Genomic DNA, 57218 nt, shown 5'->3' with positions numbered 1-57218 from the left:
AGCTGTGCACGCCGCCGGCTTTTATGTCCCCGGCAAAGGCATCGTCATGGCGCGCGAGGATGTCGGCCGCCACAATGCTCTGGACAAGCTGGCCGGCGCGCTGGCGAAAGCCGGCATCGACGGTGCGTCAGGCGCCGTCGTCGTGACGTCGCGTGTTTCGGTCGAGATGGTGCAGAAGACGGCGGCAATCGGCGCCGCCATCATCATCGCCGTTTCGGCGCCGACAGCACTTGCCATCCGTACCGCGGAAGACGCGGGCATGACGCTCGTCGCGTTGGTTCGCGGCGACGATTTCGATGTTTTCACCCACCCGGACCGGGTGGCTTCCGGAGTTGCCAAGCATGTCGCATGACGAAGAACACATCATGAGCACCAAGGAAAAGCTGGTGCGGATGGCCAACCAGATCGCCGATTTCTTCCATTCCAAGCCGCGCGAGGAAGGCATTGCCGGCGTTGCCGAGCACATCAACAAGTTCTGGGAACCGCGGATGCGGCGACAGCTGTTCGAGATGCTGGACGGCGGCACCGAGAACTTCAACGAGCTGGTGGTGGCCGCTTCCGCCAAGATCAAGCGGCCCAAGGCGCCAGAACAGGCCGACATGACCATTGGTTACACCGGGCCTGCCCAGGCCGAGAACACGGCGCGTTGAAATAGCCTGACAACAGCGGGCCGGTCGCCAAAGGTCCTATATTTCAACCCTCTAAAGTTTGGCTGCCGCAAGCGGCATGGCTCTGCTATGGTTGACGACAAGAAGTCGTCTGGCCGGGCGGGGTATTTGCGTGAGGCCGATCGAAACACGATACGCGCGTAGCCGCGAGGTGCGGATCGCCTATCAGGTGGTCGGCCAGGGATCGTTCGATCTCGTGTTCGTACCGGGCTTCATCTCCAATCTCGACCTGCATTGGGAAGACGAAGGCTACAGCCGGCTTTTGAAGCGGCTTTCGGCCTTCTCGCGGCTGATCCTGTTCGACAAGCGCGGCACCGGTCTTTCCGACCGGGTCGACGCGAACCATCTGCCCAGTCTCGAAGCCCGCATGGACGATGTGCGTGCGGTGATGGACGCCGCCGGCAGCGGCCGCGCCGCCCTGCTCGTGCCTCGGAAGGCGCACCGATGGCGATGCTGTTTGCCGCCAGCTATCCGGAGCGGACGCGGGCGCTGGCGCTCTATGGCGGCTATGCGAATTTCCACAGATGGGTGATGCCGCCGGAACGCCTCGAAGCCTTTATCGAGACGGCGGAAACAGCATGGGGCACCGGCGCCACCTTGCCCAACTTCGCGCCGGGCCGGGTCGATGACGCGCATTTTACCCAGTGGTGGGCGCGCTTTGAGCGGCTGTCGGCGAGCCCGACGGCGGCGGCAGCACTTGCCCGGATGAATGCCGGGATCGACGTGCGCGCCATCCTCCCAGCGACATCGTCGAGTAGTCGCCGAAGGCGACGGATGAGGGGTGTTCCAGGGAACACCAACGCCTCATTCCGTCCCATACCCATCAACGGTCCCGGCGCCGCGCGCCGATACCCTTCTCCCCTGCGGGAGAAGGAAAGGGTACGCTTGAATCACCCCTTCGCCGCTTCTTCGATCTTGGCGATGTCGATCTTGCTCATCTGCATCATCGCTGACATCACCCGGCCGGCCTTGGCCCGGTCCGGATCCAGAAGCAGGCGCGGCAGTTGCTCCGGCACGACTTGCCATGAGATGCCGAACCTGTCCTTCAGCCAGCTGCATTGCGACGGTTCGCCGCCGCCTTCGATGAGCCTGTCCCAGAAATAGTCGACCTCTTCCTGCGTCTTGCAGTCGATCAACTGCGACATGGCCTCGTTGAACTTGAATTGCGGTCCGCCATTGAGCGCCTGGAACTGCACGCCGTCGAGCTCGAACGAGGTCACCAGCACCTTGCCTTCATCTGCATGACCCTTTGGCCAGCGCATCACGCTCAACACCTTCGAGTTCTTGAAGATGGAGACGTAGAAATTCATCGCCTCTTCGGCCTGGCCGTCGAACCACAGGCAGGTGGTGATCTTTTGCATGTCGTGCTCCTCGGGTTGCTTCGTTTGCTATTGCGGTAAACGGCTGACTTTGAGAATGGTGCCATTCCTGCCGTCTGCCCAAGGACGGCCGTGCCGAACGCGATCCGACAAGTGGCGTGAAATTTTTTTGGAAAATCTGTTTTTTCGGGAAGATCTGGCGCCGTGCAAAATTGTGGCCAGACCAAACTATGGCGTCTATAACGCCTGCGGTCCGAATTCAGCGCCGCCACGCTCCGCATAGAGCGCAGCCAGCCAGCTAAGGAATACTCATGCCTGCCTATCGTTCCCGAACCACCACCCATGGCCGCAACATGGCCGGCGCCCGCGGCTTGTGGCGCGCCACCGGCATGAAGGACTCGGACTTTGGCAAGCCGATCATCGCCGTGGTCAATTCCTTCACCCAGTTCGTGCCGGGCCATGTCCATCTCAAGGACCTCGGCCAGCTGGTCGCGCGCGAGATCGAGAAGGCCGGCGGCGTCGCCAAGGAATTCAACACCATCGCCGTCGACGACGGCATCGCCATGGGCCATGACGGCATGCTCTATTCGCTGCCATCGCGCGAGCTGATCGCCGACTCGGTCGAATACATGGTCAACGCGCACTGCGCCGACGCCATGGTCTGCATCTCCAATTGCGACAAGATCACGCCCGGCATGCTTATGGCCAGCTTACGCCTCAACATCCCGACCGTGTTCGTTTCCGGCGGCCCGATGGAGGCCGGCAAGGTGGTACTTGCCGGCAAGACGCAGGCGCTCGACCTGGTCGACGCCATGGTCGCGGCCGCCGACGACAAGATCTCGGACGAGGACGTCAAGATCATCGAGCGCTCGGCCTGCCCGACCTGCGGTTCGTGCTCCGGTATGTTCACCGCCAATTCGATGAACTGCCTGACCGAAGCGCTCGGCCTCTCGCTGCCGGGCAACGGCTCGACGCTGGCCACCCATGCCGATCGCAAGCGCCTGTTCGTCGAAGCCGGCCATCTCGTCGTCGACCTGGCACAGCGCTATTACGAGCAGGACGACGAAACGGCGCTGCCGCGCAGCATCGCCTCAAAGGGCGCCTTCGAGAACGCCATGACGCTCGACATCGCCATGGGCGGTTCGACCAACACCGTGCTGCACATCCTCGCCGCCGCGCATGAGGGCGAAGTCGACTTCACCATGGAGGACATCGATCGGCTGTCGCGGCGGGTACCTGTGCTGTGCAAGGTGGCGCCGGCAAAATCCGACGTCCACATGGAAGACGTCCATCGCGCCGGCGGCATCATGGCCATCCTCGGCCAGCTCGACCAGGCCGGGCTGATCAACCGCGACCTGCCGACGGTGCACACGGCGAGCCTCGGCGAGGCGCTCGACCATTGGGACATTTCCCGCACGACCAGCCAGAACGTCCGAGATTTCTTCCTGGCCGCACCCGGCGGCGTGCCGACGCAGGTCGCCTTCAGCCAGGACCGCCGCTGGGACGAGCTCGATCTCGACCGCGAGAAAGGCGTCATTCGCTCGGCGGACACGCCCTTTTCGAAGGACGGCGGCCTTGCCGTGCTGAAGGGCAATCTGGCGCTTGACGGCTGCATCGTGAAGACCGCCGGCGTCGATGAGTCGATCCTGAAATTCACCGGCCCGGCCCGCGTGTTCGAAAGCCAGGACGCTTCGGTCAAGGCGATCCTATCCAACGAGATCAAGGCCGGCGATGTCGTCGTCATCCGCTATGAGGGACCGCGCGGCGGCCCCGGCATGCAGGAAATGCTCTACCCGACCAGCTATCTGAAGTCGAAGGGCCTCGGCAAAGCCTGCGCGCTGATCACCGACGGCCGCTTCTCCGGCGGCACGTCGGGCCTGTCGATCGGCCACGTCTCACCGGAAGCGGCGGAAGGCGGGCTAATCGGCCTAGTCCGGGAGGGTGACACGATCGAGATCGACATCCCCAACCGCACTATCCGCCTGGCCGTCAGCGAGGCCGAACTCGACACTCGCCGTGCGGCTATGGAGGCGAAGGGCGCGACGGCCTGGAAGCCTGAGGAAAAGCGCAAGCGCAAGGTCACGACCGCTCTGCGCGCGTATGCCTCGATGGCAACCAGCGCGGCCAAGGGCGCGGTGCGGTTCGTGCCGGAATAAGGTTCGCTTTCCCTTCTACCCATGTGGGAGAAGGTGGCCGAGCGAAGCTCGGTTGGATGAGGGGTGTTCCAGCTTGGCACGACGGCACTCCATCCAGCACCCCTCAACCATCTCGGCGCTGCGCGCCGATCCACCTTCTCCCACAGGGGGAGAAGGAAGAGCCGCGCCACCGCCTCATGGCATCAGCTGATATTCATAAAGCTTCTGGTAGAGCCCGCCCTGCTTGAGCAAAATCTTGTGCGGGCCGCTTTCCACGACCTTGCCTTTCTCCAGCACCACGATCGTATCGGCCTGGTGCACGGTCGACAGGCGGTGGGCGATGACGATGGTCGTGCGCCCGACCGTCAACTGCTGCAGCGCGTCGCGGAACAGGGCCTCGGATTCGGCGTCGAGCGCGCTGGTTGCTTCGTCGAGCAGCAGGATTTCGGCATTGCGCAGCATGGCGCGGGCGATCGAGATGCGCTGGCGCTGGCCGCCTGAAAGTAGGGCGCCGTTTTCGCCCACATCCGTCTCGTAGCCTTTCGGCATGGTGCTGATGAATTCATGCGCGTTGCCCGCCTTGGCGGCGGCGACCACCTCCTCGTCGGTCGCGTCCTGACGCCCAAGCCGGATGTTGTGCATGACGGTGCCGGCAAACAGGAACGTATCCTGGCTGACATAGGCGATCTTTTCCCTGACCGAAGCCAGCGTTGCGTAGGAGATGTCCTGGCCGTCGAACAGCACCTTGCCGCTTTGCGGGTCGTACATGCGCATGATCAGGTTCAGTATGGTCGACTTGCCGCTGCCCGAAGGCCCGACCAGCGCCGTCATCTTGCCGGGCGCCAAGGTGAGGTCGAATCCTTCGAATACCGGCGGGCTTTCCGGATAGGCGAAGGACACACCATCGAAGCGGATTTCGCCCGGCCCCGGCTGCAGTGGCTTGGCGTCCGGCTTTTCGGCCAAGGTCAGCGGCCGGTCGGCCAGCTGGAACATCATGCGCACGCCGACGATGCCGGTCTCCAGCGATATGCGCACGCGTGCCAGCCGTTTGGCCGGTTCATAGGCAAGCAGCAGCGCCCCGATAAAGGCCATGATGTTGCCCGGCATCTGACCACCCTGCAGGACCAGGAAGCCGCTGACAAAGACGGCGCCGGATATCGCCAGCCCGGCAAGCGTTTCCATCACCGGGCTGGTGGCAGCCTCCAGCGTTGCGATGTTGTTGGCGCGGTTCTCGACGTCCGATACCGCCTTGTACATGCGCTTGCGCATCGCGCCTTCGAGATTGAAGGATTTGACGACACGCACACCAATTGCCGTTTCCTGCATCACATGCACGATCTGGCCGAGCGAGCGGAACTCCATCGCGGCAATCTTGCGGACGCGCTTCAGGATGCGGTTGACGCCGAATATGGCGACCGGCCCGATGACGAAGCAGATCAGGGACAGTGCCGGCTGCTGCCAAACCATCACTGCCACCAGCGCGATCAGCGTCACCAGATCCCGCACATAGGACGTGACAACGAGGTCAAGAACGCTGCGTGCGGCCTGTGCATTGTTGGTCATGCGGGTGATCAGGTCGGACGACGAGGTCGAATGGTAGAATTCGATGCCTTGCGCGAGGATCCGGTCATAGATCTTGCGCTGCCGGTCGGCGATGATGGCGTTTCCGACGCGGCTCATGAAATAGGCCTGGACGAAATTGGCGACGCCCTTGAAGATGAAGATTGCGGCGACCGCGGCTGCAATCAGGTTGACGCGGTCCAGTCGCTTGTAGATGACGAATTCGTTCGTGATCTCACGCAGGATCCAGGCGCTGGCGCCTGTCATGGCAGCCACCACCAGCATCGACAGTATGGCGGCGCCATATCCAAACTTGTGCTCTCGGAAGGATTCCTGGACCAGCCTCACGATGAGGCGCTGGTTCTCCGTCGAGCGGAAGAAGCGAAACAAACGGCTGATCCCATGCCTGGTTGACGCGAATTCGGATTCGCCACGGGGGCGAGAGGCGGCTTATAGAGCGAGTTGCCGCCGGATGGAACCTTTCGCCACTGCGAAAGGAAATGGCTGCGGCAGGGTGGCTTTTGCGCCACGATGGGATGCTGGTTCTTCAAGGGGATGACGACGGATGGATTTCGACCTCATCGTGCGCGGCGGCACACTACCCGACGGCAGGATTGCCGACATCGGCATCACCGGTGAGACGATCGCAGCGATCGAGCCCGAACTGACCGCCGCCGCGGGCACGGTGATCGATGCGTATAGCAACCTGGTCGCGCCGCCTTTCGTCGATCCGCATTTCCACATGGACGCCACGCTCTCCTACGGCATCCCGCGCATCAATGCGTCGGGCACGCTGCTGGAAGGCATATCGCTATGGGGCGAATTGAAGCCGCTTTTAACGCACGAGGCGGTGCGCGAGCGCGCGCTCGCCTATTGCGACTGGGCCGTGTCGATGGGCCTGCTTGCCATCCGCACCCATGTCGATGTCTGCGACGACCGGCTGCTCGCGGTCGAAGCCCTGCTCGACGTCAGGAAGGCTGTGGCGCCCTATATCGACCTGCAGCTGGTCGCCTTCCCGCAGGACGGGCTCTATCGTTCGCCGACGGCGCTTGAGAACACAATCCGCGCGCTCGACATGGGCGTCGATATCGTCGGCGGCATCCCGCATTTCGAACGCACCATGGCCGACGGCACGCGTTCGGTGACGGAGCTCTGCGAAATCGCCGCCAGGCGCGGGCTGATGGTCGACCTGCATTGCGACGAGACCGACGATCCGCTGTCGCGCCATATCGAGCAGCTTGCCTATGAGACGCAGCGACTCGGCCTGCAAGGCAGGGTGGCCGGTTCGCACCTCACCTCCATGCACTCGATGGACAACTACTACGTCTCGAAGCTGTTGCCGCTGATCGCAGAGGCCGGCGTGTCGGCCATCCCCAATCCGCTGATCAACATCATGCTGCAGGGCCGCCACGACAATTTTCCCAAGCGCCGCGGCCTGACGCGCGTCAAGGAAATGCTCGCCATGGGCATCCGCGTCGGCTGGGGCCAGGATTGCGTGCTCGATCCGTGGTATTCGCTGGGCACTGCCGACATGCTCGACGTCGCCTTCATGGGGCTGCACGTCGCCCAGATGTCGAGCCCCGCCGACATGGCGCGATGCTTCGACATGGTCACCAACGTCAACGCCGCCATCATGGGCCTCAATCATCTCGGCCTTGCCGTCGGCAAGCGCGCCAGTCTCGTCGTGCTAGACGCCGGCAATCCGGTCGAGGCTATTCGCTTGCGCCCTGAACGTCTCTGCGTCATCGCCAAGGGCAAGGTGGTGGCCGAGCGGACGAAGCAGGAGACACGGCTGTCGATCGCCGGCCGGCCGGCACAGGTGAACCGTCGGCACAACACGGCCGGCTCCCTGTCATAGGCGAGCCGAGCCTTTCAGGCCCAACAGGCCAGCCTCTCTGCATCAAGCCTCTTCGCTTCGCCTGGCCATAATTAAGTCTACAATAAGCCTCCACTTTGGTTCGAGGAGGATCACGATGTGGCAAGTGACTGTTATGGCGGTTGCGCTGGCGGCCCTCTGCGCGGGCTGCATGTCGGCGGAGGACCGCCGCGCCGCCGACGAGGCGAAATGCCGGTCCTACGGCTTCACCAAGAAGAACGATGCCTTCGCCGAATGCCTGCAGCGCATCGACCTTGATCGGCGCGCGGAACTCAGAAGCGCTTCGGCTTTCGATCCCTGGGACAGGGCGATCCTCTATCGCCCGATCATCATTCGGCCGCAGCCTAAATAGCGGACCGTGCCGACGCGGCCTGCCGAAAGCGCGCGGAAGGCATAGAACCAGCCGATTTCCGTCGCTGGTCTTATCGACTCCCTCGAATTCCGCTCGTCAAATCGGCTGCTGGCGTCTACGGAGCCGGCATGGCTCCCTCCCTTGCCCGCAATTTTACGATCAGGAACGTGCTTTTGGCCGGCATCTTGCTGATGCTGGCCGGCGATTTCCTGTTTGCGCTGAACGACGCAATGGGCAAGTGGCTGGTCGCCAGCTTCTCCGTCGGCCAGGTCGTCCTGATCCGTTCGGTCGGTGCCTTTTTTGTGCTCGGCCCGATGATCGCCAACCAGGGTGCCGGCAAGCTGTTCCGCATGGAGCGGCTGGAACTACAGATCCTGCGCGTGGTGATGACGACGCTCGACACCGCACTGTTCTACGCCGCCGTCGTCTATCTGCCGCTCGCCGACGTGATGAGCTTCTACATGGCGGGGCCGATCTATGTCGCGGCGCTGTCGCACTTTCTGCTCGGCGAAAAGGTCGGCTGGCGCCGGTGGGCGGCGATCCTGGTCGGCTTCTGCGGCGTGCTGATCATGCTGAAGCCGTCTTCGGCGGCATTCTCGCTGTCCTCCATATTCGCGCTCGTCGGCAGCATCTCCTTCGCCTTCGCCATCATCCTCAACCGGCGCCTGCGCGGCACTAGCGACACCACTTTGGTCACCTGGCAGACCATCGGCACGCTGGTTGTCGGCGGCGTGCTGACAATCGGCGCGTGGCAGACGCCGTCGGTGCTCGATTTCGGCGCCATGCTGCTGCTCGGCATCGTCTCCTGCGGCGCCCATCTGATGATCACCAGGGCGTTGAAGCTGGCGCCGGCCTCGACGCTGGCACCGCTGCACTACACGCTGCTCCTGTGGGCGGTTGTCTTCGGCCTGGTCTTCTTCGGCGACGTGCCCGGTCCGCGCATCCTGATCGGCTCGGCCATAGTCGTGTTCGCCGGCCTGTTCATCTTCCACCGCCAGAAAGTGGTCGACACCGTGGTGCCGCCCGAGAACGTGCCAAAGGGCGTCAACTAAGTTCGGATTCCTGGCACTTAACCTTGCCGCACAGCCGCCAGGTGCCTTGAAAACTCCGCCGTCTCCATCAGCGCCTTGCAGCGGGCGAAGCGGCCGTCGGCATAGGCGCGGAAATCGTCGACCGGATTGTTGTTGGCAAGCTGGAGCAGTCCCCACAGCGTCCACAACAGATCGCACATCGCCTTGTAGATGACGACGCGGCCGCGCTCGACTGGTTTCGGCTCGCCGCCGAAATAGGCGCGCATCAGTTCTTCATCCTGCGCCGTATCGAACTTGCCTTCGACCGAGAGGTCGCCAAGGTCCCAGAGCGGGTCGTTCATGCCCGAATATTCCCAGTCGACGATCCACATCCGCTCGCCGGTGTCGAGAAAGTTCTCGCACAAAGGATCGCAGTGGCAGGCGGCAAGCGGCAGCGGATGGGCGGCAAGTGCTGTACGTACGGTTTCGGCCTCGCGCACGACATCGTGGTAGCCAGGCGGCAAGACCACGTCCTTGGTCGACAGCACCTTCAGATAATCGTCGATCATCGCAAACAGCTCGAAGCGGAAGGGAAACATTGCACCGGAATTGTGCAGCTTGCGGAAGACTTCGCCCGCGCGCGCCGGACTGCCCGGGCGCAGTTTGAACTTTTCCGGCGACATCGTCTCGGCGTCGGCGACGAACCGGCTCACCATCATGCCCGTGCCGGCGTCGACATGCAGCACCTCGGGGCTGACGCCGGCTTTCGCCGCCTCGCGCGCCGCCACGGCTTCATTGGCGCGGTTAATATACTCCTCGGTGCCTTTGCCGGGGATGCGCAGGCAGAAATCACCGGCCCTGTAGACGAGATTGGTGAGGCCACCGAGCCTTTCCAGCGGTCCGTCATAGCCGGCCAGTACTGGAATGGTGGTCAGTGCCGCGCGCGCTATCTCATCCGCCATTGCCTCGATCCCCCTTCACGCCTTTATTATCGCGGCGACGGTTCCACAGTTTTCGCCATTTGGCTATCATCCCCGTGACAGGCAAAGAGTCGGGCGAGCGGCAATGGCACACAGCAAGCAGAACACTGCGCTCGGCGCGGCCTATGCGGCGAAGCGACCCGAGGAGGTGGCGGCGCTCTACGACAGCTGGTCCGACACCTACGATGCCGACATGTCGACCGCCGGCTACCGCCATCCGACGATCTGCCTCGCCTTGCTCGCCCGCCATCTGCCGCGCGGTGCCTTTCCGCTTCTCGATGCCGGCGCCGGCACCGGGCTCAGCGGCGAATGGCTTGCCATCACCGGCTACCCGCAAGTCGAGGCGCTCGACATTTCCGAGGGCATGCTGGCCAAGGCGGCCGCCAAGGGTATCTATTCTACGCTTCACTGCCTGGCACTCGGCGGGCCGCTGCCTTTCGCAGACAATGCCTATGCCGGGATCGTTTCGGCCGGCGTCTTCACCTCGGGTCATGTCGGTGCCGAAGGACTGGACGAGCTGATCCGCATCTGCCGGCCGGGCGGCGTCATCGTGCTGACGGTCAAGAACACGCTGTGGGAGGGTGGTTTCTCCGACCGCATCGCCGAATTGGAGGCGCAAGGCGTCGTCACGCGCGACGAGGAGACGGCGCCCTATGTCTCGATGCCGGGCGAGGCCGACACCGTGCCCAGCCGCGGCCTCGTGCTGCGCGTCACCTGATCGAGGCTGGCGAAGGCCTAAGCCCTGATCTTTTCCCCCGCCGGATCGTACAGCGGCTCGAGATGGATTTTTGCCGGCGTGCGCTCCATCGCCACCACCAGCTCGTAGTCGCCCGAGGCGAGGAAGTCGTCGCTTATGCCGTCGGCGTTGCGCACATAGCCGAAGCCGACATTCTTGCCGACCGTATAGCCATAGCCGCCGCTGGTCAGATAGCCGACAGGCGCGCCGTTGCGCAGGATCGTCTCGCGGCCGACCAGCACGATCTCCGGATCGTCGACCGTGAAGCCGGCAAAGCGTTTCTTCGGCGCGTCGCCATTGACCTTCTCAAGTGCCCGCCGGCCGACGAAATCGGTGTTTTTCCTCAGCTTCACCGCCCAGCCAAGGCCGGCCTCCTGCGGCATGTCGTTGGGCGTGATGTCTGAGCCCCAGGCGCGATAACCCTTCTCCAGCCTGAGCGATTCAAGTGCGCGGTAGCCGACCGGGCGAATGTCGTGTGTCTTGCCCGCCGCCATCAGCGCATCGAAGATCTCGCCGGTTGCCGCGATCGGCACATGCAATTCCCAGCCGAGTTCGCCGACATAGGTGACGCGCAGCGCCCGAATTGCATGGCCGGCAATGGCGAACTCGCGCACATGGCCGAACGGGAAGGCGCTGTTCGAAACATCCGCGTCGGTCACCGCGGAGAGCACGGCGCGGGCGCGCGGCCCCATCAGCGACAACGTGCCGAACTCCTCGGTGACGTCGCTGAAGGTGACGTCGAGATCCTTGCCGACATGGTCGCCGATCCACGCGAAATCATGCGTGCGGAAACCGGTGCCGGTGACGATGTAGAATTTTTCTTCGCCGAGCCTGGCGACGGTCAAATCGGCCTCGATGCCGCCGCGTGTGTTGAGAAGCTGCGTGTAGGTCAGCCGGCCGACCGGCTTGGCAACGTCGTTGGCGCAGATCCAGTCGAGCGCCTTCTGCGCATCCGCGCCGGTCATCTCGTATTTGGCGAAGGACGACTGGTCGAAGATGCCGACCTTTTCGCGTACATGCTTGTGCTCGTCGCCAACCGCCGAAAACCAGTTCTGCCGGCCCATCGAATAGATGTCTTCGGGCGCGGTGCCCTCGGGCGCGAACCAGTTCGGCCGTTCCCAGCCGAGTTTCGAGCCGAACACCGCGCGATACGTCTTCAGCCGCTCATAGAGCGGCGAAACGATGCGCGGTCGTCCCGAGAGGTATTCCTCATACGGGAAGCCGATCGTGTAGTGCTTGCCATAGGCTTCCAGCGTGCGGTCGCAGACCCATTGCCGGTCACGGTGCAGGCCGGAAAACCGCCTGATGTCGACCACCCAAAGATCTAGCGGCGCTTCGCCATCGACCACCCATTGCGCCAGCACCCAGCCGGCGCCGCCGCCGGAGGCGATGCCGAACGCGTTGAAGCCGGCGCCGACGAACATGTTGGCGCATTCAGGCGCTGTGCCGAGGATGAAATTGCCGTCCGGGGTAAAGCTTTCCGGACCGTTGATCATCTGCTTGACGCCGACGGTCTCCAGTGCCGGAACCCGTGCGATCGCCTGGCTCATATGCTGTTCGAAATGGTCGTAGTCGTCGTCGAACAGGCGGAATTCCCAGTCGTTCGGAACGTCGCCCCCGGGGAGATCAGTCGTCCAGGCCTGCGGGTTCGGCTCATAGCCGCCCATCACCAGCCCGCCGACCTCTTCCTTGAAATAGGTGCGGCGATCGGGATCGCGGATGGTCGGCGCGTCGGTCGCCAGGCCCGCGATCTTCTCGGTGATTATGTACTGGTGCTTGACCGGCTGCAGCGGCACGTTGATGCCGGCCATGGCGCCTACCTGCCTTGCCCATTGCCCGGCGCAGTTCACCACCTTGTCGCAGGCGATGTCGCCCTTGCTGGTTTTCACCGCGATGATGCGGCCGTCCTTCATCTCGAAGCCGGTGACGCGGACATCCTCGAACAGTTTCGCGCCATGCATGCGAGCGCCCTTGGCCAGCGACTGCGTGATGTCGGACGGGCTTGCCTGGCCGTCGGTCGGCAGCCAGGAGGCGCCGACGAGATCGCCGGTATCAAGCAGCGGCCACATTGCCTTGACCTCGGTCGGCGTCAGCAACTGCATGTCCATGCCGAAGCTTTTGGCCGTCGTCGCCAGCCGCTTGTATTCGGTCCAGCGGTCGGCATTGGTGGCCAGCCTGAGGCATCCGGTCATCTTCCAGCCGGTGGCAAGCCCCGTCTCGGCTTCCAGCCCCTTGTAGAGCTCGACCGAATATTTGAGCACGCGCGTGATCGAAGCCGACGAGCGCAGCTGCCCGACCAGACCGGCAGCGTGCCATGTCGAGCCCGAGGTTAGCTTGCCCTGTTCCAGCAGCACGACATCGGCCTTGTGGTCGCGCGCCAGATGATAGGCCGTCGAACAGCCGATGATGCCGCCGCCGATGACGACGATCCCGGCATGGCTGGGCAAGGTCATGTCAGTATCCCGTATTTTGTCCGGTAGTTTTCCAGCGCCGCTTCCAGCCGCGTCAGGTTTTCCTCGGTATAGGCGACGTAGTCGATGCCCGGCGCGTCGAGGTAGAGTTCGGAGACCATGCTCCACATCGCCTCACGCAGCAGCGAGGCGCACTGCATGGCCGCATGCGAGCGGCGGATCGCCTCGTCCGGCTCCTTCATGAAATAGGCGGTGAGCAGAGCGAAGGATTCTTCGTCGCTCAAGCCGGCATTCGAGGCAGCACCGGCAAGGTCGAACATCGCCGTGTTGAAGCCGGCATATTCGAAGTCGATCAGCCACAGCCTGTTGCCGTCGTCTAAAATATTGGCCGGCAAAAGATCGTTGTGGCCGAAGACGATCGGCAGCAGCTTCTGCGCCCGCTCGAGCTCGTCCGCCAGCGTCAGGAGATAGGGCAGGTCGCCGCGCTTGCGGCTGCCGCCTTCCTCCAGCGTGCGTGCATAGTCGCGGATGACATGGAACACCCAGAACATGAAACCGGCCCCGGAGATGTGGTTGGGCATCTCCCGATGAAAGCCCCGCATCAGGGCGGCGACGCGGCCGATGTTGGCGCGCACGTCCTCGGCCGTATAGGTCCTGGCGCCGAGATATTCCGTCACCATGATGCCCGGCTCGGCATAGCGGACCGCCGGCGCGAAGCCGGCCGCATGGGCCGCCCGCGATGTCATCACTTCGCGCTCGCGAAAGACGTGGTGGAAAGGATAGTCCTGGCCGAGGCGCACCACATGCCGCCCGGCCGCGTCCTTGACCACATAGTTGGCGTTGCTGAGGCCGCCCGGCAGCGGCGCAATTTCGATACTGCCGGTCCAGCAAGGCAGGGCTCGGATGCGGTCTTCGGCAATCACGGGATCATCCCTGGTTCGGCTGAACTTCGACAAAGCGCCGCGCATAGCGCAACGCTGGCGGGGAGAAACGCAAAAACCTCGTCGGTGCGGGACGCCGGATCATTATCCCGCACCGCACCGACGAGCCCCTTTGGCCAGGTATTTGAACCCCCGGCATCCGCCCCCGCGGATCTGAAAATTCCTTGCACCAACCACGTTCCAGACGCTCTGGCCGGTGCGTTTGCGCGCGGCTCTGCCCTCAACCTCCAGTGGCAGTTCCGAGCCTGTCACGTCTTGATCTCACGCCAGTGCTAACCGGCTGTCAACAAAAAGCTGTGACTTTTTTTGGGTGTTTTGCCCGAAAAGATAAGCAATTCCTTTAAAAACGTTTGAATTGCCTTAGAATCGGTCAATCGCGCAAGGCCCAGGAAAATCACATGGTCCACTCGAAACGGCATGGCGAGATCCTGCGCCTCCTGCAGGAGGAAGGCACCGTCACCATCGCCAGCCTGGCCGATCGGTTGGGGGTTTCTCTGGAAACCGTGCGCCGCGACGTCAAGCCGCTCACCGGCGACGGTTCGGTCCTCAAGATGCATGGCGCCATCGGCCTGCCGTCACTGGTCGGCGAGGCGCCATTCGAGCGGCGCATGCGCGACAACGCCGACGCCAAGCGCCTCATCGCCCGCATGGTCGCCGCCACCATCCGCGACGGCGAATCGATCATGCTCGACACCGGCACGACGACGTCGTTCCTCGCCCGCGAGTTGCTCGGTCACCGGCGGCTGACGGTCGTCACCAATTCGTCCGACATCGCCCGCACTTTGGCCACCGTCAATGGCAACAAGGTCTACATGGCCGGCGGCGAACTGCGCAGCGATTCCGGTGCGGCCTTCGGCGCTTCAGCCATCGAATTCGTCAGCCGCTTTTCCGTCAGCCACGCGGTGATCTCTATCGGCGCGGTCGATGCTGTCGCGGGTATCATGGACTATGACCTGGATGAAGCCGAGTTCGCCCGCATGGTGTTGTCGCGCGGTCAGCGTTCCCTCGTCATCACCGACCACTCGAAGTTCGGCCGCCAGGGGCTGGTCCAGGTCTGCGGCTTCGACGGCTTTTCCGAACTCGCCACCGACCACCCGCCGCCGCGCGACATCGCCGCCGCCCTTGCCGAGTCCGGCGCGCGGCTGAGCATCGCTGGTGGCGAAGCCGGGTTCTGATCCCACCCCAGGATAAGCGACCTGGCTTAGCCACTTCCCAGCGCGGCCTTCGCCGTGTTTAGTCCGGCCATGGCCTTCACGATCAGACAATTGCAGTTCTTCGTCGCCGTCGCCGAGCAAGGTACCGTGTCGGGTGCTGCCCAGAACCTGTCGATCTCGCAATCCTCGGTTACCGAGGCGGTCAAGGAGCTTGAGCGCGATCTCGGCGTCGAGCTGTTCGAGCGCCATCCGCGCGGCCTCAACATCACCCACAAGGGCCACCAGTTCCTGCGCCACGCGACCAAGATCCTGGCCGATGTGTCTGATGCCCGCCGAGCTTTCTTCGGCGACCAAATGGTTGCCGGTGGCCGGCTGCAGCTCGGCGTCACCTCGCTGGTCGCCGGCTATGTGCTCTCCGACCTGCTCGCCCGCTACCGTCGCGCCTATCCGGGCGTCGAAGTGTCGGCCATCGAGGACAATGGCGACTATCTCGAGCACCTCCTGATTGGCGGTAAGCTCGACATCGCCGTGATGGTCACCTCGAACCTGCGCGACCGCACCGCCTTGCAGTCGGAAATCCTCGAGGTCTCGGCCTACAGGCTATGGGTGCCGCTCAGCCACAAGCTGGCCAGCGCCGACATCATCGGCATCAGCGACATCGCCGGCGAACCGCTGATCATGCTGACCGTCGACGAGATCGAGGAAAACACCGGCAAGCTTTTGGCGGCGATCGGCGCCAAGCCGCATGTCGCCTTCCGCACCCGCTCGGTCGAAGCGGTGCGCAGCCTGGTCGCCACAGGTGCCGGCGTGGCGCTGCTGCCCGACCTCGTCTACCGGCCATGGTCGCTGGAAGGCGACCGCATCGAATCGCGCGATATTTCTGGCACTCTGCCGGTGGTCCAGGTCGGCATGGTCTGGCGCCGCGGCTCCAGCCTGCCGCAGGCGGCGCGCGACTTTATCGGCCTTGCCCAGTCGCAGCGCACGGTCCGCCAGCGGCCGTGACAGGGCCAGTCCTCTATCTATCGGTAAAACCGATATCGCCTTTCTGATAAATGAATTTGCGAAACCGGAAATTTCGCAGCACCTTTCATTTCAGGGACCAAAGCCGCCGCGGGAGTGCGGCCCCTAAAATGGGAGATCGATGATGAATTCATTCCTGAAGTCATGCACTGCTTTGACGGTCGCGCTGACCTTCTCCGGCCAGGCCATCGCCCAGGTCAAGGAGCTCGGCAAGGGCGAGGGCGAGGTCAATATCGTCGCTTGGCCCGGCTACATCGAGCGTGGCGAAACCGACAAGGGCTATGACTGGGTGACGTCCTTCGAGAAGGACACTGGCTGCAAGGTCAACGTCAAGACCGCCAACACGTCGGACGAAATGGTCTCGCTGATGAACGAGGGCGGCTTCGATCTCGTCACCGCCTCGGGCGATGCCTCGCTGCGGCTCGTCGCCGGCAAGCGCGTGCAGCCGATCAACACCGATCTCGTCCCGAGCTGGAAGACGGTCGACGACCGCCTGAAGGACGCGCCCTGGTTTACGGTCGACAAGGTGCATTACGGCGTTCCCTACCAGTGGGGTCCGAATGTGCTGATGTACAACACCGAAGTGTTCAAGGAAGCGCCCAAGAGCTGGAAAATCGTCTTCGAGGCGATGGACCTGCCCGACGGCAAGCCGAACAAGGGCCGCGTCCAGGCCTATGATGGTCCTATCCACATCGCCGACGCCGCCAATTACCTAATGTTCCACAAGCCGGAACTCGGCATCAAGGATCCTTACGAGCTGACCGAGGACCAGTACAAGGCAGCGCTCGACCTGCTGCGCGTCCAGCGCACGCTGGTTGGCCGCTACTGGCATGACGCCGCCATCCAGGTCGACGATTTCCAGAACGAGGGCGTTGTCGCCTCGGGCTCGTGGCCCTACCAGGTCAACACGCTGGTCGCTGCCAAGAAGCCGGTCGCTTCGACCATTCCCGAGGAAGGCGTCACCGGCTGGGCCGACACCACCATGATGGAGGCCGACGCCGCCCATCCGAACTGCGCCTATATGTGGCTCGAGCATTCCCTGTCGCCGAAAGTGCAGGGCGATGTCTCGGCCTGGTTCGGTTCGCTGCCCGTGGTGCCTGCCGCCTGCAAGGGCAATGAACTGCTTGGCGAAGAGGGCTGCAAGACCAACGGCTACGACAATTTCGACAAGATCAAGTTCTGGAAGACGCCGGTGTCGAAATGCGCCAGCGAAAACAACCAGTGCGTGCCTTATTACCGCTGGGTGTCGGACTATATCGGCGTCATCGGCGGCCGGTGATTTCGCCCATTGCCCTCCCCCTGGTGGGGAGGGTCAACGCGTAACGTTGGGGTGGGGTCCGCGAGGTGGGGGGATTCTCGGCAGGTCTTGCCGGATCACCCCCACCCGGGACTTCGCGCGACCTCCCTGGCTCCGCCCGCAATGCGATATCGACAAATCAACCGGCAACAGACTGACAGCCCATGACCTCCGCCGTCTCCTTCCAAAAGGTCTCCCGCCATTTCGGCAGTGTGCGCGCCGTCGACGCGGTCGATCTCGACATTGTGCCGGGCGAATTCTTCGCCATGCTCGGTCCATCGGGGTCCGGCAAGACCACCTGCCTGCGTCTGATCGCCGGTTTCGAGCAGCCGACCGCTGGCTCGATCTCGATCTTCGGCGAGCGCGCCGAGGGCGTTCCGCCCTATCGCCGCAACGTCAACACCGTCTTCCAGGACTATGCGCTGTTCCCGCATTTGAACGTGCTCGACAACGTCGCCTATGGGCTGATGGTCAAGGGCGTCGGCAAGCCGGAGCGGCAGAAGGCGGCCGAAGAGGCGCTGTCGCTGGTGCGGCTGCCGGGCTATGGCGCCCGCCGCCCCGGTCAGCTTTCCGGCGGCCAGCGCCAGCGTGTCGCGCTGGCGCGAGCCCTGGTCAACCAGCCCAAGGTGCTGCTACTCGACGAGCCGCTCGGCGCGCTCGATCTCAAGCTGCGCGAGAACATGCAGGAAGAGCTGAAGTCGCTGCAGAAGGCGCTCGGCATCACCTTCGTCTTCGTCACCCACGACCAGGGCGAGGCGCTGTCGATGGCCGATCGCGTCGCCGTCTTCAACGACGGCAGGATCATGCAAATCGGCACGCCCGAGGATATCTACCAGCGGCCGAAGACGCGTTTCGTCGCCGATTTCGTAGGCTCCTCCAACGTGCTGCCGCCGGATTTCGTCCAACGCTATTCCGGTCAGCAGCGCTGGGGCAGCCTGCGTCCCGAATCCATCCGTGTCGGCCGCGGGGCCAAGGGCGACGGCGTCGCCGCCCGTCTCGTCTCGACCAACTATCTCGGCGCCACGACAAGGCTGGCGCTCGATGCCGATGGGCTGAGGCTGCATGCCATCGTGCCGGCAGGCACAGCCGTGCCGGAGGAAGGTGAAGCGGTCGTGCTCACCTTCAACCGCGAGCACCTGCATCTGATGGACGAGCCGGCATGAGCCTCGACGCTGCCATGCCGCGCGCCACCGCCCCCGCCATCCTGCCGGGAAGCGGCGGCTTGCGCGGCGCGCTCTCCGACCTGTTCTGGCGACGGCCGCAACTTCTGCTGCTGCTCATGCTGCTGCCGCCGGTTCTGTGGCTGGGCATCGTCTATATCGGCTCGCTGTTTGCTCTGCTCCTGCAAAGCTTCTTCTCGATCGACGAGTTCTCCGGCCTGATCAACCGCGAGTTCACGCTGAAGACCTATGGCGACCTATTCCAGGCCGCCAATCTCGACATCATCCTGCGCACGGTGACGATGGCGGCCCTCGTCACGCTTGCCTCGGCGATCATCGCCTTCCCCATCGCCTATTACGCGGCGCGCTATGCACGCGGACGCTGGAAGGCTCTGTTCTATCTCGGCGTCATGCTGCCGCTGTGGTCGAGCTATCTGGTCAAGATCTATGCCTGGAAGCTGATCCTCGCCAAGGAAGGCATCCTCACCTGGCTGCTCGCAAAGCTGCACCTTTTGTGGCTGCTCGATGGCTGGCTGTCGCTACCAGTCGTCGGCGGCAATTCGCTGTCGGTCTCCTTCACCGGCACCTTCATCGTCTTCGTCTATGTCTGGTTGCCGTTCATGATCCTCCCCGTTCAGGCCGCACTCGAGCGCGTGCCCGGCAATCTGGTCGAGGCCTCGTCCGATCTCGGCGCTTCACCCGGCCAGACGTTCCGCAACGTGCTGTTCCCGCTGGCGCTGCCCGGCATCGTCGCCGGTTCGATCTTCACCTTCTCGCTGACATTAGGCGACTACATCATCCCGCAGATCATCGGCACGTCGCGCCTGTTCATCGGCCAGGCCGTCTATTCGCAGCAGGGCACCGCCGGCAACATCCCGCTCGCCGCCGCCTTCACCGTGGTGCCTATCGTCATCATGGGCTTCTACCTCTGGGGCGCCAAGCGCATGGGGGCTTTCGATGCGCTCTGACCGCGGCCAGTCGGCCCCTCTCGGACTGAAGATCGCCGCCGCCTGCGGCCTGCTCTTCCTGCATCTGCCGATCCTGCTGATCTTCGTCTATGCGTTCACCACCGAAGAGAAAAGCTTCGTCTGGCCGCCGCCGGGGCTGACCGCGCAATGGTTCGCCGTCACCTGGAACCGTCCGGATGTCTGGGAAGCGCTGTCGCTGTCGGTCCGCGTCGCGGCCATCTCGACGGCCATCGCGCTGGTGCTGGGCACGCTATGCGCCGCCGCTGTCTCGCAGACGCGCTTCTTCGGCCGCGAAACCATCTCGCTGCTGGTCATCCTGCCGATCGCCCTGCCCGGCATCATCACCGGCATTGCGCTGCGCTCCGCCTTTGCGCTCGCAGACATCCCGTTCTCGTTCTGGACGATCGTGCTCGGCCACGCCACCTTCTGCGTGGTCGTCGTCTACAACAATGCGGTCGCCCGCTTCCGCCGCACTTCCGCTTCGATGATCGAGGCCTCGATGGACCTCGGCGCCGATGGCTTCCAGACCTTCAGGCATGTCGTGCTGCCCAACATCGCCACGGCGCTGCTTGCCGGCGGCATGCTGGCCTTCGCGCTGTCGTTCGATGAGGTCATCGTCACCACCTTCACCGCCGGCCAGCAGCAGACCGTGCCGATCTGGATGCTGGAGGAACTGATCCGTCCGCGCCAGCGCCCGGTCACCAATGTCGTGGCCATGGTCGTGGTGCTGGTGACGCTGCTGCCCATCCTGCTTGCCTACTACCTGACCCGCGACGGCGACCAGATCGCCGGTTCGGGCAAATAACCCAAAAGAATAAGGGAGAGACTTCCATGGACACCCAGATGCTGATCGGCTCGATCTTCGACAAGGGCACCGAGACCGAGGAGCCGATCCTCAATCCGAAGACCGGGGCGACCATTCTCAACCTGCCCGAGGCCAGCCCGGCGCAGATCGAGGCTGCTGTCACTGCCGCCGAACAAGCGTTCGTCTTGTGGTCGCGCACCACGCCGGCGCAGCGCTCCGGCTATCTCTTGAAGATCGCCGATCGGATCGAGGCCGAGGCACAAGAATTTGCCGCGCTCGAGGCACTGAACTGCGGCAAGCCGATCAATGCCGTGCTCAATGACGAGATTCCGGCGATCGTCGACTGCTACCGATTCTTTGCCGGCGCTGTCCGCTCGATGCCAGGTGTGGTTGCCGGCGAATATTTGCCCGGCCACACCTCGATGGTCCGCCGCGACCCGATAGGCATCGTCGCCTCGATCGCACCGTGGAACTATCCGCTGATGATGATGGCGTGGAAGCTGGCCCCGGCGATCGGTGGCGGCAACACCGTCGTCTTCAAGCCGTCCGAACAGACGCCGCTGACGGCGCTGAAGCTGGCCAAGATCCTCGCCGATGTCCTGCCCGAAGGCGTCGTCAATGTCGTGCTTGGCCGTGGCGACAGCGTCGGCAACACGCTGATCAACCATGCCAAGGTCAATATGATCTCGATCACCGGTGACGTCGCCACCGGCAAGAAGGTGCTGCAGGCAGCCGCCAAGTCGGTCAAGCGCACGCATCTCGAACTCGGCGGCAAGGCGCCGGTCATCGTCTTCGACGACGCCGACCTCGGCGCCGTGGTCAACGGCCTGCGCGCCTTCGGCTACTACAATGCCGGCCAGGACTGCACGGCTGCCTGCCGCATCTATGCCGGCAAGAAGATCTACGACAAGCTCGTCGCCGATCTCTCCTCGGCAGTCTCGACCATCAAATACAACCGCCCCGACGACACTGAGAACGAGATCGGGCCGCTGATCTCGCGCCGCCAGCGCGACCGCGTGTCGAGCTTCGTCGAGCGCGCCTCGGAGCTAAAGCACATCGAGATCACCACCGGAGGCAAGCCGGGCGAGGGCTCGGGTTTCTTCTACCAGCCGACGGTCGTTGCCGGCGCGCTGCAGGAAGACGAGATCGTGCGCCGCGAAGTGTTCGGCCCGGTCGTCTCGGTGACCCGCTTCTCGGAGGTCGATGAAGCCGTGAGCTGGGCCAATGACAGCGACTACGGTCTGGCGTCATCAGTGTGGACAAAGGACGTCTCGCGCGCCATGGCGACCGCCGCGCGCCTGCAATATGGCTGCACCTGGATCAACACCCACTTCATGCTGACCAACGAAATGCCGCATGGCGGAGTGAAGCAGTCCGGCTACGGCAAGGACATGTCGCTCTACGCGCTTGAGGACTACACCGCCGTGCGGCATGTGATGGTGGCGCACGGGTGAGGAGTGATCCGCATAGCGGACGAAAGGCCAACGATTTGGCTTTTTCGAACGACGAACGCCCGGAGCCATAGCCGAGGGCCGGGAGCCCGTCGCAGCATCTTCCCCTTCTCCCCTGTACGGTGAGAACGGAAGGCCGCAGCTTACGCCGCCTTGTCGCGGACCTGATAATCCTTCACCGCGGCGAAGCGTATGGCCTTCCAGCGCTCGGCCTCGTAGTTGAGCGAGAAGGCGTGCTGGGCCAAAAACACGGGGTCGTTGTCGAGATCACGGGCGATGTCGCCGCGATGCGCTTCGATGAAGCGCTGGACCTCGGCCTTGTCGTCGGCCGATATCCAGCGGCAGACGGAAAAGCGCGACATTTCGAAGTCGACGGGCAGCGTGTATTCGAAGTTCAGCCGCTCCTTCAGCACGTCGAGCTGCAGTGCGCCGACGACGCCGACGATGGCCGGTGAGCCGTCCTCCGGCGAGAACAGCTGCACGACGCCCTCCTCGGCCATCTGGTGCAGCGCTTCCTTGAGCTTTTTGGCCTTCATCGCGTCGCCGAGACGGACGCGGCGCAGGATTTCCGGAGCAAAATTCGGCACGCCGCGAAACAGGATCTCCTCGCCCTCGGTCAGCGTGTCACCGATGCGCAGCGTGCCGTGGTTGGGAATGCCGACGACATCGCCGGCAAAAGCCTCGTCGGCAGTGACACGAGTGCGGGCGAAGAAGAATTGCGGCGCCGACAGGGACATCGGCTTGCCGGTGCGCACCAGCCTGGCCTTCATGCCGCGCTCCAGCTTGCCCGAGCAGACGCGGACGAAGGCGATGCGGTCGCGGTGGTTGGGGTCCATGTTGGCCTGGATCTTGAAGACGAAGGAGGTCATCTTGTCCTCGGTCGCCTCGACCTTGCGGCTGTCGGCCTCCTGCGCGCGCGGCGGCGGCCCGAAGGCGCCGAGCGCCTCGATCAGGTCGCGCACACCGTAGTTGCGCAGCGCCGAGCCGAAATAGACCGGCGTCAGATGGCCCTCGCGGAAAGCGTCGATGTCGAGCGGGCGGCAGGCTTCGCGCGCCAGCTCCAATTCCTCGATGAAGGCTTCGCGCTCGTTCTCCGGCAAGAGGCCGGCGACGCGGTTGGAATCGGGACCATTGACCGGCGTGCGTTCCTTTTCGGCGTCGCCCTTGCGCACGGCATTCAGCGCCAGATGATAGGTGCCGGCAAAGGTTTTTCCCCGCCCGATCGGCCAGGTGATGGGAGCGGTGTCCAGCGCCAGCTTCTGCTCGATCTCATCGAGGATCTCGAACGGATCGCGGCTTTCGCGGTCCATCTTGTTGACGAAGGTGATGATCGGGATGTCGCGCAGCCGGCAGACCTCGAACAGTTTCAGCGTGCGCGGCTCGATGCCCTTGGCGGCGTCGATGACCATGACGGCGCTATCGACCGCCGACAGGGTGCGGTAGGTGTCGTCGGCGAAGTCCTCGTGGCCGGGCGTGTCGAGAAGGTTGAAGACATTGTCCTCATATTCGAAGGTCATCACCGAGGTGACGACCGAAATGCCGCGTTCGCGCTCGATCTTCATCCAGTCGGACCGGGTCTGGATGCGGTCCTTCTTGGCCTTGACCTCGCCGGCGAGCTGAATGGCGCCGCCAAACAGCAGCAGCTTTTCGGTGAGCGTGGTCTTGCCGGCGTCGGGGTGGGCGATGATCGCGAAAGTGCGGCGGCGCGATACCGCCTGTTCGATGTCTTCAGCCAATTTATGGAATCCTGTCTGTGGCGCGGGCTTCTAGCAGCGCTTTCCCGGCCTGTCGACGGTTTTGGGCGGATGGACCCGACCGCGCTTGAGCTTGGACCGCCGCAATGGCATCAGGGAGCTCAATTCGGAGAGAGTTCGGCATGAGCAAAGCGAAGGAAGTCATCGTCATCGGCGCCGGCATCATCGGCGCCTCAATCGCCTGGCATCTGGCCAAGGCCGGAGCGCGGGTGACTGTGATCTCAGATAGCGGCGCCGGCGGTGTCGCGACGCCGAATTCCTTTGCCTGGATAAATGCCAGCTGGGGCAATCCCGAAATCTATTTCCGGCTGCGTACGCGCGCCATGGCCGAATGGACAAGGCTGGCGAAGGACCTGCCCGGCCTGCCGCTTGCCTGGTGCGGCAGCATCTGCTGGGACATGCCGGTGGACAGGCTGGAAGCGCATGCCGCCGAGCATTCGTCCTGGGGCTATGGCGTCGAGCGTATCGGCCGGGAACAGGCGGCGCGCATCGAACCCAATCTCGTCGAGCCTCCTGATTTCGCTCTCCATGTCGCCGAGGAAGGCGTGGCCGAACCGGTCGCCACCGCGAAAGCGCTGCTGGCCGATGCCGAACGGCGCGGCGCGAAGATGATCGTCGGGGCCGTCACCGCCCTGGTGCACAGCAACGGCAAGGTCACCGGAGTGCAGATTTCCGGGCAGCGGATTGCCGCCGGCGAGGTGGTGATCGCGGCCGGCGCCGGCGCTCCGGCGATTGCCGAGACCGCCGGGATCAAGCTGCCGATCGAGACGCCAGCCGGCCTGATCGTGCACTCGCGCCCGTACCAAAAACTGCTCAACGGCCTGGTGATGGGTGAGCCGCTGCATATGCGCCAGACGCTGGAGGGCCGCATCATTGCCGGCTCCGATTTCGGCGGCGGCGATCCGGGCATGGACCCCGAAGCGACCGCACGGGATCTATTCGCGACGGCAAAGAGCATGCTGCGCGGCGCCGACGGGCTGGAGCTGGATTTTCACACGATCGGTTACCGACCAACGCCCATCGACGGCTTTCCAATCATCGGCCGCGCCGACGGTGTCGACGGCCTCTATGTTGCGGTCATGCATTCCGGCATCACGCTGACGCCGGCTGTCGGGCTTTTTGCCGCCCGCGAAATCCTCGACGGCGAGCGCGATCCGCTGCTGGCGCCGTACGGGCTTGGCCGCTTCGCTCAATAATTGGGCGGGCGGCGAAAGCCGCCGGTCAGCGGTTCGATTGCCTTGGCGATTCCGAGCAGCCGCGATTCCGACCAGCGCTTGCCGACCAGTTGCAGGCCGATGGGCAGGCCGTCGCGGTCCTGTCCGCACGGCAGCGACAGTGCCGGATGGCTGGAATAGTTGAAGACCGCGCCATAGGCCGGCAGCATCCAATAGTTTTGCTGCTTGCCATCGACCTCGATCTGCGTTCCCGGCTCGCAATGCGCAAAGGCAGTGCACATGGCGACCGGGCAGAGCAGCGCATCGCAGGTTTCGAAGAAGCGGTCCCAGGCGAGGATCGAGCGGTCGCGGCGGGCGAGCGCCTCGAACCAGCGCGAGAGCGGTGTCGGCTGCTCCGGTGCTTCGGGCTGCGCGGCCTCCAGCATCATGCCGATCAGTTCGCCGCCCTGTTCCAGATCGTCGTGCAGGTCGAGCTTCGGCAATACTGCTTCCTGGACGGTCGCGCCGGCCTGTTTGAGCTGCGCGGCAAGATTTTCGACGGCAGCGCTGATCTCGCCGGCCACCGGAAAACCGGGAAAGGACGACGCGAAGGCGATTCGAAGCGATTTGACATCAAGTCTCGGCATGGATTCGACCGGTACCGGCGCGAGGTCGGTGTCCGCTCCGTCCGGCCCGGCGATGATCTGGTAGATCAAAGCCAGGTCCTCGACGGTCCGCGCCAGCGGGCCCAGACAAGACATCAGCCGCACGCTGCGCGCAGCGCCGCCGGGATCGGGGAAGGCGCCGGCCAGCGAGATCCGGTGCTCGGTCGGCTTCAGGCCATAGACGCCACAGAAGCTGGCCGGCAGCCGGATCGAATCCTGCATGTCGGTGCCGATCTCGAACGGCGTCATGCCCGTTGCGACCGCCGCGGCCGCGCCGCCGCTGGAGCCACCGGCGGTGCGATCGAGGTTCCATGGGTTGCCGGTGCGGCCGAACAGCGGATTGTCCGACTGCCAATCACCCAGCATCGTCGCGACATTGGTCTTGCCCGCCAGAACGCCACCGGCGGCCTTAAGCCGTGCGACGACCGGGCTATCCTGTCTCGCGACATAGTCGGCAAAGGACGGAAAGCCGACCGTGGTTCTCATGCCTACCGTCTCATGCATGTCCTTCAGCGTGAACGGCACGCCATGCAGCGGGCCGAGGGCGTCGCCGCGCGCCAATGCTGCGTCGGCCTCTTTCGCGCGCTCGCGGGCCCCTTCCCGGTCAAGAATGACGACCGCGTTGATGGCCTGGTTGTGCGTGTCGATCTGCGCCAGATGCGCATCCAGCGCCTCGACTGCAGAGATTTTTCGCGCGGCGAACGCGGCGGCGAGTTCGATGGTGGAGGAAAAGGCGAGGTGCATGGCGAACGCTCCGGCTTGGCGGCGGCACTCCGCATCAACATGGCGGATCGCGGCGCGGCATCAAGCGGAGTTCAGCATTCGAGAACCGCTAATGCTTGATCGAAATTGCGCAGCATCCGGGGTGTTTGTTGAAGTCGGCGCTCTACGGCGCCCCTGTGGCCTGCCGGCCATCTCCCCACAGGTGGGGAGCTTGGATGTCACGACGGCTTTCGCCAATCTCCAACGTTGAAAGAATGGCGCAGCCAGCGAAGCTGCCAATCTCCCCCCAAGTGGGAGATGTCCGGCAGGACAGAGGGGGCGCGAAGGAATGCAACCTAGACTATTTCCTTGACTTAGACCGCCAGCGCCAGCTTGACGACGGCCGGCGCAAAAGCACGAATGATCATCCCATCGCCGGTCATCGTGACGAAGCTCGACGGCGGGATCGCTTGCCAGTCGCCGCCATCGCGATCGAAGGGCTCCGACACGATGCTGCGGCCGCCGCCATTGCGGAAAACCGATGTGTAGAGCGTCGGCGCGTGGGCGTCGGTCGCATAGCGCACGGCATAAAGCGCCTGCCCATCGGAAAAGGCGGCGGTGAGCCTCAAAGCCGGCTCAAGACCGGCGCGGTGGGAGGCTTCGATGACACGGCTGGTGGCGCGCGACACTGACCCTTGCGGGTCAGCCGAAAGACCCTCGTCGATCATCAAGAGAAAAAAGAGTTCGGAATCGGTGGTGCCCTCGCGCTGGTCGAAGACGGCGTCGGAGAGCGAATTCTCCAGCGCGCGGCGGATCTTTTCGAAGCCGCCGATTTGGCCGTTGTGCATGAACGACCAGTTGCCGGAGATGAACGGGTGGCAGTTCATGCGGCTGGTGGCGCCGCCGGTCGAGGCGCGCACATGGGCGAGGAACAGGCCGGATTTGATCTGCCGGCACAGGCTCTTCAGGTTGGGATCCGACCAGGCCGGCAGGATGTCGCGGTAGAGGCCGGGCTCGGGCCTGTCGCCATACCAGGCGAGACCAAAACCGTCGCCATTGGTCGGCGACTTGGCTTCCTGGGCGCAATGGCTCTGGGCGATCAGCGAGTGGCAGGGCGCCGTGATGATGTCTTCGAGGAAGACCGCTTCACCAAGATAGGCCGCCCACCGGCACATTCGCTTCTACCGTCCGTTATGCGCGATCCATCAGAGCCGCCGGCTCCTTGGTCGCGTGCGAGCCTCTGTTGTGCGTCCGCTCGTAGAGTTCGCGAACGATTCGGCTTGCCGTAGTCTCGAACAGAAACGGCAAGAAAGCGTGAACGAGGGCGGCCCCCGCAGCTATCGACAGGCGCGAGCAGAACCACGCGGCAAAAGCCATATGGCTGAAATAGCTCTCGCCCACCTTGGCCGGGTGCGAGGTGAAGAGCTTCGAAAGCTGCGTCATGGTGATCCCTCCTCCGGGATAAGCCCCGATGCTGGGTATCCTGCCACGAGGCTAAGGTTCATTAGTCTCAATTTGTCCTTGCCATTGACAACAATTTGGGACATTCATCCCAAAATGGTGCAGGAAATCGATGAAATAGACCGAAGACTGCTGGCCGAGCTGCAGCGCGACGGTACGCTGTCGGTCGACCAGCTCTCGGAAAGAGTGTCTTTGTCGCGCAATGCCTGCTGGAGGCGGGTCAAACGGCTGGAAGCGGATGGCGTCATCATCGGGCGGGTGGCGCTGGTCGACGCCGACAGGGTTGGATTGGGGCTATCGGTGTTCATCCTGATCCGCACCTCCAACCACGACCCCGACTGGCTGCAGAAATTTCGGGCAGCGGTGACCGGCTTTCCCGAGATCACCGGCGTCTACCGCATGTCCGGCGATCTCGACTATGTGCTGCGCGCCCGGGTCGCCGACGTCAAAGCCTATGACCGGCTCTACCAGCGGCTGATCGCCAAGGTGCCGCTGTCCGACGTCTCGGCCTCCTTCGTCATGGAGGAGATCAAGGAGACGACAATCGTGCCGGTGGAACTGCGCTGAAACGGAACCGTCGCAAAAGAAAGCCGTTGATAGCCTTGCGGCCGAGTTGACCGAATCGGGATTCGTGCCGATAGGAATGGCTTTATGCGCGCAGCCCTTTATCCCACTTCCGTCATCGGCCCCTCCGTCGGTTTCGTCAGGTTGCCACATGGCGAAGGTCTGCCGCTGCCAGCCTATGAAAGCGCGGGGGCCGCCGGCATGGATCTGCGCGCCGCGGTGCCGGACGACCGGCCGCTGCTGATCCTGCCCGGAAAACGCGCTTTGGTGCCGACCGGACTGATCCTGGAAATTCCGGAAGGCATGGAAGGCCAGGTTCGGCCGCGTTCGGGCCTTGCCTTCAAGCATGGGCTTACTGTCCTCAATTCACCGGGCACGGTCGACAGCGACTATCGCGGCGAGGTGAAGGTGCTGCTGATCAATCTCGGCGACGAGGATTTCGCGGTGACGCGCGGCATGCGCATCGCCCAGATCGTTTTTGCGTCCGTGACGCAGGCCGTGGTCGAAGAGCGCACATTGGCCGGCGGCACGGCGCGCGGCTCCGGCGGATTCGGGTCGACCGGCACCGCTTAATGGGAACACCTAAACTCGTCATTTTCGACTGCGACGGGGTGCTGGTCGACACAGAGAACCTGGCCAACCGGCGCCTTGCCGAATGGCTGAGCGGCGCCGGCTTCGCGACCACCTTCGAATATTGCCGCAAGCATTTCTCCGGCCGCAGCATGGCCTCGGTGCAGAAGGAGGTCGAGGCGACCGGCGTCAGCCTCGGCGCCGACTTCGTCGAGCGCTGGAATGCAGGCTTGCCGGACCTGTTCGCCCATGGCGTCGAGGCGATCCCTTATGTGCGCGAGTTCATCGAGAAAGTCCGGGCGGCCGGCATCGACTACTGCGTCGCCTCGTCGGCGCGGGTGTCGAAGATGCACATCACGCTTGGCCAGACCGGGCTCTTGCGGCTGTTCGAGCACGCCATGTTCTCTTCGACCATGGTCGGGCGCGGCAAGCCGTTTCCGGACCTGTTCCTCCATGCCGCGAAGACCATGGGCTTCGCGCCCGCCGACTGCATCGTCATCGAAGACAGCGTCGCCGGGACCGAGGCCGGCATTGCCGCCGGCATGCGCGTCTTTTCCTATCACGCCGATCCGTATTCCGACCCCGACGGCCTGGCCGAGGCCGGCGGCATCCTGTTCGACGACATGCGCGAGCTGGCGGGCCTGGTGCCGATCCACTGAGCTGAGTTTCAGCTCGGAGATCCGGCTGTGCGTTCTACAACTCCGTGCTAGCGTGCGCGCTCCCGAGGGGCGCTACTCCATGATCTCCATGCTCAATCGCTTGATCCTCGCTTGCCTGCTGCTGCCATGGCTTTGGACGACGGCGGTCGCGCAGTCTGTCAGCTTCCCGGATCTCGGCACTTCCATTCCCGGCCATCAGGATGTCACCTATCTCGACCTTGCCAGAATGATCATTCCGGATCTGAAGATGGGCACGGACGGCCTTTATGGTGGCCCCTTGCCGATCGAGATCCGCCACATCGAGGGTCCGGATAGCGGTGGCTCGCCACCGCCGACATCGAACCTTCCCAACGCCGCCGTGCTCGCCATCAAGGCCGGCGGCAAGGACCGGCTGACCATGCTGTTCGACCTAGGCGACTCTCCCGACAGTGCCGAGGGCTATGCCGTGCTGGCGCTCTACGACATCACCGGCAAGCCGGCCCTGCTCGACGCGGTCAATGTCGCTGTCGACCGCAGCACCTATTTCCGAGATCCCGGAAAACTGTCGATCGGTCCCGACGATGACGTCCTCATCACCATGAGCACGCATTTCAATTCGAACCAGGGCTATGTGGCCACGCCGCTGATCATGGTGCGCAACGACCGGTTCGAACCGATCGACATGATCTATACGTTCGACGAGAACCTTTGCGCCTACAGGCGCACGCAGAATGTGGCGTTACAGACCATTGCTGGCGGCCAGCCCTATGCGGCGATCAAGGTGACGGTCACCGAAGCCACGGTGCCGAGCGGCGAGAGCTGCGATGAGCCGCCACCCGAGGCCTCGTCGCACGATATCTCGGTCACCTACCATTGGGACAAGGTGACGTCGCGCTACGGGAAGGACTCTGACGCGTTCGAGCGTTTGTCAGCAGAGAATGCCAAACGCTTCTGAGCCAAACGCATTCGTTTGCCCGGCGGAAATCGGCACGATAGACTCCGCGTCACAATTCCGTATCTGAAGGAAGTCTCCATGGACAAAGGCAAGATCTTTCGCGACCTGCATGCCTCGACCTTCGTCATGCCCAACCCCTGGGATGTCGGCACGACGAAGCTTCTCGCCTCCTTCGGCTTCAACGCGCTGGCCACGACCAGCGCCGGCTTTGCCTTCTCGCGTGGCCTGCCGGACGGCGCGGTGACGTTCGACGCCATGATCCACCATTGCCGCGAGGTGACGGCGGCGACCAGCCTGCCGGTCTCGGCCGATCTCGAGCGCGGCAAGGGTGACAGCGCCGAGCGTGCGGCCGAAACCATCTTCGCGGCGGAGGCGGCCGGCCTTGCCGGCTGTTCGATCGAGGACCACACCGGCGATCCCGACAAGCCGATCTACGATTTTTCGCACGCGGTCGAGCGGGTCGCAGCAGCGGTCGAGGCGGCTCGGGCGCTGAAGCGCGATTTCGTCTTCACGGCGCGAGCAGAGAATTTCCTGTGGGGCAGGAACGACATTGACGATACGATCAAGCGGCTGCAGGCCTTCGAGAAGGCCGGAGCCGACGTGCTCTACGCGCCCGGGCTCGGCGATATCGAGACCGTGCGCACCGTGTGCTCGGCGGTGAGCACGCCGATCAATGTCATGGCGCGGCCGGGCTTCACCGTCGCCGACCTTGCCCAGGCAGGCGTCAAGCGGATCTCGCTCGGGCCGTGGCTGACCAATTTCGCCTTCGGCATGCTGGAGACGGCGGCGCGCGAAATCCAGCAGGACGGCACCTTCGGTTTCACCCGCTCGGCCATGCCGTTCGGCAAGCTGCAGGCGCTGTTTGGCAAGTCCGGCGAATGACGCTTACCGTCGTCGACATGCACACCGGCGGCGAACCGCTCAGGATCGTCACCGGCGGCTATCCGCAAATACCGAAAGGCACGATCCTGGAGAAGCGCGCCAATGTGCGCGACCATCTCGACCACTTGCGCAAGCTGCTGATCTTCGAGCCGCGCGGCCATTACGACATGTATGGCGCGCTTTTGGTCGAGCCGGACCTTCCGGGCGCCGACCTTGCGGTGCTGTTCATGCACAATGAGGGCTATTCGACCATGTGCGGTCACGCCATCATCGCGCTCGGCCGCTACGCCGTCGACGAGGGGCTGGTCGCCCGGCAGGAGCCGGTGACGACAGTCAACATCGAGGCGCCGTGCGGGCTGGTGGTCGCTTCGGTGGAGGTCAGGGACGGCAAGTCGGGCTCGGTGTCTTTCGAAAGCGTGCCGGCCTTCCTGTTTGCCCGCGACCAGCGGATCGAATTGCCTGGCCTGAGCACGATCGGCTTCGACATCGCCTATGGCGGCGCCTTCTATGCGCTCGCCGACTGCCGCCAGTTCGGGCTGGAATTCGGCCGTAGCCGCGTGCGCGATTTCGTCGATGCGGCCACGGTGCTGACCGAAAAGCTCAAGGCGGAATTTCCGCTGTCGCACCCCGACCATGCCGACCTTGCCTTCCTCTACGGCACAATCCTTACCGACGGGCAGGACGCGTTTTCCGGTGAGGCGACCAAAAACATCTGTGTCTTCGCCGAGGCCGAGGTCGACCGCTCGCCGACCGGATCGGGTGTGACCGCAAGATTGGCGGCGATGCATGCCAAGGGCCAGATCGCCATCGGCCAGACCAGAACCTTCGAGAGCATCGCCGGCTCGCGCTTTTCCGGCGCGGTGGCGCGGGTGGCCAAGGCCGGCCCGCATGAGGCGATCATCGCCCGCGTCGGCGGCCGCGCCTATTACTCAGGGCGCACCGAATTCATCGTCGAGCCGGACGACGAGTTGGGACGGGGCTTTCTGCTACGGTGAACTGAGGCGCGGTTATGCCGCCTCGCGTGCCGAAATCGCCTTGTGCAGATGCACCATGATGGCGGCGGCGAAGAGCGGCGTCACCAGGTTGAGCAGGGGCACGGCGAGGAAGGCGGCGATGACCAGCCCGGCCAGAAACACCGTGCCGGCATGTTTTCTGCGCAGGCCCTTGGCCTCCGCCTCCGGGCGAAAGCGCATGGCGGCGAATTCGAAGAACTCGCGCCCGAGCAGGTAGCCGTTGACGATGAAGAAGGCGGCGATGTTAATGCCCGGCACCAAAAGCAGCAGCAAGGCGACGATGTTGCCGAGTATGACGACGCCGAAGAATTTTATCGACAGCACCAGCGAGCGCAGCGCCGGCACGGCGCTTCCGGCCGCATCGCCGGGATAGTCGGTGCGCTCGACCACTTCGGCGACATCGTCGAGAAACAGGCCGGCGATGATGGCCGTCACCGGTGCGATGAGCAACGCCATCCCGAAGGCAAGGGCGATGGCGGCGATGATGCCGCTCAGCCATCCGGCCCAGGACGGCAGGCCGGGCAACAGCGCCTCGAACCACGGCAGGGCCAGCCAATCGACAAGACCCGTCAGACCGAACCACAGCGCGACCAGCGCCAGCAGGGTCAGCCCGAGCGTCTTCAGGAAAACCGCTCGGAATTCGGGAGAGAACAGCTGACTTAAGGCGGCGCGGGCAGCGTTGAGGATCACGGCGTTTCCAACCCCTTGAGACAGAACGGACATCTCCGAGATAGGCGGAGACCCGACAGGCCACAAGAGCGACTTACCTACCCGGCAAGTGCTGCCTTGCGAGCCGGGATGGTCATGGCCGCCACGCCGGCGACGACAAAGCCCATGCCGAGCCAGGCCGTCGAGCCGAGGCTCTCGCCGAGGAAGAGCGCGCCGATGCCGACTCCGATCGGCACGCGCAGATAGGCCTGCGACGTCGTGCCGACCGAACCCAGCGTGTGGATGAGGCGGAAAAAGATCGAGAAGGCGAGCGCGGTGGAAAAGACCGACAGTCCAAGCAGCGCAAGGATTGACGCGGTCGAGGGCGAAAGCGTCCAGGGTCGATCGAAGACAAGGCTCAAAGGGATGAGGATCGCCGCGCCGCAGATCATCGAGCCGGCGGCCGGCAGCATCGGGTCGAGCCCCTTGAAGTTGCGCCCGAAAATAGCGGCACCCGCGTAGCTGACGGTGGCGGCGATGACGGCAAGCTGCGCCCAGAGCTGATGGCCGAGGCCGCCCAGCGCCTCGGTACCGACGATGAGGCATATGCCGGCGATGCCGGCACCGACGCCGATCAGCTTGCGCAGCGTCACCGGCTCATGGCGGGTGATCAGCGCCGTCAGCAGGAAGGTGAAGATCGGCGAGGTCGCGTTGAGGATGGTGGCAAGGCCGGCATCGATGGAGCGTTCGGCTGCGGCAATCAGCGTGAACGGGACGACGCTGTTCAGGCAGGCCTGGAACATGAAACGACGCCAGGTCACCGCATCCCTCGGCAAAGCGAGGCCGCGCCAGCGGATGAGCGCGAGCAGGATGCCGCCGGCGATCAAAGTCCGCCCTGCGATGAAGGTCACTGGCGGGATCGTCTCGACGCCGACCTTGATGAAGGAGTAGGACGCACCCCAGAGCACGGCCAGCACGCCGAGCAGGGCCAGTTCGGTGGTCATGTCGGGCTTTGCGGGCATTGCTCGTTCGCACTTTCACAATTGATCGGACCGCTTCTAGCTCACGGCGCGGCGGAAATGTTTCGATCGCGATGCAACCATAGCCGTCATCGTCGCGGCCGACATGGTCCAGTTCGATGCGATGGCTGCCGCAGCCCCGGACATCATGGCCAAGCGGAAGCCGGCTTGGCGGAAATGCCGATTTTCGGGGTAGGCAAAGCGGCGGCAAATCGCTAGACCCGCGCGCGGCCGGCATGGCAGAAAGGCCGGTATTTGTTGGCGGAGATATTGATGCCGGACTATGACGTGCTTTGCATCGGCAATGCCATTGTCGACATCATCGCCCAGTGCGACGAGGGGTTCCTCGAGACCAACGGCATCATCAAGGGCGCGATGAACCTGATCGACACCAGGCGCGCCGAACTGCTCTACAGCCGCATGGGGCCGGCGATCGAGGCCTCCGGCGGCAGCGCCGGCAACACGGCGGCGGGCATCGCCAGCTTCGGCGGCCGCGCCGCCTTCTTCGGCAAGGTGTCGAACGACCCGCTCGGCGAAATCTACACCCATGACATCCAGGCCCAGGGCGTCGCCTTCGATACCAAACCGCTCGAGGGCGAGCCGCCGACGGCGCGTTCGATGATCTTCGTCACGCCGGACGGCGAGCGCTCGATGAACACCTATCTCGGCGCCTGCGTCGAGCTCGGCCCGGAGGACGTCGAGGCCGACAAGGCCTCGGGTGCTGCGGTCACCTATTTCGAGGGCTATCTGTGGGACCCTCCGCGCGCCAAGGAGGCGATCCGGCAGACCGCGCGGCTGGCGCATGCCGCCGGGCGCGAAGTGTCGATGACGCTTTCGGATTCGTTCTGCGTCGACCGCTACCGCGACGAGTTCCTCGACCTGATGCGATCGGGCACCGTCGACATCGTCTTCGCCAACAGCCACGAGATCAAATCGCTCTACCAGACAGCCTCCTTCGACGAGGCACTGGCCGCCATCCGCAAGGACTGCAAGATCGCCGCCGTCACCCGCTCGGAGAAGGGCTCGGTCATCGTGCGCGGCGACGAGACCGTTATCATCGAGGCGACGACGATCAAGGACCTGGTCGACACGACAGGCGCCGGCGACCTCTACGCCGCCGGTTTCCTCTATGGCTACACGACGGGACGCAGCCTGAAGGACTGCGGCGACCTCGGCTCGCTGGCGGCCGGGCTGGTCATCCAACAGATCGGTCCGAGGCCGCGGCAGAATTTGCGTCGCGAAGCCGAGCAGGCGGGGCTGCTATAGTCTCGTTGCGTCACCCCTGATAGGCATCAAAAGACGCCGCCTGTCGCGCGCCTGTCACAGAGCGCACATAGACGATGGATCCAGCTTGGTGGCCTGCGCGTCGGTAAGACGAATCGCCGGCAACGGTTTCTCGGCGGTGTTTCGCTCGAAGAGGGCTCCGGCGCCGATACGATCGACAGCTATGTTCCGCACGTCGTCGGCGGCGTGAAGTACAAGGGCGACTGGGGTGCGATCACCGCCGTCGGCGCTTACAACAGCAACGGGGAAGAATGGGCCGGCAAGGTTCGCCTCGACGTCAAGGCGACCTCCGACCTGACCTTGTTGGTGATGGGCGGCTACGGCAGCGACGACAACACGGCGACTAATTTCTACAAGCCATGGACCGGCAACTTCGCCGTCTGGGGCGGCGGCACCTACACGGTCAACAAGAAGGTCGCGCTCAACGCCCAGGTCTCCTACACCGACGCTGAGGACTTCGCCGTGGCGGCGAACGTCGCCTACACCATCGTTCCGGGCTACACGATCACCGCCGAAGTCGACTATTACGACAGTTTCGACGCGGACGACTCCGACGCGATCGGCGGCATCGTCCGCTTCCAGCGCTCGTTCTGATCGAAACCCGCAATCTCGACGGAAAGGCCCGCGGCAGACGCCGCGGGCCTTTTCATTTCGAGGACCGGGTGCGCCGCGGCGCCGTTGCGATGGGTGCGCCGCTCAGGCAGTGCGGCGATGCTTGCTGGCCGCAGGCTCCAGGGCGTCGGCCGTGACCAGCCGGTCGCGGCCACTTTTCTTGCCGACATACATCAGCCGGTCGGCCAGCGCGACGAGAGCGTCGCAATCGCCGGCCTCGGATGGATAGATGGCGACACCGACGGTGCAGCCGACCTGGATGTCGCCGTTCGGAGCCGGAACCTTGATGCGTAGCCGTTCCAGGACGCGTTCGGCGACCCGCACGGCCTTTTGCCTGGCCTGGTCCGCTTGCCCCGAAAACAGGAAGGCGAACTCATCACCACCGAGCCGCGCCACGAAATCGTCGCTGCGCAGGATGGAGCGAAGGTGGTTCGACACGCGCTGCAGCAGCGCGTCGCCGGCCTCGTGGCCGAGCGTGTCGTTGACCTCCTTGAACCGGTCGAGGTCGATGAACAGAAGGCCGGCCGCCTCGCCATTGCCGCCGCAGCGGGCCACCACCGATTTGAGTTCGTTGTGGAAAGCGCGCCGGTTGGGCAGGTCAGTCAACAGATCGTGGTTGGCCGAATGGTCGCTCTGCTGCTTGGCCAGCTCGATCTCGCGTTTTTGCGCGGACAGTTCTTCGTTGGCGACCTTCAGATCCTGCAGCAGTTGGGAGTTGAGGTCCTCGACAACCTTGCGATCGCTGATGTCGACGACGAAACCTTCCAGGAATTCTAGCTCGCCGGCATCGTCCCAGACACCGCCGCCGATCTCACGGACCCACAGCGGTTCGCCGACCTTCGGCACGATGCGATAGTCGACGTTCCAGTTGCGGCGCGCTTCGAGCGCGGCATCGACGGCGGCATAGACCGCGGCGAGATCATCCGGGTGGATGGCCGAGACATAGTCGCGCACGGCGTTGTGCACGAAATCAGTGGGCGGATAGCCGCTGACGGTGAGAACGCCGTCGCTGATATAGAGCATGGTGTAGGATTGATCGTTGCGGCAGCGGTAAAGATAACCGTCCATGCGGCCGGTGATGCTGAGCAGGGCGTCCAGCCGCTCGTCGTGGTAGGCCTCGTGGCCGACCGCCGATACAGAAACCCCGTCATGCTTCATGGCCGCATCCCCGTTTGGCGGTCTGAGCGCGCCGCAGATGCCGTTACGGCAAGTCGGCAAAGAGGTTCCTATATCAGCTGAGTATTATCAATCTCTTATGGGGAGGGGTCCGACGGCGTTCGGGCGCTGCCTCCCTCGAAAAGCCAAATCGTTGGCTTTTCGCCCGCTGCACGGACCGTTCGTCAAGCCCCCGCCGTATAGGCCGCGATCGCCGCCATGTTGACGATGTCTGAGTCCTTGGCGTTCAGCGAAACAATCTGCACCGGCTTGTTCAAGCCCACCAGCAGCGGACCGATGACGGTGGAGCCGCCGAGTTCCTGCAGCATCTTGGTCGAGATCGAGGCCGAGTGGAAGGCCGGCATGATCAGCACATTGGCCGGGCCGGTCAGGCGGATGAACGGATATTGCGCCATGGCGCGGGCGTTCAGCGCCACGTCGGCGGCCATCTCGCCGTCATACTCGAAATCGACGCGGCGCTTGTCGAGGATGCGCACCGCTTCCTGCACGCGCTCCGAGCGCTCGCCCTGCGGATGGCCGAACGTTGAGTAGGCGAGCATGGCGAGCCTTGGCTCGTAACCCATGCGGCGGGCAAAGCCGGCCGCCTCCTCGGCAATGTCGGCGATCTGCTCGGCATTGGGCATATCGTGCACGGCAGTGTCGGCGACCAGCACCGTCCTGCCCCGTGCCAGCACGATCGAGACACCGATGACGCGGTGGCCGGGCTTGGCGTCGATGATGCGACGGATGTCGTCGAGCGCGGTGGAATAGTTGCGGGTGACACCGGTGACGATGCCGTCGGCATCGCCAAGTGCCACCATGCAGGCGGCGAAATGGTTGCGGTCGTTGTTGATCAGGCGCTGGCAGTCGCGGAACAGGAAGCCTTTGCGCTGCATGCGCTCGTAGAGATAGTCGGTGTAGATGCCGTTGCGGCGCGACAGCCTGGCGTTGATGATCTCAATGCCTTGCTTGTTGAGCTCGATACCGGCGTGCTTGGCGTTCTCCTTGATGACGTCGTCGCGGCCGAGCAGGATGGCGGTGCCGAGCTTCTGGTTCACATAGGAGACGGCGGCGCGCATCACCTGCTCCTCCTCGCCCTCGGCGAAGACGATGCGTTTGGGCTGGCGACGCACGCGGTCGTAAATGCGCTGCAAGGTCGAAGCGATCGGGTCGCGGCGGGCCGAAAGCTCCTGCGCGTAGCGGTCGAGATCGAGGATCGGTTTGCGGGCGACGCCGGACTCCATCGCGGCCTTGGCGACCGCAAGCGGGATGGCCGCGATCAGGCGCGGATCGAACGGCACCGGGATGATGTAGTTGGGGCCGAATTTCGGCCGGTTGCCCTGATAGGCGGCGGCAACGTCGTCGGGCACGTCCTTGCGCGCCAGCTCGGCCAGCGCGCGCGCCGCGGCGATCTTCATCTCGTCGTTAATGGTGGTGGCTCTGACATCCAGCGCGCCGCGGAAGATGTAGGGGAAGCCGAGCACATTGTTGACCTGGTTCGGATAATCCGAGCGGCCGGTGGCCATGATGGCGTCGGTGCGGATCTCGGCTACTTCCTCCGGCGTGATCTCCGGATCGGGATTGGCCATGGCGAAGATGATCGGGTTCTTGGCCATCGACTGCACCATCTTGGTGGTCAGCGCGCCCTTGGCGGAGAGGCCGAGGAAAACGTCGGCGCCGTCCAGCGCCTCGGCCAGGCTGCGTGCCTCGGTCTTGACCGCATGCGCCGACTTCCACTGGTTCATGCCTTCGGTGCGGCCCTGGAAGACCACGCCCTTGGTGTCGCACAGGATGATGTTTTCGGGCGAAAAACCCATCGCCTTCATCAGCTCGATGCAGGCGATGCCCGCGGCACCGGCGCCGTTGCAGACCATCTTCGTGGTCTTCATGTCGCGGCCGGTGATCTCCAGCGCGTTGATCAGGCCGGCTGCCGAGATGATGGCGGTGCCGTGCTGGTCGTCATGGAAGACCGGGATGTCCATCAATTCGCGCAGGCGCTGCTCGATGATGAAGCATTCCGGCGCCTTGATGTCCTCGAGGTTGATGCCGCCGAAGGAGGGCCCGAGGAAGCGCACGCAGTTGATGAACTCGTCGGCATCCTCGGTATCGACTTCGAGGTCGATGGAATCGACATCGGCGAAGCGCTTGAACAGCACCGCCTTGCCTTCCATCACCGGCTTGGAGGCGAGCGCGCCGAGATTGCCAAGGCCGAGGATGGCGGTGCCGTTGGAGATGACGGCGACCATGTTGCCGCGCGTCGTGTAGTCGAAGGCGCGGCTGGGGTCCTCGGCGATGGCGCGCACCGGAACGGCGACGCCCGGCGAATAGGCGAGGCTCAGATCGCGCTGCGTCGCCATGGGTTTCGTGGCGACGATCTCCAGCTTGCCCGGGCGGCCCATGGCGTGGAATTCCAGCGCCTCCTGGGCGCTGACGGAGGGACCGCTGTTTTCGGTTTTCCTGGCCATGATGCTCTTGATTTCCTCACCGGTGCGGCACCCTTGAGATGGATGCCATGTTTTTGTGAGCTTCCGGATTAAGGCCACACGAGGACGCTGTAAACCGCCAAGCGATCCGGAAAAGCGCTTCCAGCATGTCGCGGCTGTTGGCGGTCCGGCGCCAGCGACAGCAGGTGCAGCCGCTTCTTCCCCTGCTTTTCGAGCCGCCGGCATTAAACCGCGCCATCACATCTGCTAGCGTGCCGGCATGAACTTGCACACGCCAACCGAGCCCGACGCCTCCGAGGCGATGACGCCTGCGCCCACTGCCGCGCCAGTCGGCGCCACGCCGATGATGGAGCAGTATATCGAGATCAAGGCGGCGAACCCGGATTCGCTGCTGTTCTACCGCATGGGCGATTTCTACGAGCTGTTCTTCGACGACGCCGAGAAGGCGAGCCGGGCGCTCGGCATCGTCTTGACCAAGCGGGGCAAGCATCAGGGCCTCGACATCCCGATGTGTGGCGTGCCGGTGCATGCGGCCGACGACTATCTGCAGAAGCTGATCGGCCAGGGATTCCGCGTCGCCGTCTGCGAGCAGATCGAGGATCCGGCGGAAGCCAAGAAGCGCGGCGGCAAATCGGTGGTGCGCCGCGACGTGGTGCGGCTGGTGACGCCCGGCACCATCACCGAGGACAAATTGCTGGCGCCGTCGGAATCGAGTTTCCTGATGGCGCTGGGGCGGGTGAAAGGTGGGGCCGCCGAGCATTCGTTTGCGCTGGCCTGGATCGAGATTTCGACCGGCGTTTTTCGCGTTGCCGAAACCACCGCCGACCGACTTTTGGCCGACGTGTTCCGCGTCGATCCGCGCGAGCTGATCGTCGCCGAACCGGTATTCTACGACCCCGAACTGAAGCCGGTGTTCGACGTCATCGGCCGCGTCGCCAGCCCGCAGCCGCCGTCGCTGTTCGATTCGGCCTCAGCCGCGGGGCGCATAGCCCGTTTCTTCGAGGTGGCGACGCCGGACAGTTTCGGCACGTTCTCGCGCGCCGAGCTGTCGGCGATCTCGGGCACTATTGCCTATGTCGAGAAGACGCAGAAGGCCGAGCGGCCGCCGCTGTCGCGGCCAGAGCGCGAGGAGCAGGGCTCGACGCTGTTCATCGACCCGGCGACACGCGGCAATCTGGAATTGCTGCGCACTTTGTCGGGCAGCCGCGAGGGCTCGCTGTTCAAGGCCATCGACCGCACGGTGACCGGCGGCGGCGCAAGGCTGCTGGCCGACCGGCTGATGGCGCCGCTGACCGACCCGGCGGCGATCGGGGCGAGGCTGGATTCGGTGTCGTTCTTCCTCTCCGAGACGCGGCTCTGCCAGGCGGTGCGGCCGAGCTTGAAGAGCGTCGCCGACATGCCGCGCGCGCTCTCCAGGCTGGCACTCAACCGCGGCGGCCCGCGCGATCTCGGCGCGCTGCGCGCCGGCTTCGAGGCCGCGGGCGCCATCGCCGAGATCTTTGCCGCGACCGCCCTGCCCCAGGAATTGGCGGCAGCGCTCACCGCCATCAAGGCGCTGCCGCGCGCGCTCTCAGAGCACCTCAGCCAGGCCCTCAGCGAGGAACTGCCACTCATCAAGCGCGACGGCGGCTTCGTGCGCGCAGACTATCATGCCGAACTCGACGAGATGCGGGCACTGCGCGACGAATCGCGAAAAGTGATCGCCGGGCTGGAGCGCTCGCTGATCGACGAAACCGGCATCCGCTCGCTGAAGATCCGGCACAACAATGTGCTTGGCTACTATATCGAGGTGACCGCCAATCACCATTCGATCATGACCGGCAGCGACGGTGCCAAGGCGCGCTTCATCCATCGCCAGACCATGGCCAATGCCATGCGGTTTACGACAACGGAGCTCGCCGAACTCGAGACAAAAATCGCCAACGCAGCCGACCGGGCGCTGAGCATCGAGCTTGCCACTTTCGACAGGCTGACGGCGGAAGTGGTGGGCGAAGCAGACAGCATCCGCGCCGGCGCCGAGGCGCTAGCCGTGCTCGACGTCTCGGCGGCGCTGGCGCTGCTCTCGGAAAGCGAGGCCTGGTGTCGTCCTGTGGTGGATTCCAGCCTTGCCTTCGATATCTCCGGCGGCCGGCATCCGGTGGTCGAACAGGCGTTGCGGCGCTCGGGCGAAGGACCGTTCGTCGCCAATGATTGCGACCTGTCGCCGGAAGGCGGCGCAAAGAACGGCGCGATCTGGCTGCTGACCGGTCCCAATATGGGCGGCAAATCGACTTTCCTTCGGCAGAACGCGCTGATCGCCATCCTTGCCCAGACCGGCTCGTTCGTGCCGGCACAAAGCGCCCATATCGGCGTCGTCGACCGGCTGTTTTCGCGTGTCGGCGCCTCGGACGATCTGGCGCGCGGACGCTCGACCTTCATGGTCGAGATGGTCGAGACGGCGGCGATCCTCAACCAGGCCGGCGAACGCGCGCTGGTGATCCTGGATGAAATCGGCCGCGGCACCGCCACCTTCGACGGCTTGTCGATCGCATGGGCGGCGGTCGAGTATCTGCATGAGAAGAACCGCTGCCGGGCGATCTTCGCCACCCATTTCCACGAGATGACGGCGCTGGCCGGCAAGCTGCCGCGGCTGCACAACGTCACCATGCGGGTCAAGGAATGGGAAGGCGACGTGGTGTTCCTGCACGAGGTCGGCAAGGGTGCAGCCGACCGCTCCTACGGCGTCCAGGTGGCGCGGCTCGCCGGCCTGCCGGACGCGGTGGTCGGCCGGGCCAAGGAAGTGCTGCACCAGCTGGAAGAAGGCGAGGTTTCGGGCAAGGCCAACCGGCTGGTCGACGACCTGCCGCTGTTTTCGGTGGCGGTGAAGCGGGAGGCACAGAAGCCGGTGAAGAACGATGCGCTGGGCGAGGCGCTCGGCGCGATCAATCCCGATGAAATGACGCCGCGCGAGGCGCTGGAGGCGCTATACCGGCTGAAGGGGATGGCAGGAAAGTAAGAGCTGCGTCGCCGAAGCTGCCGCTCAGATCATCTCCAGCCCGCGCTTGCGCGTCGGTGGCGGGAAGGCGCGGTCGAGCTCGGCGATATCCTCTGAACTCAGCTTGATGTCGAGCGCGGCGGCGTTCTGGCGCACATGCTCCTGCCTGGTCGCCTTCGGAATGGCGATGACGCCCGGCTGCGCCATCACCCAGGCAAGGGCGATCTGCGCCGGCGTGGCATTGTGGCGATCGGCGATGGCGTCGAGCCTGGCATTGCGCGCCAAGGCGCCCTGTTCGACAGGCGAATAGGCCATCAGTGGGATGCCGCGTTTGCGGCTCCACGGCGCGAGGTCGAATTCGGGGCCGCGCCGCGACAGATTGTAGAGCACCTGGTTGGTCTGGACATCGCCGCCGGCAGGCAGGCCGACCAGTTCCTCCATCTCGTCGGTGTCGAAGTTGCTGACGCCCCAGTGGCGGATCTTGCCGGCCTTTTTCAGCGCCTCGAACACCTCGACCGTCTCCGCCAAAGGCACGCTGCCCGGCCAATGCAAGAGATAGAGATCGATGCGGTCGGTCGCGAGGCGTTTCAGGCTGCTCTCGCAGGCCCGCTGGACGCCGGCGCGCGAGGCGTTGGACGGCAGCACCTTGGAGACCAGGAAGGTCTCGTCACGGCGCCCGGCAATGGCCTCCGCCACCACCTCCTCGGCGCCGCCGCTGGCATACATTTCGGCGGTGTCGATCAGCGTGACGCCAAGGTCCAGCCCGAGCTGAAGCGCCTTCACCTCATCGGCACGGCGACGTGCGTCCTCGCCCATTTTCCAGGTGCCCTGGCCGAGCACGGCAACGGCTTCGCTTGAGGGCAGAGTGGTGGTTCTGATCGTTGACGGCATGGCGTGCTCCACTTGGTGCCGGATCGCAGCACAGGCGAGGCGGGAAATCCAGACGAAAGTCTTTTCCGAACGTTCGCGGTTACGCCTGCTGCTATTTTACCGGATGGGCGGCGAGCCAGGCCTGCATCTCTTTGATCTCGGCTTCCTGCGCTGCGATGACGCCTTCAGCCAGCTTGCGGATTTCCGGGTCCTTGCCGTTGGCCAGCTCGACCTTGGCCATGTCGATCGCGCCTTGATGATGCGGGATCATGCCGCGGACGAAATCGACGTCGGCATTGCCGGTACTTTCGATCGCCATCATGTCGGCGTGCATCTTGTCCATCGCCGCCTTGTAGCCGGCGCTCGAAGGGCTGTCGGCGCCCATCGCCATGCCGGACATGTCGTGCTTCATCTCCTCGGACTGTGCAGGAACGCTTTCGAGGAACACCGCGAGCAGCATTCCGGCCGCCATCAGCAAAAGCACAATCTTCTTGGCCAAATTCATCCGTGATCTCCTGTTGAATGGAATGTCGTATTGGGAGGTTTGCTCAGAGTTTCAACGTTCTCAGCCGCAAGGCATTGGCGATAACCGAGACCGAGGACAGGCTCATGGCCGCCGCCGCCAGCATCGGCGACAAAAGCGTGCCGGTGAGCGGATAGAGCACGCCGGCCGCGACCGGCACGCCGAGCACGTTGTAGAGGAAGGCGAAGAACAGGTTCTGGCGAATGTTGCGGATCGTCGCCTGGGCGAGCGTACGCGCCCTGACGATGCCGTTGAGGTCGCCCTTGACCAGGGTGATTCCGGCGCTTTCGACCGCGACATCGGCGCCGGTGCCCATGGCGATGCCGACATCGGCGACAGCGAGCGCAGGCGCATCGTTGACGCCGTCGCCGGCCATGGCGACACCGGCGCCTTTCGAGCGCAATTCCTCGACAAGTACCGCCTTCTGTTCCGGCAGCAGGCCGGCGCGAACCTCGTCGATGCCGAGCTTGCCGGCGATAGCCTTGGCCGTGCGTTCGTTGTCACCGGTCGCCATGATGATCCTCAAGCCCCTGTCATGCAGCGCCTTGATCGCCTCCGCTGTCGTCGCCTTGACCGGATCGGCGACGGCGACGATGCCCGCCAGCCTTTTGCCCACGGCAACGAACATCACAGTCTTGCCGTCCGTTTGCAGCGCCGTTGCCCGTTCACCGAGCGGCGCTGTGTCGATGCCGAGATCGGCCATCATCGCCGCATTGCCGAGCGCAACTTTGCTGCCCGACACCGTGCCGGAAACACCCTTGCCGGTGACCGCCTCGAAATCGCTGGCGTCAGCGACCTTCAGGCCCCGTTCGCCGGCACCATCGACAATGGCCTCGGCCAGCGGATGCTCCGAACCTTTTTCAAGGGCGGCGGCGAGCTCCAGCAATTCATTATCGGCCATGCCTTCGGCGGCGACAACATCGGTCAATCGCGGCCGGCCCTCGGTCAAGGTACCGGTCTTGTCGACGATCAGCGTATCGACCGAGGCAAAGCGTTCGAGCGCCGCGGCTTCCTTGATCAGCACGCCGGCATGGGCGCCGCGCCCGGTCGCGGTCATGATCGACATCGGCGTCGCCAGGCCAAGCGCGCAGGGACAGGCGATGATCAGCACCGACACCGCCGAGACAATGGCGAAGATCAGGCTGGGCTCGGGACCGAGGATTGCCCATGCGACGAAGGCGATGATCGCGACCAGCACGACGGCCGGCACGAAATAGAAGGAGACGCGATCGGCCAGCCCCTGGATCGGCGCGCGCGAACGCTGCGCCTTGGCGACGAGCTCGACGATACGGGCCAGCGTGGTCTCGGCACCGATCCGCTCGGCACGCATGATCAGCGTGCCATTCTTGTTGAGCGTGCCGCCGGTCAGGGCATCGCCTTCGGTCTTTTCGACCGGCAGCGGCTCGCCAGATATCATCGATTCGTCGACCGAGGAGCGGCCTTCGAGCACGGTGCCGTCGACCGGCACGGCATCGCCGGGGCGAATGCGCAGCCGGTCACCGGCCTTGACCGTGTCGAGCGGCACGTCGGTCTCGGAGCCTTCCGCGCCAATCAGCCTAGCCGTCTTCGGCGTCAGGTCGAGCAGGGCGCGGATCGCCGAGCCGGTCTTTTCACGGGCGCGCAATTCGAGAACCTGGCCAAGGAATACCAGCGCGACGATGACGGCAGCGGCCTCGAAATAGACCGGGACAGTACCGCCGTGGCCGCGGAACTGATGCGGAAAGAGATCCGGAAACAGCGTGGCGACGACGCTGTAGAAGTAGGCGGCGCCGACGCCCAGCGAAATCAGCGTCCACATGTTGGGGCTGCGATTGAGGACCGACTGCCAGCCGCGATGGAAGAAGGGGAATGCCGCCCAGAGCACCACCGGGCTCGCCAGCGCCAGTTCCAGCCAGGTCTTCATTCGATCGTCGATGAGGCTTTCGAAGCTCAGGCCGAGCATCGGCGCCATGGCGATGACGAGCAAGGGCAAGGACAGCACTGCGCTGACGCAGAAGCGCCTGGTGAAATCCACCAGTTCCGGGTTCGGCCCCGCGTCGCCGGTCGGCACGCCCATCGGCTCCAGCGCCATGCCGCAGATCGGGCAGGCACCGGGCTTGTCGCGAATGATTTCGGGATGCATCGGGCAGGTGTATTGCGTGCCTTTCGGCATCGCCTGCGGCGCGGGCCTGTCGCCGAGATATTTCGCCGGCTCCGCCTCGAACTTCGCCTCGCAGCCGGCGGAACAGAAATAGAAGCTCTGGCCTTCGTGGCGAAGAAAGTGCCTGGCGGTGGCGCGGTCGACGCTCATGCCGCATACGGGATCGGTGGCCGTCAGGTATTTTTCCGGCTCGGCGACGAATTTCGCGCGGCAGCGCTCGCTGCAGAAATGGCGAACCTGGCCGCCATGCTCGGCCATCGGCTTGCCAGCGGCCGGATCGACGGTCATGCCGCAGACTGGATCGCGGATGACGGGTGCCGCGCCTGGCGCGGCACCTTTCGCGGAGCAGCAGCCGCCAGCGTGCGCGTGGTGATCATGGTCGGATTGGGCCATCGGGAATGCCTTTTATGTGTCGATCTGGTGCGGAGGTAGGGCTTCCAGTAACTGGAAGGTCAAGGGCCAGTTTCGACTTTCATGCCGAGGCACGGTCCAAATCGCATTTTCGAGAAATACCGCTCGCGATTGCGCCCATATGCTATGGACGCCGACTTCCCGCAATCGCATCGATCCCCGCTCAAAGAAGTGTCTGGTCATCAAGCTCGATCGGTCCCGGGACCGGCTTGCCCACATGACGGCGGAGCTGGCCCGCATCGGCGTTGCGTTTGAACGGGTTGCGGCGATCGATGCGCGCAACCATCTGACATGGCCGGAGCGCCAAACAGGAATTCTTTTGCGTCGAACTTGTCCGATGCCGAGATCGCTTGCTTTCTGAGCCACATTGCATGCTGGCGCATTGTCGCTGAAGGCAATGATGTCTACGCCGCAATCCTTGAGGACGAAGTGCTGATTTCAGCCGCGGCCCGCCAATTGTTTGCCGACAGCGACTGGACCATTCCGTGTCCAGGCTCCCGGGGGCGCATCTCGGCACTGCGGGCTATATCGTTTCGAAACAGGCCGCGCGTGTTCGACCGCCCCATACCCAGCACCGCGAAAACACGCTATAGACGCCGCCAAAAAGGCGAGACCGACCTCCGCATATGGCAAAAATATCCCTGAAACTCGACGAGCTGATCGACGGCGACGCCTTGCGCCGCGAGGTGACGGCACTGACCGCGGCAACGGCCGGCGACGGTTCCGGCCAGGCCATTCGGGGCCGTGTCCTCCAGCTGCTCAAGGGCCGGCTCGCCGACGGCCGCAAGGTCGCCGAGACCATGCTGAAGGACGACGGCGGCGGCACCGCCTGCGCCGCCCGGCTGTCGCATCTCATGGACGAGCTCATCCGCGCGCTTTACGATTTCGCCGCGACCTATGTCTACCGCGTCAAGAACCCGTCTTCGGCCGAACGCATGGCCGTGGTCGCGGTCGGCGGCTATGGCCGTGGCACGCTGGCGCCGGGCTCCGATATCGATCTTCTGTTCCTGCTGCCCTACAAGCAGACGCCGTGGGGCGAGCAGATCGTCGAGTACATGCTCTACATGCTGTGGGATCTCGGCCTGAAGGTCGGCCACGCCACCCGCAACATCGACGAGTGCCTGAGGCTGTCGCGTACCGACATCACCATCCGCACCTCGATCCTGGAAGCGCGTTTCCTGTGGGGCGAGCTGAAACTCTATGACGAGCTCCTGCTGCGCTTCGACCACGAGGTGGTGCGCACGACGGGGCCCGAATATGTGCAGGCGAAGCTTGCCGAGCGCGACGAACGCCATGCCAAGGCCGGCGAAAGCCGCTATCTCGTCGAACCCAATGTCAAGGACGGCAAGGGCGGCCTGCGCGACCTGCAGACCCTGTTCTGGATCGCCAAGTACTTTTACCGCGTGCGCACCGGCGCGGAACTGGTCGACAAGGGTGTCTTCACCGAAGCCGAATACCGCGAATTCCAGAAAGCCGAGGATTTTCTCTGGGCGGTGCGCTGCCACATGCATTTCCTCACCGGCAAGCCGGAAGAGAGACTGCATTTCGACATCCAGCGCGAGATCGCCGAGCGGCTCGGCTACACCACCCATCCAGGCCTGTCGGCGGTCGAGCGCTTCATGAAGCACTATTTCCTCGTCGCCAAGGACGTGGGTGATCTGACCCGTATCTTCTGCGCGGCGCTGGAGGAGGAACAGGCCAAGCATGTGCCGGGCTTCAACCGTATCTTCCTCACCTTCTCGCGCCGCAAGCGCAAGCTCGCCGGCACGTCGGATTTCATCATCGACAACCACCGCATCAACGTCGCCGACGACATGGTGTTCGAGCGCGATCCGGTCAACCTCTTGAGGCTGTTCTGGTTCGCCGACAAGCATGGGCTGGAGTTCCACCCCGATGCGCTCAAGCTGCTCACCCGCTCGCTCGGCCTGGTCAACAAGTCGCTGCGACGCGACGAGGAGGCCAACCGGCTGTTCCTCGACATCTTGACCTCGGATCGCAATGCCGAGCTCAACCTCAGGCGCATGAACGAGGCGGGGCTGCTCGCCAAGCTGATCCCGGACTTCGGCAAGATCGTCGCCATGATGCAGTTCTCGATGTACCACCATTACACAGTGGACGAGCACCTGATCCGCTGCATCGGCGTGCTGGCCGAGATCGAGCGCGGCGACGGCGAGAAGGTGCATCCGCTGTCCCACACGCTGATGCCCGGACTGAAGAAAAGCCGCGCGGCGCTCTATGTGGCGGTGCTGCTGCACGACATCGCCAAGGGACGCCTGGAGGACCATTCGGAGGCCGGCGCGCGCATCGCGCGGCGCATCTGCCCGCATATGGGGCTTTCGGCGGCCGACACCGAAACCGTCGCCTGGCTGGTCGAGAACCACCTCGTGATGTCGATGACGGCGCAAACGCGCGACCTCAACGACCGCAAGACGATCGAGGATTTTGCCTCGATCGTGCAGTCGGTCGAGCGGCTGAAACTGCTGCTGATCCTGACCGTCTGCGACATCAGAGGCGTCGGGCCGGGTGTGTGGAACGGCTGGAAGGGCCAGTTGCTGCGCACGCTCTACTACGAGACCGAGCTGCTTTTGACCGGCGGCTTCTCGGAAGTGTCGCGGGCCGAGCGCACTGCCGCCGCGCGCGAGCGGCTGGCCGAGGCGCTGGCCGATTGGCCGGCCAAGGACCGCAAGCGCTATGTCGCCCAGCATTACGAAAATTATCTGCTGACAGTGGACCTCGCCGACCAGCTGCGCCACGCCGAATTCGTCCGCGAGGCGGACGCGGCAGGCAAGAAGCTCTCCACCATGGTCAAGACCCACCAGTTCGAGGCGGTGACCGAGATCACCGTTCTGGCACAGGACCATCCGCGCCTGCTGTCGGTGATTGCCGGTGCCTGCGCCGGGGCCGGCGGCAACATCGTCGACGCGCAGATCTTCACCACCTCCGACGGCCGCGCGCTGGATACCATCCTGATCTCGAGGGAATTCGACCTCGACGAGGATGAGCGCCGCCGCGCCGAGCGCGTCGGCCGATTGATCGAGGACGTGCTGTCGGGCAAGAGCTGGCTGCCCGAAATGATCGAGAAGCGCACCAAGCCCCGGCGCGGCGCCAAGGTCTTCCGCATTCCGCCGCGGGCCGAAATCCGCAACGCGCTGTCGAACCGCTTCTCGGTGATCGAGATCGAGGGGCTGGACCGGCCGGGCCTGCTGTCGGAGATCACCGGCGCGCTGTCGGATCTGTCGCTCGACATCGCTTCGGCGCACATCACCACTTTTGGCGAGAAGGTCATCGACACCTTCTATGTCACCGACCTCACGGGACAGAAGATCGACAGCCCGACGCGTACGGCCACCATCCACAAAAGGCTGATCGAGACCCTCGAAGGCACAGCTCCCGAGCGCAACGGCAAGGCCAAGGCGGCCGCCGAGTGAGGATCACCATCACTTTGTCCCATTCCCACGGTCAGTCTCCCCGCGCATGAGCCTTGTCAAGAAATTCGCCACCGTCGCTTCCGGCACGCTGATGAGCCGCGCCCTGGGCTTCGGCCGCGAGATGCTGATGGCGGCCGCACTCGGCACCGGGCCGGTCGCCGACGCGTTCAACGCCGCCTTCCAGTTTCCCAACACTTTCCGCCGGCTGTTCGCCGAAGGCGCCTTCAACGCCGCCTTCGTGCCGCTGTTCGCCAAGGAGATCGAGACCCACGGCACCGAAGGCGCCAAGCGCTTTTCCGAAGAAGTGTTCGGCGTACTGTTCACGGCGCTGCTGGCGCTGACGATCGTCATGGAACTGTCGATGCCGCTGATCGTGCGCTATTTGGTGGCGCCGGGCTTTGCCGACACGCCGGGCAAGTTCGAGACGACGGTCCGGCTTGCAACGATCATGTTTCCCTACCTGATCTGCATGTCGCTCGGCGCCATGATGGCCGGCATGCTGAACTCGCTGCGCCGCTATTTCGCCGCCGCGGTGGCGCCGGTGTTCCTCAACATCATCCTGATCGGCGTGCTGGCCTATGCCTGGTACCACGGTCTCGACGCACGCGCCGTCGGCTTCGGCTTGTCCTGGGGGGTGCTCGCGGCGGGGCTGGTGCAACTCGCCATCGTCTGGGTGGCGGTGCGCCATGCTGGCATCTCGATCGGTTTTCGCCGGCCGAAGATGACGCCCAGCGTCAAGCGGTTGCTGATCCTGGCGCTGCCGGCGGCGATCACCGGCGGCATCACCCAGATCAACCAGCTGATCGGCACGGCGATCGCCTCGGCGCAGGACAGCGCCGTGTCATCGCTCGCCTATGCCGACCGCATCTACCAATTACCGCTTGGTGTCGTCGGCGTGGCGGTCGCGATCGTGCTGTTGCCGGAACTGTCGCGGGCGCTGAAATCGGGCAACCTGATCGAGGCAGCCAACCTGCAGAACCGCTCGGTCGAGTTCACGCTGTTCATGACCTTGCCGGCAGCCGCCGCTCTCTGGGTCATGTCCGAGCCGATCGTGCGGCTGGTGTATGAGCGCGGCGCCTTTGCCGCCAACCATTCGACGCCGACCGTGGCGGCGATCCTGGCGATCTTCGGCCTGGGTCTACCGGCCTTCGTGCTGATCAAGGCATTTACCCCCGGCTATTTCGCCCGCGAGGATACGCGCACGCCAATGATGTTTGCCGCCATCTCGGTTGCGGTGAACGTCGCGACCGCGCTGACGCTGTTCCCGTCGATGGGCGCGCCGGGCATTGCGGTAGCCTCGGCCGTCGCCGGCTGGGTCAACGCGCTGATGCTGCTTGCCGTGCTGATCCGCCGCGGTCATTGGGGCCGCGACGTGCCGCTGTTGAAGCGCATTCCGAGGCTGGTGCTGTCGGCGGCGGTGATGGGAGCAGTGCTCTATTTCGCCGAGCACTGGTTGGCCGTCAGGCTCGGCCCCGGCTCGCCGCTGGTCGTCAAGGCGACAACGCTGCTCAGTCTCGTCGCAGGCGGAGCACTGCTCTATTTCATCACCGCGTTTGCCACCGGCGGCGCCGATTTCGGCATGATCCGGCGCAATGTCCAACGCGGATCGGCCAAGGCGGCACCGTCGCAGGCAAAAGCCGATCTGGACGAATAAGCCACGCGATCTGTCAGCAGTGCGGTCTTGATCGCAAGGCTGCCTTCGTCCATAAGCGCGCCGTCGCAAGACTTTCGCCGCGCGCGAAACGGCCCTCCACAAGCCATGAGGACAATCATGACCGCCTTCAAACCGCTCGTCTTTTCGGGCGTCCAGCCGACCGGAAATCTTCATCTCGGCAACTATCTCGGCGCCATCAAGAAATTCGTCGCCCTGCAGGACACGTCCGACTGCATCTATTGCGTCGTCGATCTGCATTCACTGACAGCGCAACTGGTTTATGACGACCTTGCCGACCAGACGCGCTCGATCACCGCGGCCTTCCTCGCCTCCGGCATCGACCCGAAGAAGCACATCGTCTTCAACCAGTCGCGGGTCATGCAGCATGCCGAGCTTGCCTGGATCTTCAACTGCGTGGCGCGCATCGGCTGGATGAACCGCATGACGCAGTTCAAGGACAAGGCCGGCAAGGACCGCGAGAACGCCTCGCTCGGCCTGCTCGCCTATCCGAGCCTGATGGCTGCCGACATCCTGCTCTATCGTGCCACTCACGTGCCGGTGGGCGAGGACCAGAAGCAGCATCTGGAGCTGACCCGCGACATCGCGCAAAAATTCAACAACGACTTTTCGGACCGCATCGCAGCGCTTGGCGTCGGCGTCGAGATGCAGGTCGGCGAGGAGACGGTGAATGGCTATTTCCCGCTGACCGAACCGGTCATCGGCGGGCCGGCGGCGCGCATCATGAGCCTTCGCGACGGTTCGAAGAAGATGTCGAAGTCGGACCCGTCGGACCTGTCGCGCATCAATTTGACCGATGACGCCGACACCATCTCGAAGAAGATCCGCAAGGCCAAGACCGACCCGGAAGCCTTGCCGAGCGAGTTGGACGGCCTTGCCGGCCGACCCGAGGCGGAGAACCTGGTCGGCATTTATGCCGGCCTCGCGGAACTCTCGAAGGCCGATGTACTGAAGGAATTCGGCGGCCAGCAGTTTTCCGTGTTCAAGCCGGCGCTGGCCGACCTTGCCGTGGACAGGCTGGCGCCGATCGCCGGCGAGATGCGCCGTATCTTAGGCGACCGTGCCTATGTCGACGCGGTGCTGAGGGACGGCGGCGAACGCGCCGGCACCTTGGCGGAATCCACGATGAAGACGGTGCGCGACATCATCGGCCTTTTGCAAGGCTGATCTGTCCTGTCACGATCCCAGCCGCCGGCCGCTTGCGGCCGGTCTGTGGCGGTGGCAGATTGCGGCCGAAATGACACCTGGTAGATAGACATGGTCTCCAAACGCCTCAGCCGCGAAGTCGGCCACCGCCGCAAGTTCCTGGCGATCATCGACGACACGCCGGAATGCGAGCGCGCCGTCGCCTACGCCTCGAAGCGGGCGCAGAGCACCAGCGGTGTGCTGGTGCTGCTCTATGTGATCGAGCCGGACGATTTCCAGCACTGGCTGGGGGTCGAGAAGATCATGCGCGAAGAGGCCAACGCCACTGCGCGCACCGCGCTCGACAGCTATGCCAACAAGGTGCGCCAGAAGCTCGGCATCGAGCCGGAGCTGGTGGTGCGCGAAGGCAAGCCGACCGAAGAGATCCACAGACTGATCGAGGAAGACCAGGACATCGCCATCCTTGTGCTGGCGGCCGGTGCCGGCAAGGAAGGCCCAGGGCCGCTGGTCGGCGCGGTGGCCGGCAAGGGCGCCGCCTTCCCCATTCCCGTCACTGTGGTGCCGCAGAATCTGTCGGATGAGGAGATCGACAGCCTGGCCTGAAGGCGTGCCGATATTCAGGTGAGGCCGGCCTGCGAACTGCAGTTTCCTGCGCTTCCGTTGCTCACGTACTTTGAGTACGCTCCGCTCCGGTTCTCGGAACCTACGCGGCCTGACCTGAATCTCATCACACCTTGGAACTCGCAGGGACGCTGAAAAAACATTCCGCCAGCCAGCCTTTCAGGCGACGCGTTTCGCTTGAATGTCCAGCCGATAGAGCCTATTTAGAACTATTCCAAACTATTGCCCGACACGGGCATGGAGACAGCCATGTTCATCCAGACCGAATCGACGCCGAACCCGGCGACGCTGAAGTTCCTGCCCGGCAAGGAAGTGCTGCGCGAAGGCACCGCCGATTTCCGCGACGCCGACAGCGCGGCAGGAGCTTCGCCGCTGGCTGGCCGGCTGTTCGAGATCCCGGGCGTCACCGGCGTCTTCTTCGGTTATGATTTCATCACGGTGACCAAGGACGGTCCCGACTGGCAGCATCTGAAGCCGGCGATCCTCGGCGCCATCATGGAGCACTTCATGTCAGGCGCGCCCGTCATGGCGAGGGCCGGCCCCGCTGCCGAGACCAGCCAGACCGGCGAGTTTTACGACAAGGCCGACGAAGAGCTGGTCATCACCATCAAGGAACTGCTCGACACCAGGGTGCGCCCGGCGGTTGCCCAGGATGGCGGCGACATCACCTTCCGCGGCTTCGAGAACGGCACCGTGTTCCTGCACATGAAGGGCGCCTGCGCTGGCTGTCCGTCGTCGACAGCGACGCTGAAGCACGGCATCCAGAACCTGCTCCGGCATTTCGTGCCCGAGGTACAGCAGGTCGAACAGGTCTCCTGATAATTCTACTCCGCCGGCCGCCTGACGCGGTTTTCTGGGCTTCCGGTGTTCACGTACCTTAGTACGCTCCGCTCCGGTTCTTGAAAACCACGCCATCCGGACTCGGCGGAGCGAACTCTGAGCGGCTTGCCTGAGATCATGTCCCAGTTCAGACAACAAAAAACCGGGCCGAATTGCCCGGTTTTCTGTTTTTGAACGTCCATTTGTTGCCTAGACGGTCCGCGTCATAAAAGGTGTCACAGCACGATGACCTTGGCGCCGACCGACGTGCGGTCGTAGAGGTTGATAATGTCCTGGTTCATCAGCCGGATGCAGCCCGACGACATCGCCTTGCCGATCGAATTCCATTCCGGGCTGCCATGCAGGCGGTAGCCCATGTCGCCGCCCTTGTTGAACAGATACATGGCGCGCGCGCCGAGCGGGTTCTTCAGGCCGGGCTCCATGCCGCCGGCGAACTTGGCGAGCTCGGGCTGGCGCTTGATCATCTGCGAGGGCGGCGTCCAGGTCGGCCATTCGCGCTTGATCGCGATACGGGCGGTGCCGTGCCATTCGAAGCCTTCACGGCCGACGCCGATACCGTAGCGTATCGCGCGGCCGTCGCCCTCGACGAAGTAGAGAAACTTGTTCTGGGTATCGACGATGATGGTGCCCGGCTTTTCCTTGGTGTCGTAATTCACCTCTTGCCGGTGATACTTCGCGGGCACCTTCTCGATCGGGATGCGCGGCAATTGATAGCCCGCATCGGTGACCGCGCCGTAGTTGTTGGTGAACAGCCGCGAACCGATGGTGCTGCAACCACTAATGGCGGTCGACAGCGCGAGGGCAGCGACAATTGCAAACGACTTCATGCGCATGAATAGGTCCGATGCCCTGCCCAGTTGATCGCGGCACGAGTCGGCCGCTTTTTCCTTAACCATTCATGCTGGCATTTGCGTTGCTTGCCAAGCGCGCGATGCCTATATGCAGGACCTTACGTGCTGGTAAGCCCGCGACTGCGGCATTTCGGCAACAGCCGTGACAGGATTGTGAAGCAATTTCAATGGGGCAGTTCCGAGAGCTGCCGGAACCAGGGAAGACACCATGAATGTCGGAGATGCCGCGGAGCGTTCCGGCCTGCCGGCCAAGACCATCCGCTACTATGAGGAAATCGGCCTGATCGCGCCGGCGCGCGCCAGCAATGGCTACCGCGACTATTCGGGCGACGACATCCACCGGCTGGCCTTCCTGTGCCGCGCGCGCAACCTCGGCTTTTCCATCGACGACTGCCGCCAGCTGATGGCGCTCTACCAGGATCGCAGCCGTGCCAGCCACGATGTGCGCGAGATCGCCGCCGCCCATGTCAGCGCCATCGAGGCGAAGGTGCGAGAGCTTCAGTCGATGCGCTCGACCTTGCAAAAGCTGATCCATGCCTGCCACGGCGACGACCGGCCGGACTGCCCGATTTTGGATGATATTGCAGGGGCGGCTGAAGGCAATCGAGCGCCGACGGCATAGAGGAACGGCTGCGGCATCAACGGCCGCTACCGGACCGGTGAACCAGGCTGCCTAGTCGACGCGGTTGATAATTTCTTTGCCAGCTTCCCGCTTGGTTGTCCGCTTGAGGAACAATTTGGCGTGTTCCGCCCAATCGGCTGCCGTCACGTCATGCTCACGAACAGACTTCCTGAACACCTCGCGTAGAGCATCGAGATCGAAGGCCGAGAGCCTCTCGCTTTTTGATGCTGCCCTGTCCACCGCCATGCCTACCCCTGAAGCAATGGGAAAAGTATATATTCTTATATGATCCGCACGCGTGGGCCTTCAAGGCTGAAAGCAATCCTGGCCTGACTTCTTTTGGGTGTAATTGCTGCCTTTGCGTGGCGGTCATCTGATCGTGGCTGGGTTCGTCAATTTACGATCGCCACCCTGCAAATGAGCATCCCGCCGATAATCGCCTGGCTGCGATCACAACCCGCTCGCTCCAGGTATTGCATGAGGCGCTGTTGAAGACGGTCAAGGACATCACGGGGTGCGATGCAGCCTTCATCGACGGCACGGGACAGCGCCGGTGCAGCAACGTCTTGAGCAAAAATAAGCCCCGCCTTCTTTGGATGAAGCTGGCGGGGCGGAGGAAAAGTAGGCTACGCCCTATCAAGTACCCAAGAATTGCTACGCTGATGTGACAGGCGGACCGCGGCTGATTCAACGTGGGAACCGAGCCGGTCCAGCCGCATGCTGCGAGCATTACCACTCGCTCCAGGCGCTGCATGAGGCGCTTTTGACGACGGTGAAGGACATCACCGGCAGGATGCGCCGTTTGTTAGATGGAACGGGATGGGCCGATGGTAGCGCCCTACGGCTGGGTGGCGCCTAAGCTGGCGTCTTGATGTCCAGTGTCAGGCTGGCCCGCAACAGCGGCTTGTGTCCTTCACGGACCTCTATCGAGAGAACGCGGTGTTCTGGCTTCTCGATACCTCTGGCCAGCTCGGCCAATATCCTGATGGCGCTCCATATCAGACCGCCGGCCTGTCGGTAAAGCAAACGGCCGACGCGGGCTGCCGGATGAGAGCATTGCCTGCGTCGGCCATCTGTCGCGGCGGACCTTGGGAGCGACATGCCGCCGGCTAGACCTAGGGCGCCCAAGGTGACGGGCAACGCAACCGCGCCGCTTGGTTAAAAACGTACAGTTGAATCCCATTGAGCCACACCTGAAAGGTTTATGAATCCTCAGATCGCCATTCTGTTTCCGGCCCTTGGATGGGAGGTTGCATCATGGATAAGCCAGGTGTTTCGGTATCGGCTTTCGACTGCGATATCCTGCGCAGCACTTTCGCTATATCCGTCATCGAAGATGATATCCCCGAGGATCTATGGCGAGAATACGCTTCGCAGATGGTCCGCGACTTCACCGGCATAGCGAAGGTCGATCCCGACTTGCTGGAATGGATTGTGCGGAAGTAGCCGCAGCCGTAGGGGAATGAATGGCCGGAGCAGTCGGGCGTTCGCTGCTAGGTTTGTTGCACCGCACCGGCCATTTGCGGGATTTGGATATGAAGCCCCCCGCGCCGATTAAGCTATAGGCATATTAGACATCACTCAATTTAGACTGAGTGCCCTGGTTCACCGGGCCTAATGGCGCTATCCAGCCTTAGGGGATGGCGGCTAACGCTTGGTCTCTTCGCGTTTCTGCTGCACCAGCTTCTTTATCTGTTCGTTGGTGAGCTTCGGCGCGTGGGCGATTGCCGTATCCGCTGGCCTTCGGCGTAGGCCAA

At 63.9% G+C, this 57218-nt stretch carries 52 protein-coding genes (1 of these 52 cut by a window edge); 33 read left to right on the top strand and 19 right to left on the bottom strand.

Translation table 11 applies throughout. The annotated features are described in order from the left end of the window. The 3 genes from fdhD to D3227_RS02390 all read left to right on the top strand — a co-directional run. Positions 1-352, top strand: the 3' end of a protein-coding gene (fdhD, locus tag D3227_RS02400; protein WP_120012069.1) for a formate dehydrogenase accessory sulfurtransferase FdhD. It extends 479 nt beyond the left edge of the window; the window shows 352 of its 831 coding nt (coding positions 480-831); its start codon lies beyond the left edge, outside the window; its stop codon occupies positions 350-352. Then, the gene (locus D3227_RS02395) at positions 342-650 is read left to right on the top strand and encodes a formate dehydrogenase subunit delta (RefSeq protein ID WP_120012067.1); all 309 of its coding nucleotides are present in this window, start codon (positions 342-344) and stop codon (positions 648-650) included. The genes fdhD and D3227_RS02395 overlap by 11 nt, the downstream gene beginning before the upstream one ends. Before the next feature lie 130 nt (positions 651-780). After that, complete coding sequence (locus D3227_RS02390) at positions 781-1200, top strand: alpha/beta fold hydrolase (protein WP_245451620.1); 420 nt, start codon at positions 781-783, stop codon at positions 1198-1200. 358 nt (positions 1201-1558) lie between these two features. Here the strand turns inward: D3227_RS02390 and D3227_RS02385 are convergent, their stop codons facing one another. Further along, a complete protein-coding gene (locus D3227_RS02385) occupies positions 1559-2029 on the bottom strand; it encodes a VOC family protein (RefSeq protein WP_120012065.1) in 471 nt (156 codons plus the stop codon). Positions 2030-2298: 269 nt separating this feature from the next. Between D3227_RS02385 and ilvD the strand changes: the two genes are divergently transcribed. After that, complete coding sequence (gene ilvD, locus D3227_RS02380) at positions 2299-4143, top strand: dihydroxy-acid dehydratase (protein WP_120012063.1); 1845 nt, start codon at positions 2299-2301, stop codon at positions 4141-4143. Positions 4144-4317: 174 nt separating this feature from the next. On the opposite strand, the gene D3227_RS02375 is transcribed toward ilvD, so the two are convergent. Next, positions 4318-6072 (bottom strand): ABC transporter ATP-binding protein, encoded by a 1755-nt coding sequence (locus D3227_RS02375; RefSeq protein WP_120012061.1) that lies wholly within the window; start codon positions 6070-6072, stop codon positions 4318-4320. A gap of 175 nt (positions 6073-6247) precedes the next feature. On the opposite strand from D3227_RS02375, the gene D3227_RS02370 reads away from it, so the two are divergent. The 3 genes from D3227_RS02370 (at position 6248) to D3227_RS02360 (ending at position 8962) form a co-directional block, all read left to right on the top strand. Continuing rightward, complete coding sequence (locus D3227_RS02370; RefSeq protein ID WP_120012059.1) at positions 6248-7540, top strand: amidohydrolase family protein; 1293 nt, start codon at positions 6248-6250, stop codon at positions 7538-7540. 115 nt (positions 7541-7655) lie between these two features. After that, positions 7656-7910: a hypothetical protein gene (locus D3227_RS02365; protein WP_120012057.1), complete on the top strand. Its 255-nt coding sequence runs from the start codon at positions 7656-7658 to the stop codon at positions 7908-7910. A 128-nt stretch (positions 7911-8038) separates the two neighbouring features. Then, positions 8039-8962, top strand: a complete 924-nt coding sequence (locus D3227_RS02360) for a DMT family transporter (RefSeq protein ID WP_120012055.1) — start codon at positions 8039-8041, stop codon at positions 8960-8962. A 17-nt stretch (positions 8963-8979) separates the two neighbouring features. Here the strand turns inward: D3227_RS02360 and D3227_RS02355 are convergent, their stop codons facing one another. Then, positions 8980-9882 carry a phosphotransferase family protein gene (locus D3227_RS02355; RefSeq protein WP_120012053.1) on the bottom strand — a complete coding sequence of 301 codons (903 nt, stop codon included), beginning with the start codon at positions 9880-9882 and terminating at the stop codon, positions 8980-8982. Between the two features lie 103 nt (positions 9883-9985). Here D3227_RS02355 and D3227_RS02350 point away from each other — a divergent pair, with 103 nt between their 5' ends. Beyond that, positions 9986-10618, top strand: coding sequence for a class I SAM-dependent DNA methyltransferase (locus tag D3227_RS02350; protein WP_120012051.1), 633 nt, complete (start codon positions 9986-9988; stop codon positions 10616-10618). Between the two features lie 17 nt (positions 10619-10635). On the opposite strand, the gene D3227_RS02345 is transcribed toward D3227_RS02350, so the two are convergent. Then, complete coding sequence (locus tag D3227_RS02345; RefSeq protein WP_120012049.1) at positions 10636-13089, bottom strand: GcvT family protein; 2454 nt, start codon at positions 13087-13089, stop codon at positions 10636-10638. After that, the gene (locus D3227_RS02340; RefSeq protein ID WP_120012237.1) at positions 13086-13970 is read right to left on the bottom strand and encodes a phosphotransferase family protein; all 885 of its coding nucleotides are present in this window, start codon (positions 13968-13970) and stop codon (positions 13086-13088) included. Before D3227_RS02340 ends, D3227_RS02345 begins: the two co-directional genes overlap by 4 nt. 416 nt (positions 13971-14386) lie before the next feature. Between D3227_RS02340 and D3227_RS02335 the strand changes: the two genes are divergently transcribed. From D3227_RS02335 to D3227_RS02305, 7 genes are all read left to right on the top strand, one after another. Beyond that, positions 14387-15163, top strand: a complete 777-nt coding sequence (locus D3227_RS02335; protein WP_120012047.1) for a DeoR/GlpR family DNA-binding transcription regulator — start codon at positions 14387-14389, stop codon at positions 15161-15163. Positions 15164-15232: 69 nt separating this feature from the next. Continuing rightward, positions 15233-16144, top strand: a complete 912-nt coding sequence (locus D3227_RS02330; RefSeq protein WP_120012046.1) for a LysR family transcriptional regulator — start codon at positions 15233-15235, stop codon at positions 16142-16144. 142 nt (positions 16145-16286) lie between these two features. Next, the gene (locus D3227_RS02325) at positions 16287-17441 is read left to right on the top strand and encodes an ABC transporter substrate-binding protein (protein WP_120012045.1); all 1155 of its coding nucleotides are present in this window, start codon (positions 16287-16289) and stop codon (positions 17439-17441) included. A gap of 182 nt (positions 17442-17623) precedes the next feature. Beyond that, complete coding sequence (locus tag D3227_RS02320) at positions 17624-18622, top strand: ABC transporter ATP-binding protein (RefSeq protein ID WP_120012044.1); 999 nt, start codon at positions 17624-17626, stop codon at positions 18620-18622. Beyond that, a complete protein-coding gene (locus D3227_RS02315) occupies positions 18619-19587 on the top strand; it encodes an ABC transporter permease (RefSeq protein WP_120012043.1) in 969 nt (322 codons plus the stop codon). The genes D3227_RS02320 and D3227_RS02315 overlap by 4 nt, the downstream gene beginning before the upstream one ends. Further along, positions 19577-20392, top strand: coding sequence for an ABC transporter permease (locus tag D3227_RS02310; protein WP_120012042.1), 816 nt, complete (start codon positions 19577-19579; stop codon positions 20390-20392). Before D3227_RS02315 ends, D3227_RS02310 begins: the two co-directional genes overlap by 11 nt. A gap of 26 nt (positions 20393-20418) precedes the next feature. Further along, positions 20419-21846 carry a gamma-aminobutyraldehyde dehydrogenase gene (locus D3227_RS02305; protein WP_120012041.1) on the top strand — a complete coding sequence of 476 codons (1428 nt, stop codon included), beginning with the start codon at positions 20419-20421 and terminating at the stop codon, positions 21844-21846. 140 nt (positions 21847-21986) lie between these two features. Here D3227_RS02305 and D3227_RS02300 read toward each other — a convergent pair whose 3' ends face one another. After that, positions 21987-23579, bottom strand: coding sequence for a peptide chain release factor 3 (locus D3227_RS02300; protein ID WP_006206862.1), 1593 nt, complete (start codon positions 23577-23579; stop codon positions 21987-21989). A 140-nt stretch (positions 23580-23719) separates the two neighbouring features. Here D3227_RS02300 and D3227_RS02295 point away from each other — a divergent pair, with 140 nt between their 5' ends. Next, positions 23720-24793 (top strand): NAD(P)/FAD-dependent oxidoreductase, encoded by a 1074-nt coding sequence (locus D3227_RS02295; protein ID WP_120012040.1) that lies wholly within the window; start codon positions 23720-23722, stop codon positions 24791-24793. On the opposite strand, the gene D3227_RS02290 is transcribed toward D3227_RS02295, so the two are convergent. The 3 genes from D3227_RS02290 to D3227_RS02280 form a co-directional block, all read right to left on the bottom strand. Continuing rightward, positions 24787-26160, bottom strand: coding sequence for an amidase (locus tag D3227_RS02290; RefSeq protein WP_120012039.1), 1374 nt, complete (start codon positions 26158-26160; stop codon positions 24787-24789). The two genes, D3227_RS02295 and D3227_RS02290, sit on opposite strands and share 7 nt — an antisense overlap. A 332-nt stretch (positions 26161-26492) precedes the next feature. Next, positions 26493-27293 (bottom strand): class II glutamine amidotransferase, encoded by an 801-nt coding sequence (locus D3227_RS02285; RefSeq protein ID WP_120012038.1) that lies wholly within the window; start codon positions 27291-27293, stop codon positions 26493-26495. Between the two features lie 16 nt (positions 27294-27309). Continuing rightward, the gene (locus D3227_RS02280; RefSeq protein ID WP_120012037.1) at positions 27310-27561 is read right to left on the bottom strand and encodes a DUF6356 family protein; all 252 of its coding nucleotides are present in this window, start codon (positions 27559-27561) and stop codon (positions 27310-27312) included. Between the two features lie 114 nt (positions 27562-27675). Here D3227_RS02280 and D3227_RS02275 point away from each other — a divergent pair, with 114 nt between their 5' ends. From D3227_RS02275 to D3227_RS02250, 6 genes are all read left to right on the top strand, one after another. Then, entirely contained in the window at positions 27676-28146 is a 471-nt protein-coding gene (locus D3227_RS02275; protein ID WP_120012036.1) for an Lrp/AsnC family transcriptional regulator, read from the top strand. A gap of 84 nt (positions 28147-28230) precedes the next feature. Beyond that, on the top strand, positions 28231-28716 hold the full coding sequence (dut, locus tag D3227_RS02270; protein WP_120012035.1) for a dUTP diphosphatase: 486 nt from the start codon (positions 28231-28233) through the stop codon (positions 28714-28716). Continuing rightward, positions 28716-29372: an HAD family hydrolase gene (locus D3227_RS02265; RefSeq protein ID WP_120012034.1), complete on the top strand. Its 657-nt coding sequence runs from the start codon at positions 28716-28718 to the stop codon at positions 29370-29372. Before dut ends, D3227_RS02265 begins: the two co-directional genes overlap by 1 nt. Positions 29373-29451: 79 nt before the next feature. After that, positions 29452-30306, top strand: coding sequence for a hypothetical protein (locus D3227_RS02260; protein WP_120012033.1), 855 nt, complete (start codon positions 29452-29454; stop codon positions 30304-30306). Between the two features lie 78 nt (positions 30307-30384). Then, positions 30385-31188, top strand: a complete 804-nt coding sequence (locus D3227_RS02255) for an isocitrate lyase/PEP mutase family protein (protein ID WP_120012032.1) — start codon at positions 30385-30387, stop codon at positions 31186-31188. After that, positions 31185-32183, top strand: coding sequence for a proline racemase family protein (locus tag D3227_RS02250; RefSeq protein WP_120012031.1), 999 nt, complete (start codon positions 31185-31187; stop codon positions 32181-32183). Before D3227_RS02255 ends, D3227_RS02250 begins: the two co-directional genes overlap by 4 nt. Positions 32184-32195: 12 nt before the next feature. Here D3227_RS02250 and D3227_RS02245 read toward each other — a convergent pair whose 3' ends face one another. Both D3227_RS02245 and D3227_RS02240 read right to left on the bottom strand, forming a co-directional pair. Further along, positions 32196-32891, bottom strand: coding sequence for a sulfate transporter family protein (locus D3227_RS02245; protein ID WP_120012030.1), 696 nt, complete (start codon positions 32889-32891; stop codon positions 32196-32198). Between the two features lie 77 nt (positions 32892-32968). Beyond that, on the bottom strand, positions 32969-33871 hold the full coding sequence (locus tag D3227_RS02240; protein ID WP_120012029.1) for a DMT family transporter: 903 nt from the start codon (positions 33869-33871) through the stop codon (positions 32969-32971). Between the two features lie 270 nt (positions 33872-34141). Between D3227_RS02240 and D3227_RS02235 the strand changes: the two genes are divergently transcribed. Then, complete coding sequence (locus D3227_RS02235) at positions 34142-35134, top strand: adenosine kinase (protein ID WP_120012028.1); 993 nt, start codon at positions 34142-34144, stop codon at positions 35132-35134. A 51-nt stretch (positions 35135-35185) separates the two neighbouring features. Further along, positions 35186-35746, top strand: coding sequence for a porin (locus D3227_RS02230; RefSeq protein ID WP_120012027.1), 561 nt, complete (start codon positions 35186-35188; stop codon positions 35744-35746). Positions 35747-35848: 102 nt separating this feature from the next. On the opposite strand, the gene D3227_RS02225 is transcribed toward D3227_RS02230, so the two are convergent. Further along, on the bottom strand, positions 35849-36922 hold the full coding sequence (locus D3227_RS02225) for a sensor domain-containing diguanylate cyclase (protein WP_120012026.1): 1074 nt from the start codon (positions 36920-36922) through the stop codon (positions 35849-35851). A gap of 182 nt (positions 36923-37104) precedes the next feature. Next, complete coding sequence (locus tag D3227_RS02220) at positions 37105-39384, bottom strand: NADP-dependent malic enzyme (RefSeq protein ID WP_006206878.1); 2280 nt, start codon at positions 39382-39384, stop codon at positions 37105-37107. Between the two features lie 238 nt (positions 39385-39622). On the opposite strand from D3227_RS02220, the gene mutS reads away from it, so the two are divergent. Continuing rightward, a complete protein-coding gene (gene mutS, locus D3227_RS02215; RefSeq protein ID WP_120012025.1) occupies positions 39623-42358 on the top strand; it encodes a DNA mismatch repair protein MutS in 2736 nt (911 codons plus the stop codon). Positions 42359-42382: 24 nt separating this feature from the next. On the opposite strand, the gene D3227_RS02210 is transcribed toward mutS, so the two are convergent. From D3227_RS02210 to D3227_RS43675, 4 genes are all read right to left on the bottom strand, one after another. Then, positions 42383-43228 carry an aldo/keto reductase gene (locus D3227_RS02210; RefSeq protein WP_120012236.1) on the bottom strand — a complete coding sequence of 282 codons (846 nt, stop codon included), beginning with the start codon at positions 43226-43228 and terminating at the stop codon, positions 42383-42385. Between the two features lie 91 nt (positions 43229-43319). After that, entirely contained in the window at positions 43320-43712 is a 393-nt protein-coding gene (gene copM, locus D3227_RS02205) for a CopM family metallochaperone (protein ID WP_120012024.1), read from the bottom strand. 43 nt (positions 43713-43755) lie between these two features. Beyond that, complete coding sequence (locus D3227_RS02200; protein WP_120012023.1) at positions 43756-46263, bottom strand: heavy metal translocating P-type ATPase; 2508 nt, start codon at positions 46261-46263, stop codon at positions 43756-43758. Positions 46264-46444: 181 nt separating this feature from the next. Continuing rightward, positions 46445-46567, bottom strand: coding sequence for a hypothetical protein (locus D3227_RS43675; protein WP_281034888.1), 123 nt, complete (start codon positions 46565-46567; stop codon positions 46445-46447). 5 nt (positions 46568-46572) lie between these two features. On the opposite strand from D3227_RS43675, the gene D3227_RS42550 reads away from it, so the two are divergent. The 6 genes from D3227_RS42550 (at position 46573) to D3227_RS02170 (ending at position 53967) form a co-directional block, all read left to right on the top strand. Beyond that, on the top strand, positions 46573-46926 hold the full coding sequence (locus D3227_RS42550; protein ID WP_245451619.1) for a glycosyltransferase family 25 protein: 354 nt from the start codon (positions 46573-46575) through the stop codon (positions 46924-46926). Beyond that, positions 46908-49709, top strand: coding sequence for a [protein-PII] uridylyltransferase (locus D3227_RS02190; RefSeq protein ID WP_120012022.1), 2802 nt, complete (start codon positions 46908-46910; stop codon positions 49707-49709). Before D3227_RS42550 ends, D3227_RS02190 begins: the two co-directional genes overlap by 19 nt. Positions 49710-49755: 46 nt before the next feature. Further along, positions 49756-51363: a murein biosynthesis integral membrane protein MurJ gene (gene murJ, locus D3227_RS02185; RefSeq protein ID WP_120012021.1), complete on the top strand. Its 1608-nt coding sequence runs from the start codon at positions 49756-49758 to the stop codon at positions 51361-51363. A gap of 117 nt (positions 51364-51480) precedes the next feature. Then, positions 51481-52548: a tryptophan--tRNA ligase gene (trpS, locus tag D3227_RS02180; RefSeq protein WP_120012235.1), complete on the top strand. Its 1068-nt coding sequence runs from the start codon at positions 51481-51483 to the stop codon at positions 52546-52548. A gap of 90 nt (positions 52549-52638) precedes the next feature. Continuing rightward, entirely contained in the window at positions 52639-53130 is a 492-nt protein-coding gene (locus tag D3227_RS02175; RefSeq protein WP_120012020.1) for a universal stress protein, read from the top strand. 267 nt (positions 53131-53397) lie between these two features. Beyond that, positions 53398-53967, top strand: coding sequence for a NifU family protein (locus D3227_RS02170; protein WP_006206890.1), 570 nt, complete (start codon positions 53398-53400; stop codon positions 53965-53967). Between the two features lie 236 nt (positions 53968-54203). Here D3227_RS02170 and D3227_RS02165 read toward each other — a convergent pair whose 3' ends face one another. Continuing rightward, positions 54204-54821 carry a L,D-transpeptidase gene (locus tag D3227_RS02165; protein ID WP_120012234.1) on the bottom strand — a complete coding sequence of 206 codons (618 nt, stop codon included), beginning with the start codon at positions 54819-54821 and terminating at the stop codon, positions 54204-54206. Between the two features lie 226 nt (positions 54822-55047). Here D3227_RS02165 and cueR point away from each other — a divergent pair, with 226 nt between their 5' ends. Next, positions 55048-55461 carry a Cu(I)-responsive transcriptional regulator gene (gene cueR, locus D3227_RS02160; RefSeq protein WP_120012019.1) on the top strand — a complete coding sequence of 138 codons (414 nt, stop codon included), beginning with the start codon at positions 55048-55050 and terminating at the stop codon, positions 55459-55461. 51 nt (positions 55462-55512) lie between these two features. On the opposite strand, the gene D3227_RS02155 is transcribed toward cueR, so the two are convergent. After that, on the bottom strand, positions 55513-55707 hold the full coding sequence (locus D3227_RS02155) for a hypothetical protein (RefSeq protein WP_120012018.1): 195 nt from the start codon (positions 55705-55707) through the stop codon (positions 55513-55515). 1011 nt (positions 55708-56718) lie between these two features. Here D3227_RS02155 and D3227_RS02145 point away from each other — a divergent pair. Further along, positions 56719-56907 (top strand): hypothetical protein, encoded by a 189-nt coding sequence (locus D3227_RS02145; protein WP_120012016.1) that lies wholly within the window; start codon positions 56719-56721, stop codon positions 56905-56907. The last annotated feature ends 311 nt before the right edge of the window (positions 56908-57218 follow it).

The sequence above is a fragment of the Mesorhizobium waimense genome (assembly GCF_003601975.1).
GTDB lineage: Bacteria > Pseudomonadota > Alphaproteobacteria > Rhizobiales > Rhizobiaceae > Mesorhizobium > Mesorhizobium waimense.
Note: the sequence above shows the minus strand (reverse complement) of the source record. Positions and strands in the feature narration are given on the sequence as shown.

What these genes read in the sequence shown, in the direction of transcription:
- D3227_RS02395 (WP_120012067.1), top strand. Translation starts at nt 342, where the DNA reads ATGTCGCATGACGAAGAACACATCATGAGCACCAAGGAAAAGCTGGTG.
- D3227_RS02385 (WP_120012065.1), bottom strand. Translation starts at nt 2,029, where the DNA reads ATGCAAAAGATCACCACCTGCCTGTGGTTCGACGGCCAGGCCGAAGAG.
- ilvD (WP_120012063.1), top strand. Translation starts at nt 2,299, where the DNA reads ATGCCTGCCTATCGTTCCCGAACCACCACCCATGGCCGCAACATGGCC.
- D3227_RS02370 (WP_120012059.1), top strand. Translation starts at nt 6,248, where the DNA reads ATGGATTTCGACCTCATCGTGCGCGGCGGCACACTACCCGACGGCAGG.
- D3227_RS02365 (WP_120012057.1), top strand. Translation starts at nt 7,656, where the DNA reads ATGTGGCAAGTGACTGTTATGGCGGTTGCGCTGGCGGCCCTCTGCGCG.
- D3227_RS02360 (WP_120012055.1), top strand. Translation starts at nt 8,039, where the DNA reads ATGGCTCCCTCCCTTGCCCGCAATTTTACGATCAGGAACGTGCTTTTG.
- D3227_RS02355 (WP_120012053.1), bottom strand. Translation starts at nt 9,882, where the DNA reads ATGGCGGATGAGATAGCGCGCGCGGCACTGACCACCATTCCAGTACTG.
- D3227_RS02350 (WP_120012051.1), top strand. Translation starts at nt 9,986, where the DNA reads ATGGCACACAGCAAGCAGAACACTGCGCTCGGCGCGGCCTATGCGGCG.
- D3227_RS02345 (WP_120012049.1), bottom strand. Translation starts at nt 13,089, where the DNA reads ATGACCTTGCCCAGCCATGCCGGGATCGTCGTCATCGGCGGCGGCATC.
- D3227_RS02335 (WP_120012047.1), top strand. Translation starts at nt 14,387, where the DNA reads ATGGTCCACTCGAAACGGCATGGCGAGATCCTGCGCCTCCTGCAGGAG.
- D3227_RS02330 (WP_120012046.1), top strand. Translation starts at nt 15,233, where the DNA reads ATGGCCTTCACGATCAGACAATTGCAGTTCTTCGTCGCCGTCGCCGAG.
- D3227_RS02325 (WP_120012045.1), top strand. Translation starts at nt 16,287, where the DNA reads ATGAATTCATTCCTGAAGTCATGCACTGCTTTGACGGTCGCGCTGACC.
- D3227_RS02320 (WP_120012044.1), top strand. Translation starts at nt 17,624, where the DNA reads ATGACCTCCGCCGTCTCCTTCCAAAAGGTCTCCCGCCATTTCGGCAGT.
- D3227_RS02315 (WP_120012043.1), top strand. Translation starts at nt 18,619, where the DNA reads ATGAGCCTCGACGCTGCCATGCCGCGCGCCACCGCCCCCGCCATCCTG.
- D3227_RS02310 (WP_120012042.1), top strand. Translation starts at nt 19,577, where the DNA reads ATGCGCTCTGACCGCGGCCAGTCGGCCCCTCTCGGACTGAAGATCGCC.
- D3227_RS02305 (WP_120012041.1), top strand. Translation starts at nt 20,419, where the DNA reads ATGGACACCCAGATGCTGATCGGCTCGATCTTCGACAAGGGCACCGAG.
- D3227_RS02295 (WP_120012040.1), top strand. Translation starts at nt 23,720, where the DNA reads ATGAGCAAAGCGAAGGAAGTCATCGTCATCGGCGCCGGCATCATCGGC.
- D3227_RS02290 (WP_120012039.1), bottom strand. Translation starts at nt 26,160, where the DNA reads ATGCACCTCGCCTTTTCCTCCACCATCGAACTCGCCGCCGCGTTCGCC.
- D3227_RS02285 (WP_120012038.1), bottom strand. Translation starts at nt 27,293, where the DNA reads ATGTGCCGGTGGGCGGCCTATCTTGGTGAAGCGGTCTTCCTCGAAGAC.
- D3227_RS02280 (WP_120012037.1), bottom strand. Translation starts at nt 27,561, where the DNA reads ATGACGCAGCTTTCGAAGCTCTTCACCTCGCACCCGGCCAAGGTGGGC.
- D3227_RS02275 (WP_120012036.1), top strand. Translation starts at nt 27,676, where the DNA reads ATGGTGCAGGAAATCGATGAAATAGACCGAAGACTGCTGGCCGAGCTG.
- dut (WP_120012035.1), top strand. Translation starts at nt 28,231, where the DNA reads ATGCGCGCAGCCCTTTATCCCACTTCCGTCATCGGCCCCTCCGTCGGT.
- D3227_RS02265 (WP_120012034.1), top strand. Translation starts at nt 28,716, where the DNA reads ATGGGAACACCTAAACTCGTCATTTTCGACTGCGACGGGGTGCTGGTC.
- D3227_RS02260 (WP_120012033.1), top strand. Translation starts at nt 29,452, where the DNA reads ATGATCTCCATGCTCAATCGCTTGATCCTCGCTTGCCTGCTGCTGCCA.
- D3227_RS02255 (WP_120012032.1), top strand. Translation starts at nt 30,385, where the DNA reads ATGGACAAAGGCAAGATCTTTCGCGACCTGCATGCCTCGACCTTCGTC.
- D3227_RS02250 (WP_120012031.1), top strand. Translation starts at nt 31,185, where the DNA reads ATGACGCTTACCGTCGTCGACATGCACACCGGCGGCGAACCGCTCAGG.
- D3227_RS02240 (WP_120012029.1), bottom strand. Translation starts at nt 33,871, where the DNA reads ATGCCCGCAAAGCCCGACATGACCACCGAACTGGCCCTGCTCGGCGTG.
- D3227_RS02235 (WP_120012028.1), top strand. Translation starts at nt 34,142, where the DNA reads ATGCCGGACTATGACGTGCTTTGCATCGGCAATGCCATTGTCGACATC.
- D3227_RS02225 (WP_120012026.1), bottom strand. Translation starts at nt 36,922, where the DNA reads ATGAAGCATGACGGGGTTTCTGTATCGGCGGTCGGCCACGAGGCCTAC.
- D3227_RS02220 (WP_006206878.1), bottom strand. Translation starts at nt 39,384, where the DNA reads ATGGCCAGGAAAACCGAAAACAGCGGTCCCTCCGTCAGCGCCCAGGAG.
- mutS (WP_120012025.1), top strand. Translation starts at nt 39,623, where the DNA reads ATGAACTTGCACACGCCAACCGAGCCCGACGCCTCCGAGGCGATGACG.
- D3227_RS02210 (WP_120012236.1), bottom strand. Translation starts at nt 43,228, where the DNA reads ATGCCGTCAACGATCAGAACCACCACTCTGCCCTCAAGCGAAGCCGTT.
- copM (WP_120012024.1), bottom strand. Translation starts at nt 43,712, where the DNA reads ATGAATTTGGCCAAGAAGATTGTGCTTTTGCTGATGGCGGCCGGAATG.
- D3227_RS02200 (WP_120012023.1), bottom strand. Translation starts at nt 46,263, where the DNA reads ATGGCCCAATCCGACCATGATCACCACGCGCACGCTGGCGGCTGCTGC.
- D3227_RS43675 (WP_281034888.1), bottom strand. Translation starts at nt 46,567, where the DNA reads ATGGTTGCGCGCATCGATCGCCGCAACCCGTTCAAACGCAACGCCGAT.
- D3227_RS42550 (WP_245451619.1), top strand. Translation starts at nt 46,573, where the DNA reads ATGGCCGGAGCGCCAAACAGGAATTCTTTTGCGTCGAACTTGTCCGAT.
- D3227_RS02190 (WP_120012022.1), top strand. Translation starts at nt 46,908, where the DNA reads ATGGCAAAAATATCCCTGAAACTCGACGAGCTGATCGACGGCGACGCC.
- murJ (WP_120012021.1), top strand. Translation starts at nt 49,756, where the DNA reads ATGAGCCTTGTCAAGAAATTCGCCACCGTCGCTTCCGGCACGCTGATG.
- trpS (WP_120012235.1), top strand. Translation starts at nt 51,481, where the DNA reads ATGACCGCCTTCAAACCGCTCGTCTTTTCGGGCGTCCAGCCGACCGGA.
- D3227_RS02175 (WP_120012020.1), top strand. Translation starts at nt 52,639, where the DNA reads ATGGTCTCCAAACGCCTCAGCCGCGAAGTCGGCCACCGCCGCAAGTTC.
- D3227_RS02170 (WP_006206890.1), top strand. Translation starts at nt 53,398, where the DNA reads ATGTTCATCCAGACCGAATCGACGCCGAACCCGGCGACGCTGAAGTTC.
- D3227_RS02165 (WP_120012234.1), bottom strand. Translation starts at nt 54,821, where the DNA reads ATGCGCATGAAGTCGTTTGCAATTGTCGCTGCCCTCGCGCTGTCGACC.
- cueR (WP_120012019.1), top strand. Translation starts at nt 55,048, where the DNA reads ATGAATGTCGGAGATGCCGCGGAGCGTTCCGGCCTGCCGGCCAAGACC.
- D3227_RS02155 (WP_120012018.1), bottom strand. Translation starts at nt 55,707, where the DNA reads ATGGCGGTGGACAGGGCAGCATCAAAAAGCGAGAGGCTCTCGGCCTTC.
- D3227_RS02145 (WP_120012016.1), top strand. Translation starts at nt 56,719, where the DNA reads ATGGATAAGCCAGGTGTTTCGGTATCGGCTTTCGACTGCGATATCCTG.